General features: G+C 42.6%; 61 protein-coding genes, 2 pseudogenes and 3 riboswitches (2 of these 66 only partly in view). Of the genes and pseudogenes, 45 read left to right on the forward strand and 18 right to left on the reverse strand.

Annotation, left to right across the window (positions count from 1 at the left end; genetic code table 11):
* Both AAHT65_RS14060 and AAHT65_RS14065 read left to right on the forward strand, forming a co-directional pair.
* A protein-coding gene (locus AAHT65_RS14060; RefSeq protein WP_094231893.1) for a DUF6044 family protein crosses the window boundary here: on the forward strand, positions 1–1,052 show its 3' portion. Its footprint begins 643 nt before the window's first position; 1,052 of the gene's 1,695 nt are visible here — the last part of the coding sequence; the start codon falls outside the window, past its left edge; it ends in the stop codon at positions 1,050–1,052.
* Between the two features lie 12 nt (positions 1,053–1,064).
* Positions 1,065–2,081, forward strand: a complete 1,017-nt coding sequence (locus tag AAHT65_RS14065; protein ID WP_003327347.1) for a glycosyltransferase family 2 protein — start codon at positions 1,065–1,067, stop codon at positions 2,079–2,081.
* A gap of 23 nt (positions 2,082–2,104) precedes the next feature.
* On the opposite strand, the gene AAHT65_RS14070 is transcribed toward AAHT65_RS14065, so the two are convergent.
* A complete protein-coding gene (locus AAHT65_RS14070) occupies positions 2,105–3,928 on the reverse strand; it encodes a DNA ligase D (RefSeq protein WP_343310408.1) in 1,824 nt (607 codons plus the stop codon).
* A gap of 15 nt (positions 3,929–3,943) precedes the next feature.
* A complete protein-coding gene (locus AAHT65_RS14075; protein ID WP_343310409.1) occupies positions 3,944–4,828 on the reverse strand; it encodes a Ku protein in 885 nt (294 codons plus the stop codon).
* Between the two features lie 523 nt (positions 4,829–5,351).
* Here AAHT65_RS14075 and AAHT65_RS21660 point away from each other — a divergent pair.
* On the forward strand, positions 5,352–5,636 hold the full coding sequence (locus tag AAHT65_RS21660) for a hypothetical protein (RefSeq protein WP_425524859.1): 285 nt from the start codon (positions 5,352–5,354) through the stop codon (positions 5,634–5,636).
* Here the strand turns inward: AAHT65_RS21660 and AAHT65_RS14085 are convergent.
* Positions 5,521–6,020 (reverse strand): annotated as a pseudogene (locus AAHT65_RS14085) (MHYT domain-containing protein); the annotation flags it as partial. The gene AAHT65_RS21660 and the pseudogene AAHT65_RS14085 overlap by 116 nt on opposite strands.
* Before the next feature lie 215 nt (positions 6,021–6,235).
* Between AAHT65_RS14085 and AAHT65_RS14090 the strand changes: the two are divergent.
* The 4 genes from AAHT65_RS14090 (at position 6,236) to AAHT65_RS14105 (ending at position 10,108) form a co-directional block, all read left to right on the forward strand.
* The gene (locus AAHT65_RS14090; protein WP_061571375.1) at positions 6,236–6,874 is read left to right on the forward strand and encodes a DedA family protein; all 639 of its coding nucleotides are present in this window, start codon (positions 6,236–6,238) and stop codon (positions 6,872–6,874) included.
* 258 nt (positions 6,875–7,132) lie between these two features.
* The gene (locus tag AAHT65_RS14095; RefSeq protein ID WP_063637596.1) at positions 7,133–7,927 is read left to right on the forward strand and encodes a TerC family protein; all 795 of its coding nucleotides are present in this window, start codon (positions 7,133–7,135) and stop codon (positions 7,925–7,927) included.
* A gap of 268 nt (positions 7,928–8,195) precedes the next feature.
* The gene (gene sigI / locus AAHT65_RS14100) at positions 8,196–8,951 is read left to right on the forward strand and encodes an RNA polymerase sigma factor SigI (protein WP_088117039.1); all 756 of its coding nucleotides are present in this window, start codon (positions 8,196–8,198) and stop codon (positions 8,949–8,951) included.
* Positions 8,948–10,108 carry an anti-sigma factor domain-containing protein gene (locus AAHT65_RS14105; protein WP_010788414.1) on the forward strand — a complete coding sequence of 387 codons (1,161 nt, stop codon included), beginning with the start codon at positions 8,948–8,950 and terminating at the stop codon, positions 10,106–10,108. The genes sigI and AAHT65_RS14105 overlap by 4 nt, the downstream gene beginning before the upstream one ends.
* A 1-nt stretch (position 10,109) precedes the next feature.
* Here AAHT65_RS14105 and AAHT65_RS14110 read toward each other — a convergent pair whose 3' ends face one another.
* A complete protein-coding gene (locus tag AAHT65_RS14110) occupies positions 10,110–10,304 on the reverse strand; it encodes an alpha/beta-type small acid-soluble spore protein (RefSeq protein ID WP_003327336.1) in 195 nt (64 codons plus the stop codon).
* Positions 10,305–10,436: 132 nt separating this feature from the next.
* Positions 10,437–11,138 (reverse strand): DUF1836 domain-containing protein, encoded by a 702-nt coding sequence (locus tag AAHT65_RS14115; RefSeq protein WP_258729101.1) that lies wholly within the window; start codon positions 11,136–11,138, stop codon positions 10,437–10,439.
* A gap of 173 nt (positions 11,139–11,311) precedes the next feature.
* On the opposite strand from AAHT65_RS14115, the gene htpX reads away from it, so the two are divergent.
* The 6 genes from htpX to AAHT65_RS14145 all read left to right on the forward strand — a co-directional run bounded on the left by htpX (position 11,312) and on the right by AAHT65_RS14145 (position 14,692).
* Complete coding sequence (gene htpX, locus AAHT65_RS14120) at positions 11,312–12,208, forward strand: protease HtpX (RefSeq protein ID WP_343310410.1); 897 nt, start codon at positions 11,312–11,314, stop codon at positions 12,206–12,208.
* 183 nt (positions 12,209–12,391) lie between these two features.
* Complete coding sequence (locus tag AAHT65_RS14125; protein WP_343310411.1) at positions 12,392–13,741, forward strand: TrkH family potassium uptake protein; 1,350 nt, start codon at positions 12,392–12,394, stop codon at positions 13,739–13,741.
* A gap of 100 nt (positions 13,742–13,841) precedes the next feature.
* Positions 13,842–14,000, forward strand: a complete 159-nt coding sequence (locus AAHT65_RS14130; RefSeq protein ID WP_343310412.1) for a hypothetical protein — start codon at positions 13,842–13,844, stop codon at positions 13,998–14,000.
* On the forward strand, positions 13,963–14,376 hold the full coding sequence (locus AAHT65_RS14135) for a DUF421 domain-containing protein (protein WP_343310413.1): 414 nt from the start codon (positions 13,963–13,965) through the stop codon (positions 14,374–14,376). Before AAHT65_RS14130 ends, AAHT65_RS14135 begins: the two co-directional genes overlap by 38 nt.
* Positions 14,366–14,521 (forward strand): hypothetical protein, encoded by a 156-nt coding sequence (locus AAHT65_RS14140; protein ID WP_013390491.1) that lies wholly within the window; start codon positions 14,366–14,368, stop codon positions 14,519–14,521. The genes AAHT65_RS14135 and AAHT65_RS14140 overlap by 11 nt, the downstream gene beginning before the upstream one ends.
* Before the next feature lie 3 nt (positions 14,522–14,524).
* Entirely contained in the window at positions 14,525–14,692 is a 168-nt protein-coding gene (locus AAHT65_RS14145; protein ID WP_343310414.1) for a hypothetical protein, read from the forward strand.
* A 38-nt stretch (positions 14,693–14,730) separates the two neighbouring features.
* Here AAHT65_RS14145 and AAHT65_RS14150 read toward each other — a convergent pair whose 3' ends face one another.
* The gene (locus AAHT65_RS14150; RefSeq protein WP_088117045.1) at positions 14,731–15,753 is read right to left on the reverse strand and encodes an acyltransferase family protein; all 1,023 of its coding nucleotides are present in this window, start codon (positions 15,751–15,753) and stop codon (positions 14,731–14,733) included.
* Between the two features lie 254 nt (positions 15,754–16,007).
* On the opposite strand from AAHT65_RS14150, the gene AAHT65_RS14155 reads away from it, so the two are divergent.
* The 3 genes from AAHT65_RS14155 (at position 16,008) to AAHT65_RS14165 (ending at position 18,932) form a co-directional block, all read left to right on the forward strand.
* Positions 16,008–18,227, forward strand: a complete 2,220-nt coding sequence (locus tag AAHT65_RS14155; protein ID WP_063637598.1) for a PAS domain-containing sensor histidine kinase — start codon at positions 16,008–16,010, stop codon at positions 18,225–18,227.
* Complete coding sequence (locus AAHT65_RS14160) at positions 18,224–18,721, forward strand: methylated-DNA--[protein]-cysteine S-methyltransferase (RefSeq protein ID WP_151290913.1); 498 nt, start codon at positions 18,224–18,226, stop codon at positions 18,719–18,721. Before AAHT65_RS14155 ends, AAHT65_RS14160 begins: the two co-directional genes overlap by 4 nt.
* A 91-nt stretch (positions 18,722–18,812) precedes the next feature.
* Positions 18,813–18,932, forward strand: coding sequence for a hypothetical protein (locus AAHT65_RS14165; RefSeq protein WP_003327327.1), 120 nt, complete (start codon positions 18,813–18,815; stop codon positions 18,930–18,932).
* A 35-nt stretch (positions 18,933–18,967) separates the two neighbouring features.
* Here the strand turns inward: AAHT65_RS14165 and mtnA are convergent, their stop codons facing one another.
* The 3 genes from mtnA to AAHT65_RS14180 all read right to left on the reverse strand — a co-directional run bounded on the left by mtnA (position 18,968) and on the right by AAHT65_RS14180 (position 22,366).
* The gene (mtnA, locus tag AAHT65_RS14170; protein WP_151290912.1) at positions 18,968–20,029 is read right to left on the reverse strand and encodes an S-methyl-5-thioribose-1-phosphate isomerase; all 1,062 of its coding nucleotides are present in this window, start codon (positions 20,027–20,029) and stop codon (positions 18,968–18,970) included.
* A 6-nt stretch (positions 20,030–20,035) separates the two neighbouring features.
* Positions 20,036–21,229: an S-methyl-5-thioribose kinase gene (gene mtnK, locus AAHT65_RS14175; protein ID WP_157763226.1), complete on the reverse strand. Its 1,194-nt coding sequence runs from the start codon at positions 21,227–21,229 to the stop codon at positions 20,036–20,038.
* Positions 21,230–21,337: 108 nt separating this feature from the next.
* A riboswitch (SAM riboswitch) is annotated at positions 21,338–21,492 on the reverse strand.
* A gap of 94 nt (positions 21,493–21,586) precedes the next feature.
* A complete protein-coding gene (locus tag AAHT65_RS14180) occupies positions 21,587–22,366 on the reverse strand; it encodes a carbon-nitrogen family hydrolase (protein WP_094231908.1) in 780 nt (259 codons plus the stop codon).
* Between the two features lie 97 nt (positions 22,367–22,463).
* On the opposite strand from AAHT65_RS14180, the pseudogene AAHT65_RS14185 reads away from it, so the two are divergent.
* The 5 genes and pseudogenes from AAHT65_RS14185 to AAHT65_RS14205 all read left to right on the forward strand — a co-directional run bounded on the left by AAHT65_RS14185 (position 22,464) and on the right by AAHT65_RS14205 (position 26,936).
* Positions 22,464–23,658, forward strand: a pseudogene (locus tag AAHT65_RS14185) (pyridoxal phosphate-dependent aminotransferase).
* Between the two features lie 36 nt (positions 23,659–23,694).
* Positions 23,695–23,794, forward strand: a riboswitch (SAM riboswitch).
* An 84-nt stretch (positions 23,795–23,878) separates the two neighbouring features.
* Positions 23,879–25,096 (forward strand): 2,3-diketo-5-methylthiopentyl-1-phosphate enolase, encoded by a 1,218-nt coding sequence (gene mtnW, locus AAHT65_RS14190; RefSeq protein ID WP_142396259.1) that lies wholly within the window; start codon positions 23,879–23,881, stop codon positions 25,094–25,096.
* The gene (gene mtnX, locus AAHT65_RS14195; RefSeq protein ID WP_343310416.1) at positions 25,093–25,797 is read left to right on the forward strand and encodes a 2-hydroxy-3-keto-5-methylthiopentenyl-1-phosphate phosphatase; all 705 of its coding nucleotides are present in this window, start codon (positions 25,093–25,095) and stop codon (positions 25,795–25,797) included. The genes mtnW and mtnX overlap by 4 nt, the downstream gene beginning before the upstream one ends.
* On the forward strand, positions 25,755–26,384 hold the full coding sequence (locus AAHT65_RS14200; protein WP_343310417.1) for a methylthioribulose 1-phosphate dehydratase: 630 nt from the start codon (positions 25,755–25,757) through the stop codon (positions 26,382–26,384). Before mtnX ends, AAHT65_RS14200 begins: the two co-directional genes overlap by 43 nt.
* Positions 26,385–26,402: 18 nt before the next feature.
* Positions 26,403–26,936: a 1,2-dihydroxy-3-keto-5-methylthiopentene dioxygenase gene (locus tag AAHT65_RS14205; protein WP_010788429.1), complete on the forward strand. Its 534-nt coding sequence runs from the start codon at positions 26,403–26,405 to the stop codon at positions 26,934–26,936.
* A gap of 35 nt (positions 26,937–26,971) precedes the next feature.
* Here AAHT65_RS14205 and AAHT65_RS14210 read toward each other — a convergent pair whose 3' ends face one another.
* Positions 26,972–27,295, reverse strand: a complete 324-nt coding sequence (locus AAHT65_RS14210; protein ID WP_106271710.1) for a YkvA family protein — start codon at positions 27,293–27,295, stop codon at positions 26,972–26,974.
* 220 nt (positions 27,296–27,515) lie between these two features.
* Here AAHT65_RS14210 and AAHT65_RS14215 point away from each other — a divergent pair, with 220 nt between their 5' ends.
* The gene (locus AAHT65_RS14215; protein ID WP_003327317.1) at positions 27,516–27,773 is read left to right on the forward strand and encodes an aspartyl-phosphate phosphatase Spo0E family protein; all 258 of its coding nucleotides are present in this window, start codon (positions 27,516–27,518) and stop codon (positions 27,771–27,773) included.
* 82 nt (positions 27,774–27,855) lie between these two features.
* Positions 27,856–28,287, forward strand: a complete 432-nt coding sequence (locus AAHT65_RS14220) for a hypothetical protein (protein WP_088117056.1) — start codon at positions 27,856–27,858, stop codon at positions 28,285–28,287.
* 35 nt (positions 28,288–28,322) lie between these two features.
* Here AAHT65_RS14220 and AAHT65_RS14225 read toward each other — a convergent pair whose 3' ends face one another.
* The gene (locus AAHT65_RS14225; RefSeq protein ID WP_088117057.1) at positions 28,323–29,840 is read right to left on the reverse strand and encodes an ATP-binding protein; all 1,518 of its coding nucleotides are present in this window, start codon (positions 29,838–29,840) and stop codon (positions 28,323–28,325) included.
* Positions 29,841–30,047: 207 nt separating this feature from the next.
* On the opposite strand from AAHT65_RS14225, the gene mhqR reads away from it, so the two are divergent.
* The gene (gene mhqR, locus AAHT65_RS14230) at positions 30,048–30,497 is read left to right on the forward strand and encodes a MarR family transcriptional regulator MhqR (protein WP_010788432.1); all 450 of its coding nucleotides are present in this window, start codon (positions 30,048–30,050) and stop codon (positions 30,495–30,497) included.
* Between the two features lie 39 nt (positions 30,498–30,536).
* Here the strand turns inward: mhqR and motB are convergent, their stop codons facing one another.
* From motB to clpE, 3 genes are all read right to left on the reverse strand, one after another.
* A complete protein-coding gene (gene motB, locus AAHT65_RS14235; RefSeq protein WP_003327312.1) occupies positions 30,537–31,325 on the reverse strand; it encodes a flagellar motor protein MotB in 789 nt (262 codons plus the stop codon).
* Positions 31,297–32,112 (reverse strand): flagellar motor stator protein MotA, encoded by an 816-nt coding sequence (motA, locus tag AAHT65_RS14240; protein ID WP_063637606.1) that lies wholly within the window; start codon positions 32,110–32,112, stop codon positions 31,297–31,299. Before motA ends, motB begins: the two co-directional genes overlap by 29 nt.
* Before the next feature lie 302 nt (positions 32,113–32,414).
* The gene (clpE, locus tag AAHT65_RS14245; protein ID WP_088117058.1) at positions 32,415–34,517 is read right to left on the reverse strand and encodes an ATP-dependent protease ATP-binding subunit ClpE; all 2,103 of its coding nucleotides are present in this window, start codon (positions 34,515–34,517) and stop codon (positions 32,415–32,417) included.
* A gap of 396 nt (positions 34,518–34,913) precedes the next feature.
* On the opposite strand from clpE, the gene AAHT65_RS14250 reads away from it, so the two are divergent.
* The 8 genes from AAHT65_RS14250 (at position 34,914) to AAHT65_RS14285 (ending at position 41,421) form a co-directional block, all read left to right on the forward strand.
* Positions 34,914–35,948, forward strand: coding sequence for a YkvI family membrane protein (locus AAHT65_RS14250; RefSeq protein ID WP_003327308.1), 1,035 nt, complete (start codon positions 34,914–34,916; stop codon positions 35,946–35,948).
* A 112-nt stretch (positions 35,949–36,060) separates the two neighbouring features.
* Complete coding sequence (locus AAHT65_RS14255) at positions 36,061–37,206, forward strand: hypothetical protein (protein ID WP_343310418.1); 1,146 nt, start codon at positions 36,061–36,063, stop codon at positions 37,204–37,206.
* A 100-nt stretch (positions 37,207–37,306) separates the two neighbouring features.
* A riboswitch (PreQ1 riboswitch) is annotated at positions 37,307–37,351 on the forward strand.
* A 123-nt stretch (positions 37,352–37,474) separates the two neighbouring features.
* Entirely contained in the window at positions 37,475–38,134 is a 660-nt protein-coding gene (queC, locus tag AAHT65_RS14260; RefSeq protein WP_061571400.1) for a 7-cyano-7-deazaguanine synthase QueC, read from the forward strand.
* Complete coding sequence (gene queD / locus AAHT65_RS14265; protein WP_088117060.1) at positions 38,135–38,575, forward strand: 6-carboxytetrahydropterin synthase QueD; 441 nt, start codon at positions 38,135–38,137, stop codon at positions 38,573–38,575.
* Positions 38,568–39,299 (forward strand): 7-carboxy-7-deazaguanine synthase QueE, encoded by a 732-nt coding sequence (gene queE, locus AAHT65_RS14270; RefSeq protein ID WP_088117061.1) that lies wholly within the window; start codon positions 38,568–38,570, stop codon positions 39,297–39,299. The genes queD and queE overlap by 8 nt, the downstream gene beginning before the upstream one ends.
* A gap of 17 nt (positions 39,300–39,316) precedes the next feature.
* On the forward strand, positions 39,317–39,814 hold the full coding sequence (gene queF / locus AAHT65_RS14275) for a preQ(1) synthase (protein ID WP_003218613.1): 498 nt from the start codon (positions 39,317–39,319) through the stop codon (positions 39,812–39,814).
* A 356-nt stretch (positions 39,815–40,170) separates the two neighbouring features.
* Positions 40,171–41,010, forward strand: a complete 840-nt coding sequence (locus tag AAHT65_RS14280; RefSeq protein ID WP_063637609.1) for an STAS domain-containing protein — start codon at positions 40,171–40,173, stop codon at positions 41,008–41,010.
* A 102-nt stretch (positions 41,011–41,112) separates the two neighbouring features.
* Positions 41,113–41,421 carry a DUF3219 family protein gene (locus AAHT65_RS14285; RefSeq protein ID WP_189318637.1) on the forward strand — a complete coding sequence of 103 codons (309 nt, stop codon included), beginning with the start codon at positions 41,113–41,115 and terminating at the stop codon, positions 41,419–41,421.
* Positions 41,422–41,441: 20 nt separating this feature from the next.
* Here AAHT65_RS14285 and AAHT65_RS14290 read toward each other — a convergent pair whose 3' ends face one another.
* Together AAHT65_RS14290 and AAHT65_RS14295 are read right to left on the reverse strand one after the other, a co-directional pair.
* Positions 41,442–41,957 (reverse strand): GNAT family N-acetyltransferase, encoded by a 516-nt coding sequence (locus tag AAHT65_RS14290; RefSeq protein ID WP_268484800.1) that lies wholly within the window; start codon positions 41,955–41,957, stop codon positions 41,442–41,444.
* A 135-nt stretch (positions 41,958–42,092) separates the two neighbouring features.
* The gene (locus AAHT65_RS14295) at positions 42,093–42,278 is read right to left on the reverse strand and encodes a YkvS family protein (protein WP_010788441.1); all 186 of its coding nucleotides are present in this window, start codon (positions 42,276–42,278) and stop codon (positions 42,093–42,095) included.
* A gap of 163 nt (positions 42,279–42,441) precedes the next feature.
* On the opposite strand from AAHT65_RS14295, the gene AAHT65_RS14300 reads away from it, so the two are divergent.
* The 5 genes from AAHT65_RS14300 (at position 42,442) to AAHT65_RS14320 (ending at position 47,743) form a co-directional block, all read left to right on the forward strand.
* Positions 42,442–42,636 (forward strand): hypothetical protein, encoded by a 195-nt coding sequence (locus AAHT65_RS14300; protein ID WP_034717995.1) that lies wholly within the window; start codon positions 42,442–42,444, stop codon positions 42,634–42,636.
* 295 nt (positions 42,637–42,931) lie between these two features.
* Entirely contained in the window at positions 42,932–43,576 is a 645-nt protein-coding gene (locus AAHT65_RS14305) for a cell wall hydrolase (RefSeq protein WP_343310419.1), read from the forward strand.
* Positions 43,577–43,694: 118 nt separating this feature from the next.
* A complete protein-coding gene (ykvU, locus tag AAHT65_RS14310; protein ID WP_343310420.1) occupies positions 43,695–45,035 on the forward strand; it encodes a sporulation protein YkvU in 1,341 nt (446 codons plus the stop codon).
* A gap of 57 nt (positions 45,036–45,092) precedes the next feature.
* The gene (stoA, locus tag AAHT65_RS14315; RefSeq protein ID WP_010788443.1) at positions 45,093–45,584 is read left to right on the forward strand and encodes an endospore biogenesis thiol-disulfide oxidoreductase StoA; all 492 of its coding nucleotides are present in this window, start codon (positions 45,093–45,095) and stop codon (positions 45,582–45,584) included.
* Between the two features lie 242 nt (positions 45,585–45,826).
* Complete coding sequence (locus AAHT65_RS14320; protein WP_106359673.1) at positions 45,827–47,743, forward strand: heavy metal translocating P-type ATPase; 1,917 nt, start codon at positions 45,827–45,829, stop codon at positions 47,741–47,743.
* 41 nt (positions 47,744–47,784) lie between these two features.
* Here the strand turns inward: AAHT65_RS14320 and AAHT65_RS14325 are convergent, their stop codons facing one another.
* A complete protein-coding gene (locus tag AAHT65_RS14325; protein ID WP_003327292.1) occupies positions 47,785–47,985 on the reverse strand; it encodes a hypothetical protein in 201 nt (66 codons plus the stop codon).
* Between the two features lie 150 nt (positions 47,986–48,135).
* On the opposite strand from AAHT65_RS14325, the gene AAHT65_RS14330 reads away from it, so the two are divergent.
* Positions 48,136–49,230, forward strand: coding sequence for a Xaa-Pro peptidase family protein (locus AAHT65_RS14330; RefSeq protein ID WP_343310421.1), 1,095 nt, complete (start codon positions 48,136–48,138; stop codon positions 49,228–49,230).
* A gap of 96 nt (positions 49,231–49,326) precedes the next feature.
* Here AAHT65_RS14330 and AAHT65_RS14335 read toward each other — a convergent pair whose 3' ends face one another.
* The gene (locus tag AAHT65_RS14335; RefSeq protein WP_003327290.1) at positions 49,327–49,452 is read right to left on the reverse strand and encodes a hypothetical protein; all 126 of its coding nucleotides are present in this window, start codon (positions 49,450–49,452) and stop codon (positions 49,327–49,329) included.
* 92 nt (positions 49,453–49,544) lie between these two features.
* Here AAHT65_RS14335 and AAHT65_RS14340 point away from each other — a divergent pair, with 92 nt between their 5' ends.
* From AAHT65_RS14340 to splB, 7 genes are all read left to right on the forward strand, one after another.
* The gene (locus tag AAHT65_RS14340) at positions 49,545–50,510 is read left to right on the forward strand and encodes a LacI family DNA-binding transcriptional regulator (protein WP_094231925.1); all 966 of its coding nucleotides are present in this window, start codon (positions 49,545–49,547) and stop codon (positions 50,508–50,510) included.
* A 62-nt stretch (positions 50,511–50,572) separates the two neighbouring features.
* Entirely contained in the window at positions 50,573–51,439 is an 867-nt protein-coding gene (gene glcT, locus AAHT65_RS14345; RefSeq protein ID WP_034717991.1) for a glucose PTS transporter transcription antiterminator GlcT, read from the forward strand.
* 230 nt (positions 51,440–51,669) lie between these two features.
* Positions 51,670–53,769: a PTS glucose transporter subunit IIABC gene (gene ptsG, locus AAHT65_RS14350; protein WP_343310422.1), complete on the forward strand. Its 2,100-nt coding sequence runs from the start codon at positions 51,670–51,672 to the stop codon at positions 53,767–53,769.
* Positions 53,770–53,867: 98 nt separating this feature from the next.
* The gene (locus tag AAHT65_RS14355) at positions 53,868–54,134 is read left to right on the forward strand and encodes a phosphocarrier protein HPr (RefSeq protein WP_003154654.1); all 267 of its coding nucleotides are present in this window, start codon (positions 53,868–53,870) and stop codon (positions 54,132–54,134) included.
* Complete coding sequence (ptsP, locus tag AAHT65_RS14360; protein ID WP_003327286.1) at positions 54,134–55,849, forward strand: phosphoenolpyruvate--protein phosphotransferase; 1,716 nt, start codon at positions 54,134–54,136, stop codon at positions 55,847–55,849. The genes AAHT65_RS14355 and ptsP overlap by 1 nt, the downstream gene beginning before the upstream one ends.
* Positions 55,850–55,937: 88 nt before the next feature.
* Positions 55,938–56,177 (forward strand): transcriptional regulator SplA domain-containing protein, encoded by a 240-nt coding sequence (locus AAHT65_RS14365; RefSeq protein WP_088117069.1) that lies wholly within the window; start codon positions 55,938–55,940, stop codon positions 56,175–56,177.
* Positions 56,178–56,255: 78 nt separating this feature from the next.
* A protein-coding gene (splB, locus tag AAHT65_RS14370; RefSeq protein WP_003327283.1) for a spore photoproduct lyase crosses the window boundary here: on the forward strand, positions 56,256–56,275 show its start. Its footprint extends 1,009 nt past the window's final position; only the first 20 of its 1,029 coding nucleotides appear in the window; its start codon is at positions 56,256–56,258; its stop codon lies off the right edge, out of view.

The following is a 56,275-nucleotide window of genomic DNA, read 5'->3' on the forward strand; positions in this document are numbered from 1 at the left end:
TGCCGTTTTTAGGAAGCATTGCTTTTATGACAGGCATTTTTCTGATGGTCGAATATCGGCTTGTCTATTCAATGATTAATTCACAGGAACCGATGCATCGGGTTGAATTTGTATCATCAAGGCATGAATTTTGGCATTCCATACGGCTGTCCTTGAAAAATTTTGTTTTAGGGCATAATCACGTGATGACAGTCCATACCTTTATTATTCTTCCGATTCTTTTGCTTGTGTTCGCTATCGTTTTATGGAGACGAAACAAAACGCAGCTAGAGAAAGTATTTCTTTTTTTGTTCGTCTTCAATTATGCGCTGTCGTTATGGTATGCGTTTTGGTTCAATAAAATTTGGACTGTGCCGAAGGAGAAATTTGATTTTTTAGCGGCTTTTAACTTTGCGCGGTTTCATTTTTTGCGCCCGTTAGTCATTTATCTGAGCTTTGCCATTGCCTGCTATCTTTTATGGCAGATGGGGAAGAAGTGGAAGATATTCGTATCTGCCGCTCTAGCCGCCCAGCTGATGGTATTGGTCCCTTTTAATGAAGAATATACGTATGGCGTTCACTATCACGCCCCGACATTTCGTGAGTTTTACGCAGCTGAACAATTCAATGAGATCAAGGAGTATATCGGACTTCCGCAAGACGCTTACCGTGTCGCGAGCATCGGCCTTCACCCGGCAATCTCCCAGTATAATGGCTTTTACACACTGGACACGTACAATAATCTCTATCCTCTTTCATACAAATATCAATTTCGGAAAATAATCGCCAAAGAGCTGGAAAAAAACGGGCGATTGAAACGATATTTCGATGAATGGGGCAGCCGTTGTTATGTATTTGTCGATGAACTTGGCAAGCGTTATAACTTTAAAAAAAATTCAAACAAGAAAATCAAACATCTCGAATTAAATACCGCAGTGTTTAAAGAGATGGGAGGACGCTACCTTTTTTCTTCAGTTCCCATTCTGAATGCGGAAAGGAACCAGCTTGAATTCGTGAAAAAGTTTGACCATGAAGACTCTGCCTGGAGCATTTATTTATATGAAGCCAAATGAGGAGGATACATAGTGATACAGCCACCGCCATTATTAACGATTGTCGTTCCTTGTTATAACGAAGAAGAAGTCTTTGAAGAGACAAGCAGACAGCTGACTTCCGTTTTAAACAGTTTAACAGCTGAAAAATTAATTTCAGAAGAAAGTAAAATATTATTTGTTGATGATGGAAGCCGTGATCGAACCTGGTCTTTGATTGCCATGGAAAGCGTTAAAAACAGCAAAGTCACCGGTTTGAAATTAGCATGTAATGTCGGGCATCAAAAAGCGCTTTTAGCCGGCTTGCATAAGGCAAAGCACCGCTCTGACTGTGTGATTTCGATTGATGCCGACCTGCAGGACGATATATCGGTGATCCGTGAATTTATCTTAAAATTTCACGAAGGCTGTGAGATTGTATATGGCGTCAGGCGCAGCCGGAAAACTGATACCTTTTTCAAACGCACAACAGCTTTAGGTTTTTATCGGTTAATGAATAAGCTCGGTATTCAGTTAATCTATAATCATGCCGACTTTCGTTTGATGAACAAAAGGTCGCTTGAAGAACTCGGACGTTACCCGGAGGCCAACCTGTTTTTACGCGGTATCGTTCCTATGATTGGATTCAGATCGGCAAAAGTGATGTATGACCGGAAAGAACGCGTTGCAGGAGAAACAAAATATCCTCTTAAAAAGATGTTATCCTTTGCTTTTAACGGAATCACGTCCTTTAGTGTTGCGCCGATCCGGTTTTTCACTTTGATAGGATTTTTGTTGTTTTTGTTGAGCGCAATGGCGGGAATAGGTGTTATCATTCAAAAAATGCTTGGCTATACGAATGCAGGGTGGGCGTCGCTCATTATTTCAATCTGGTTTCTGGGGGGATTGCAATTGATGGGGATCGGCATTATCGGCGAGTATATAGGAACCATATTTACTGAAGTCAAAAGGCGTCCAAAGTATGCGGTTGATATTGATTTATACTCCGAACCTCTGAGCCCGTTACAGCGGCAGGAAACTGAACGGTTATTAGAGAAAAAATACAGTTAAAGGAAAAGAGCTGATCAGGTGAATCAGCTCTTTTTCTTCAGTTGTTGCAAAATCGCTGTCAGCGGCTCATCTTGCGGATTCCGGTAAAAATCATAAAAGGGACATCCCTGTTCCTTGACGCGCTTGACGACGGTATCAATCGTAAAAGAGGCGGGGGTTAGGGATGTTTGCACTTCATTCCAATAAAGAGGCGCTGCCACTGTGCCCAGCTCGTTTCCCCGGGTGGAATAAGGACAGATGATTGTTTTCCCTTCCGCATGCTGCAAATAATCAAGATACAGTTTTCCATGTCTGTTTTTGATGAAGCGTTCGGTTGTGAACAACTCAGGAAACGCGTTCGTGCAGTAATCAGCAATCAGCATGGTGAAGCTGCGCGTTTCTTCATAAGAAAAGGCTTCGGGCGACAAAGGGATATAGAGCTGGATGCCTTTGTTGCCGGAAAGCTTCGGAAACGATGTGATGCCGAACGAGTCAAATAATCGTTTCAGCTCATGAGCCGCGTGAACAGACATGAGAAAATCATCCTTTGACGGCGGGTCTAAATCAATCACAATTTCTGACGGGCGGCGGCTGGATACGGTTTGAAAAGGAACGTGGAATTCCAGGGCAAGCTGATTGGCGAGCCATAACAATGTGGAAATATCCTCACAAACAATATGTTCATGGCTGCCGTCAAAAAAGGAATGAACAAAATCCGGCGTGTAATCCGGCTTATTTTTTTGAAAGAAAGATTCACTCTTTGACCCGTGCGGAAACCGAATAACAGTCACAGCCCGGTCTTTGAGAAAAGGGAACAGAAAGTCACTGATTTCAATGATATACGTAATAAAATCCTCTTTCGTCCGCTTCTTTTTTTCAAAAATGACTTTATCGAGACTTGTGAATTCCAGCTTAGGGTGCAAAGTTTTTGACTGGCGCACCATTTGTTCGTAAGTGCATGCCGCGGGTTCCATATCGAATTCAAAGGAAACAAATGACACTTCCCGCAGGGTGTCTTTTAATATCGTTAAATATTGAACAGTCAAACAAATCGAAGGTTCAAGCGTATATTCGCCTGCCGGCGTTTTTGTGCCGTGCGCCTCCATAATAGATCGAATTGCGTTTTTTTCTTCGTCACTCATTCCGTGTGAAACAGAGGCGACGGGAGTTATTTTCCCGTTTTTAAAAACAGATACCGTCACATATCCGTTGTTCGGGTTAAATCCTGTTAAACAAACATGCGCCTTTTTAAAATGTTTATACTTAAGCCAATCAGGAGTCCTTTTTTTCTCTATCCATTTGCTTCCTTTTTTCTTCGCGACAATTCCTTCTCCGTCATATTTTTGCACTTGCTCCCAAAGCGGTTTAAAATGGGCGTGGTCAGGAATGTATTGAATGGTTTCCTTTGCCAGATGATTGACAGTGACGGGAAGTGCAGCGGATCTCATCAGCTCGGAAAGCTCTCTTTTTCGCTCGGTATATGGAAGAGACGATATATCGGTCCCGTCCCTTTCCAAAAGATCGAAGGCGAGAAAGCTGCAAGGGCGGCTGTCCGCCAATTTTTTGATGGCCTCCGGATTTTTCATCCGTCCGCGTACTTGAACGTGTTCAAAATCAGAGCGGAAGGGGTTCATTAAAAATACAATTTCTCCGTCAATTGTTAACGGAAGGCTTTTATTCATTTTTTGAAACACATTTTCTGCGTATTGTGTAATTTCCGGAAACGTGCTGTTAAAAAGCTGCCCATTTCTGCTCGTTAATGTAACACTTGACTCTGTCACATGAAGAATACACCGAAATCCGTCATATTTTACTTCATAGCGCCACTCGTCTCCTTCAGGCGGTGACGAGGTGAGAACAGGCTGCATGGTGAGCGCCGCCAATTATGATGTGCCGGAGGCTTTTTTTCTAGTCGTTTTCCGCTTTTTTTCTCCGGCTCCTTTCGGTGCGGCAGGCGTTGCTGGCGGAGAAGCAGCTTTGTCTTGATTCGGCCGTTTAGTCCGGTCGATGCTTGCCTGAAGAGCGCTGACCAAATCGATCACGTCTTCTCGAGGAGCGGCTGTACCAGGTGTGACGGCTGTTTCTTTATTTTCCAGCTTGTCGTTTATTTTTTGCATGATGGCTTTCCGGTAGGTATCTTCATATTGTTCAGGCTGAAAATCAGTTGTCAGCTCATCAATTAATGTGATGGCCGTTTGCAATTCTTTATCATTTACATTGGATTGATCAGGAACACCGGGCACATGGGCAGCGCTTCTAACTTCGTCCGGGTAATGAATGGATTCCATCAGGATACAATTTTCATACACACGGAGAACGGCAAGCTGCTGTTTAGACCGGATTGTAATGGTTGCGATCCCGATTTTTTCAGTCGTCCTCAGTGCTTCCCGAAGGAGAGTGTAGGCTTTTGAGCCATTATCGCCTGGTCCAACATAATAGGAGCGGTTAAAATAGATCGGATCAATTTCCTTCAGCTGAACAAAGTCGACTATCTCGACTGCTTTTTCTTCGTGTTCCTGTTTTAATTCTTTCAGCTCTTCATCTGTAAGAATGACATATTTGCCCTTCACATATTCATATCCCTTAACGATTTCATCGGGAGCGAGAGTCTTTTCGCAGCTCGTGCATTTTTTTTCATATTTGATCGGTGCGTGACACTCTTTATGAAGGCTGCGCAATTTAATATCCTTGTCTTCCGTGGCGGCGTAGAGCTTGATCGGAATATTGACAAGGCCGAAGCTGATAGAGCCCTTCCACATCGTCTGCATAAAAATAAACCCCTTTTTTCATTATTGTGCAAGGCATTGGGTATATTCATGTATAGAAACTTATGGATGCAAAAGACACCGGAACTCATAAAGCGCCGGCTGTTTCAGAAAAAAGTGTTCAAGCTGATCTTTCAGTCTTTAATCATGCGCAATATTGACGCTATTTCATTTTATCTCTAACAGGGGAAATGATCTTTTCCAATCGTGCAGGCAAGGATATTGTTGAATCGACATGACATCAAAGGGCATATTTCTTCTGTTCTCAGAGGTTTTTTTCTGCAAGTAAAAAAAGACAAACAAGCGATCAACAGAGCTGTTGACCTGACAACAGAAATAGAATGTATCATCTTAATCTAACGTCGAATTGCACCAATGCTCTACAACGAGAAACAACCGTGTTTTTTTAAGATTTAAACAGGTTCAAAGTCATCAATGACGCTTTAGGGCATAATATCGGTGACCACGGCAAAGCGCCTTTCTTCTGCCATCCCCGACAATGGATTTATCGCCCGCTTAGGCGGAGATGAATGATTATTATTTTGACAACACCAATAAAGACACAGATGAGATATATTTGATCGAACAGTTTGAAATGCCATTTATGATTCAGCAGCGCCAATTGATCACTTCAGTCAGCACAGGCATCGCCGTATCCCCCAGAGACGGAATAGATGGGCTTAAGCTCATGAACTATATATCACAAGGCGCTCAGAAGTTTTCAAACAAAAGAAAATTTTTAAAGAGACGAAAAGCAGGTGCAATCACCGCCAAGACAGAAGCCGTGAAAAGAAAGGATCATACACAATAATTACCCGGGAAATGGAATCCATGCCTATAAAATGCAAAGAGGCGATAGAAACCCCCATTATAAGCGAACCGGTACAAAAGGCGGTAAAATGTCAAAATCCGCCTGCTGACAATATATAAAGACACAAATGATCCTGAAATAGCGGCAGAGACCGAAGCAGCCAGCGGAACCATATCATATTGCATAATCATTCCGGTATGAAAAGCCATCATACCGATAAAATGCATGGCCCAAATGCCAAAGCCCATAATGACAGATCCCACGATCAGCCAAAGTTTATTTTTTAAATGTGACTTTCCTTGATATTTCAAGCGATGTATATGAGGCAGCGCAAGCGATAATAATAGATAAAAGTATAAGTAAGCTATCATAATGTATTTCCAAATTCAAATCCCCGCTTCCTGCTCTTCCTGTTGATTGTTATTTATATCAGCTGTGTATACAGCCAGTCTGATTATGAAAAATAGAAAAGCGCAAGTGCCATTGGTTTTTATTACTTTAACTATATAAAAATATGTTAAAATCATTCTGATGTTTTGCCTTCTGACCAAAAAATGAATGTGTGATGTATTATAGAATATATAAAGTAAGGGGAAGTGATGATTATCGAAGCATTAGTTATGCAACTGATAGAGGCATTTAAAAGTTTATCTTATTTTGGAATCTTTCTGGCGCTCTGTATTGAATTTATACCGGCTGAAATCGTGCTTCCGCTTGCGGGCTATTGGGTATCAAAAGGTGATATGACGCTTATCGGAGTCATAATAGCAGGATCTCTCGGAGGAGTCGCGGGACCGCTGACATTGTATTGGATCGGGAGATATGGCGGAAGGCCGTTTCTTGAGCGGTTTGGGAAATACATATTTATAAAGCCTGAGGCGCTTGATAAGTCGGATCAATTCTTTCAAAAGCACGGCGGTTTTGTGGCATTCAGCGGGCGATTTCTGCCGGGGGTCCGTACGCTGATCTCCATACCGTGCGGAATAGCTAAAATGAATGTCTGGGCGTTTTCCGTTTATACATTTTTAGCTATGCTTCCGATCACGTTTGTTTATGTCTATTTAGGTGTGAAACTCGGACAAAACTGGAAAGAAGTAGGATCAATTCTTGATCAATATATGCTGCCGGCCGGAATATGTATTGTTTTGGTGTTTGCCATCTACTTATTTATGAAAAAAAAGAAAAAGAAGAGCAAATCTGAAAATCTTTCTGTATTTTTAAATAAAGATAAGCATTGACAAAAGAAATGGCAGCGATTATTATTATCTTATAATTTAAATATTTCTTGAAATCCCAAAGGGGAGTAGCGTCCGGAAATACCGGAAACAAAGTCGTCAATTCATGGATCACATCCATCGGCTTTGTTGGCATGCCGTTGTTAATCATGTCTAGCAAGACCTTTGCCTTATGTCGGCAAAGGTCTTTTTTGTATGAAAATACTGCCGGCATAAGATTGGATGAGAGAAAGAAAACAACTTATTGGGAGGGTATTTTATATGGATGCAGCATTATTATTAGAGTATGGTTGGGTTCTTCTCGTTTTGATCGGGCTGGAAGGTATTTTGGCCGCAGATAACGCATTGGTTATGGCCGTAATGGTAAAACACCTGCCGGAGAAACAAAGAAAAAAAGCGTTATTTTACGGCCTTGCGGGTGCGTTTGTTCTGAGGTTCGGATCTTTGTTCGCCATTTCGTTTTTAGTGAATGTATGGCAAGTTCAGGCGATCGGCGCCGTTTATTTACTGTATATCGCCATCAGCCACCTGCTGAAACGATTCGTATTTAAAAAAGAAGACAGCAAGAAAATTCCGAAACAAAGCGGCTTTTGGCCGACAGTCTTAAAAGTGGAACTTGCCGATATCGCCTTTGCGGTTGATTCGATTTTAGCCGCCGTCGCGCTTGCAGTTACACTTCCCGCAACATCACTTCCGCAAATCGGAGGTCTTGACGGAGGACAATTCATCATTATTTTGGCCGGAGGAATCATCGGACTTATCATCATGCGTTTTGCGGCATCAATGTTCGTTAAGCTATTGAAAGAACGTCCAAGCCTGGAAACCGCAGCATTTGCCATCGTAGGGTGGGTAGGGGTCAAGCTTGCATTATATACACTCGCTCACGAGGACATCGGGGTTGTATCCGAACATTTTATTCATTCAGGCACATGGAAGCTGATTTTCTGGTTGGTATTGGCAGCCATTGCTGTTTGCGGCTGGTTTATGTCAGGCGGAAAAAAACAATCGGAAGAATCATTGGAAGAACAAGAAAACGGCAAAAGAGAAAGGGCGTAAGCTATCGTCTCTGCTTTTAACGAAGCAGAGATTTTTTGTATTTAAAACGCTTCCATGCCCGACATATGATGACATTTTATTAACAGCTTTGTTACAAAAACACTTCCTGAAACCCCCTTAATTCTTTATAGAAGCACGAAATCATGTATAGGACATCTTAATGGTTTTGTCATAATTGAGACAATGGAAATCAATTTCTCTTTTTCTTCCTTTGCGAATCCCTATCAAATTAGCTATCATTAATGAGTAGTTATAGGGAGGAACTGAGGTGAAACCAGTGCTTAGCCTTTTGTTTAAATTGGGAAGAAAGAAACAAACGCTTGAGAAATCTGTTGAAAGCATCCAAAAAGGCAATAAAGAACTTCAAAATGAATTAATACAGCAGTATAAGCCTTTTATCGCCAAGACGGTTTCATCCGTTTGCAAACGATATATAGATGAAAAAGACGATGAGTTCAGCATCGGGCTGATCGCATTTAACGAAGCAATCGAAAAATATTCACCTGAAAAAGGCAACTCGCTGCTCGCATTCGCAGAGCTTATTATAAAAAGAAAAGTAATTGACTATATCAGAAAAGAAGCAAGAAACGCGCAAAATATTAATATGGATTTACAGGAGGGGGACGATCAGGAATCTTCGCAAAGCCTGATTGAAGCGGAGCTTTCCATTGATGAGTACCACCGCCTGATAGAGCAGGAGCAGCGGCGTGAGGAAATTCTTTATTTCCAAAAGCAGCTCAAAGAGTACGGTCTTACTTTTCAAGAACTGCTCGACCACTCGCCGAAGCATTCAGACGCAAGGCAAAATGCCATAAAGGTTGCGGTTACGCTTGTGGAGCATGAAGAATTAGCCGCTATCCTTTACCAAAAGAAGCAGCTGCCGGTAAAACAGCTGGAGCAGCTCGTCACAGTGAGCAGAAAAACAATTGAACGAAACAGAAAATATATTATTGCCATGTGTATTATTATTACAGGTGATTATGTGTATTTGAAAGATTATCTTAAAGGGGTGCTGCACTCATGAGAAGAGGGATCATAGTAGAAAAAAATAAAAAATCTGTCACGTTGCTGACCCCTGACGGACAATTTTTAAAAACAAAAAATGATCGCCATAACGGTGAAATCGGAGAAGAAATTATGTTTCCGAGTGAGACGCGTATGGGCAGAAGGGCCAGCTTTTTTGATATTCTCAGACTGCGCCCTTTCAAAATGGGGATTTTTACGATGACTGCTATTATGCTTTTTATTTTTATGGTGCTCCCCGTTTTTTCAAACAACAAAGCCTATGCGTACATGACAATTGATATTAATCCGAGCTTTGAGATGGCTTTGAACAGCGAATACGAAGTTATTGAGCTGACGCCTCTGAATGATGAAGGAAAACGGATTGTCAGTGATATTAATGATTGGGAGAAGTCTGACTTCAAGCAGGTTATTGATGCTATTATTACCGATTGCAGCGAACAAGGATATGTAAAGGAATCCAAAGAAATTTTGATTTCCACAGTTTACGAGAACACAAAAGACGATACATATAAATCAGGCGTGAAAAAACAACTGAGTGACGTGACAAACAAATATAAGAAAACATACCATATGGAATCCCTTGAATCCGATTTGGATACAAGAGAAAAAGCAAAAAAGGAAGGAATGTCTACAGGCACTTATATCAGACAAAACGAAAAGAAAAACAATAAAGAAAAGACGGATGAGGATTCAAATAAGGATGATCAAAATGATACAGAGAACGAAAAAGAGTCTGTAAACGAGGGGGATAATCCGCAAACAGACCAGGAAAACAGCCAAAAAGAAGACAATGAGCAATTAAACGAGTCGGATTCAGGCGAACAGAAAGAAGAGTCGACAGATCAAGATGATCAAAAAAACGATAAAGATACGAATGTAAATGAATCAGAAGAGAAAACAAATGCAGAAAAGGATGGGGAAACAGAGCAAACCCCAACACAAGATCCTCAAGATAAAGGAAAAGATGAAGAGTATAAGGGCAAGCATGACAGCCGGGAATATAAAAATGGGAAGCGGGAAAGAGGGGAACATGATTCTTCATACCACCGGAATTATAATTCTTCTGACCGCCGGAATCCTAATGGCTATAGAAACGGCAGCGAATCAAATCAAAATGAAAATTCGCCGAGAATTCCCGGCGAATATGCCAATTGATTTATTTGTTTTGTCCGTTTAATTGTGATTGTGCTTGCTGTACAAGACGCTTTGTCATTTCTCCGCCTACAGAGCCGTTAGAACGAGCTACTGTATCAGAGCCAAGATTAACGCCGAATTCTTGAGCTACTTCGTATTTAAATTGGTCTAGTGCCTGCTCAGCCCCTGGAACAACGAGTTTATTTCTGCTCGCCATCTTTTTCATCTCCTTTTCTCTGGAAAGATTCTTTACGCATGATTAGTTTGAAGTGAGATCCTTCTTTTTATGCTGGCAATTGTTGTGGTGAAACTAAAAAACCCGGCATAACGGCCGGGAACGAGGGGCTTACTATAGAATGTCAGAAGTCATTTGGAGCGCTGTCGCCTGGATATGAAACGATAAAACAGAGAGGACGGTCACCGCGATAATCTGCCTTATTTTTTTCCATTGCGTATCATTGAGCTCTTTAAAGCGGTCACGAAGCAGGTCTGTTTGCTTTTCAACAAGCGGCTGCAATCTGGCTTCTTTCAATGACGCGCTTACTTGATGGTGCATGAAATCAAGCACGAGGGCGCAGCTTTCATAATAGGAGATCGGGCTGATAATATCATCGGTTCTGTCCGTAATGGTGTTAAAGACAACTTTTAATATGGCGCGAATGCTTTCAAAGTCATAAATTGATTTTAAATCCCGTACAATTAAAAGAATGACAACTTGTTCAATCGAATACTTTTTGCCAAGCTCAGGATGGCCCATCAGGTCTTTGATATCTCGTTTGACCCAATTTTGAATTGCCGTCGATTTTAATGACGTAAGCTCGCACAAATTTCCAAGCTCAACGATTTCGTTAGTGGACAATCCATATTCTTTTTTCTGTTTTTTTCGTTCGTATCTGGTAAGAAATTCAGGGATATAAAGATGATTTTCCGCTTCTTCTAACGTCATATTCGCTGATCTGATCAAAACTTGAAGAGGGCTTGTTTCACCTTGTCCTTTTAAGGCGTAAAGCAGTTTGACCATTTCCGTTCGAGTGAGTTTAAAAGTGTTCATCATTCACCTCATGATTCATTTTGACGCAGAAAAATTAAGAAATATGATTTCATTTGCTTATGCGCCGATTTTCAACATAAACATCATACGTCTAAATCCTTGCATTTTCAAATGGATGATTTATAATTTAATTATATACAGGTTCATTAGAACTTAAAATGGCGGAGGTAATTATGGCGAAAAGAATATTTCTGTTTATTTTAACAAATATTTTGGTTATCACAACCATTGGAATTGTGCTTTCCATCATTGGCGCGGCGACAGGCGTCGGAACGTATTTCAAGGCTGACGGCGGCATCCATGTCGGTGCATTGTTAGTCTTCAGTCTTGTCGTAGGCTTTGTCGGTTCCTTTATGTCCCTCCTGATGTCCAGATGGATGGCGAAAATGATGATGGGCGTCAGAGTGCTGAACCCAGAGAAGCAAGCGCTAAGCCACGATGAACAGCAATTGGTCGACCGGGTACACAGATTGTCGCGTACCGCCGGTTTAACGAAAATGCCTGAGGTTGGAATTTATAACTCATCCGAGGTTAATGCGTTTGCTACGGGGCCGTCAAAACGCCGTTCCCTTGTCGCTGTATCTTCAGGCCTTTTGCAGCAAATGGATGACGCTGCGGTTGAAGGCGTGCTTGCCCATGAGGTGGCTCATATCGCCAACGGTGACATGGTGACAATGACGCTTCTCCAAGGTATCGTGAATACGTTTGTTGTGTTCTTATCGCGTATCGCAGCCTGGATCGCAAGCCGTTTTGTAAAAGAAGACCTTGCCCCGATTGTTCATTTTATCGCGGTGATTGTGTTTCAAATTGTGTTTTCGATTCTCGGAAGCCTCGTGGTTTTCGCATACTCGCGTCATCGTGAGTTTCATGCTGACCGCGGAGGAGCGGACCTTGCCGGAAAGGATAAAATGATTCATGCCCTGCAAACGCTGAAACATTACTCTTCACGCGTGGTAGAAGAGGAACAGACAGCAGTGCAGACATTGAAAATCAATGGGAAAAAGCATTCTTCCCTTTTCTCCACCCACCCGGACTTAGACGAAAGAATCCGCCGTTTGGAAGCTAAATAAATGAAAACTTCTATCACCCTTTGAACCCTGTTCAGAGGGTTTTTTTATTAAAAAGAACACAAGTATGTGTTCTTTTGGCTAGAACGATGATAAAATACACAAATTAAGAAAAAAGCCTTTAAAAAACGGACTAATATCTTTAGAATAATTACGTACTAAAAATGAGAGGCAGAAGGAATATACATGAAATTTAAGCTTGGAAAACTCATACAAGTATTATCGCCGGCCCAATTGATTGCTTTATATTACTTTTTGGCAGTCACGGTTGCGTTTATATTACTGAGCCTGCCTGCCGCCCATAAGCAGGGAGCGCACTGGTCGTTTATAGATGCTCTTTTTACTGCGGTCAGCTCAGTCAGTGTCACAGGTCTGACCGTTGTGAGTACAGCCGACACATTCAGTACGACAGGTATTGTGATACTTGCGTTTGTACTGCAATTCGGCGGAATCGGCATTATGACGTTAGGAACCTTTATCTGGCTGATCATGGGGAAACGGATCGGACTTAAAGAGCGCAAACTGATTATGGTGGATCAAAACCAGACACAATTCTCCGGCATCGTCAATCTTATGAAACAGGTGCTTTTTCTCATATTATGGATCGAATTTTTTGGAGGGCTTATACTCGGAACGTACTTCCTTACTTATTACGATTCTTTTTCAGAAGCATATTTACACGGCTTTTTCGCCAGTGTGAGCGCCACAACAAATGGCGGTTTTGATATTACGGGGAATTCGATGGTTCCATTTAGGCATGATTATTTCGTGCAATTTATTACAATACTGCTGATTATTTTAGGCGCCATCGGATTTCCGGTTCTTGTGGAAGTGAAGGATTTTCTGTTTTCAAAGCAGCGCAGATACCCTTTCACCCTATTTACGAAACTGACGACGATTACGTTTGGATTCCTCGTGTTTTTCGGAGCGGTGGGTGTATTTGTACTCGAAGCCAAACACTCATTTGCGGGAAAATCGTGGCACGACATTTTATTTTTATCATTGTTCCAGTCAACCGCCACTCGAAGCGGGGGAATGGCAACGATAGATATCAGCCAGCTGTCAGAGCCGACATTATTTTTTATATGCGCGCTCATGTTTATCGGCGCTTCGCCAAGCTCTGTCGGCGGAGGAATCCGGACGACGACCTTTGCGCTGAATCTGCTCGCGTTGTTTCATTTTGCCCGCGGGAATAAAGCGGTCAAGGTCTTTAAGCGAGAGCTTCATCCTGCAGATTTACTGAAATCTCTCGTCGTGACAATGATGGCCATCCTGCTCGTTTTTGGATCGACACTCATCTTAACCATTACTGAAAAACACTCTCTGCTCGAGCTGTTGTTTGAAGTATGCTCTGCGTTCGGTACAACCGGCTTGTCACTGGGAATTACGGCTGATTTAAGCGACATCGGAAAATGTGTAATCATGATTGTCATGTTCATCGGACGTATCGGCATCCTTACTTTCCTGTATTTAATCGGCCGGAAGGAGATAGAAGCCAATTACCATTATCCGAAGGAAAGAGTGATTATCGGATAAGAAAAACACCGCCCCTTGCGCGGTGTTTTTTAATTGCCAAAAAAAAGATGTGTGGCGATTTACCAGTTGGAGATTCTAACGAGTAAAGAGGTGAAATCAATTGTTTGCAGTACTGTGGAAATCAGCTGTCATGATTGTGGTAGGCATTATACTATTGCGGATTGCCGGACGCAAATCAATCAGCCAGCTGTCCGTTACTCAAACGGTCATCATGATTTCGATTGGCTCTGGTTATTATTCAGCCTTTTATCGCACATAGTTTATGGGAAACGATTTTAGCCGCCTCTGTTTTTATTTTCGCTCTGCTTGTTATGGAAATTTTGCAAATTAAAACTGACTTTTTTGAAAAGTTGTTATCAGGAAAAACCATCACGATTGTGGAAAACGGAAGTATCAATCAAAAAAACTTGAAAAAAATGCGCTTAACGGAAGCTCAGCTGAAAATGAGACTGAGACAGGAAGGTTTTAGGCAAATCAAGGATTTCAAAGAAGTTTCCTTAGAACCGAACGGCCAAATCGGCTACGAGCTTTACGATGAAGCAAAACCGGTCACAGTACAGCAGGTCCGGTTTTTACTCAATGAATTAAAAGCAGAGCTCATACAAGCAAACAGGAGGGATATTGATGAAACGTAAATCTGCCATCAATGAAGCAGGAAAAAACAACAACACACCGACAGAAAGTATGGATAAGAATGCGTATTTGACTCAATATGATGGTGATCCCGGATTAAGAGGAGCAAACCGCAATTCAAAACATGGAAAGCAAGGGGGCGAGTAATCAATGGGGAAAAATCAGCACAGCAAGGATATGCAAAATCATAAAAAGCCGATGAATAAAAAAGTGCTTGAAGAAGAATTTTCAAGTGAGCTCGGAGATTATAACGCCGGCAAGCTCATTGAAACACTTGAACAAACAAAACCGAAGAGAAAAGAGAAAAACTGCAAATGAAAAAATACCTCTTAGGCAAAACGCCTGAGAGGTCCTTATTATTTCAAGTATGCATTTTTTCTGTTCCCTTTCGCCAACTGAAGCAAGTTGGTCATCCTCAGTTCTATAAATGGCTGAGCAACTGTTTTGACAAAGTTGCTGGATAATATGGACGTGAGAGCAGCCGTTAAAATAAGCAGCATCACCAGGTTCTGGTAATTGGTCAATCCATCCTCCAGCCCGATTTGCCTCAACGTTTTAATGATAAACCCGTGAAGCAGATATACATAAAATGTTCTGGTGCCCCATTTTGTGAAAAAGTAGCGTTTTTGAGGGACGAGAGCCAGAAAGCTGAAAGTCGCTGCGAAAGAGAGAACATACCATCCTATACGGGTCAAACCGCTGATCAAGGTCACATCACCGAAAGATGAATATGGCTTGGAGCCAAACAGCCACGAATAATCAAAATCAACACCCCAGCAAATAACGAAAACCGAGGCGAGCACACCGGCTGCAATTTGTTTCCCTCTGGCAGACCGCAGCAAATCAAAATGCTCTTTATTTAAATAAAATCCGACAAGGAACATCGGTAAAAATACAAACGTTCTGGACAGGCTCAGCGTGCTGCTGATGAAATCGATATAACCAATAAGGACCGCCGCTCCGCAACTGACAAAAAGCGCCCAATGCTTTGGAAGCTTTGTAAAAGGATACAGCAGCAGGTTCCAAAAGAACAAACTGACCAAAAACCAAAGTGACCATTGCGGGTCAATCGGATTGACGTTCGTCATGCTTTCATCTTGAACCACATAATAAAAAACAGAATAGATGCTTTGGAAAATCAAATACGGAATAATCAGCTTAACAGCCAGCTTTTTCACATAACCTGACCGTTTAAAGCCTTTGGCGAAATAGCCTGATACAAGAATAAAGGCGGGCATGTGAAAGGTGTAAATGAACTTGTAGAGGTACAGCATAAACTCGTTATCATTAATAAAAGAACGGAGAATATGGCCAAAAACAACAAGGAATATCAGCAAAAATTTTGCATTATCAAAATAACTGTCACGCGATTTGTTCATAGCATCACCTTCTCTTCAAATCATTCACTAAAAGATTATTCCCTGTTGGTATTCATTTTAAAATAAAACCTCAAAAATGATCTCGGAAATCGGGTGATTGTTAGAACGATGTAAAACGGAGGTAAGGATCGTTTAAAATGTCTTCAGAATGTAATCCCGCTGAAATTTTCTGAAATTTATAGGGCAAATGAAGGAAGATGGGACATCTTGTAGAAATATTGGAGGATAGGTTTTGAAGAAGGAGTGTACAATGAATGGCTGAAACTCTTGATTTGGAAACAAGTTTACAGCTTCAAAATCAGCTGAAGCAGCTTCAGGAAGAAAATGACCGTCTGAAAAAGGAATTGAATCAGCATCAAGTGATTGTAAATAACACGCTGGATGCTATTTTTATATGTAATAAAGAAATGAAAATTGTTCAGGCAAATGAGGCGGCGGCCAGGATGCTGCAAGTCAAACCGGAAGAATTAAAAGCACGTTCGGTGCTAGACTTTTTGTTCGCCATTCCAGAAGAAGAGCTTGTCATTGCGATTAAGAAATTTTTTAATAAAGGATTTTTGTGGAAAGAGGTCCCGATCAGGCTGGACAGCGGAGCGACAAAGTATATCGAATTTCTTGCGAAAAAGGAAAGTGGAGAAGATTCCTTTTTTGTAGTTATGCGGGACATCTCATCTAAAAAGATTTTAGAGCGGGAATTCTCTATGAATGAACAGTTATTTAAGGATTTGTTCGACAGAGCTGTTGACGGGATTGTGCTCTTTGACAGAGAAGGCTGTTTCATAGACGCGAATCTGTCATTTTGCAAGAGTTTCGAAATTGGCCAAAACGAGCTGTCTCATTTATCTTTCGGAGAATTTATAGATAAAACAAACGAAAAAGACTTTCAGAGCATTTGGGAAACGATCCACAGGAAAGGCAAAGCGAAAGGAGAGCTTCCAGTCAGACTCCGTTCAGGCGGCCAAAAGCTGTTTGAATTCACAATTACCTCTAATATCATCAACGGCTTTTACATGTCAATTATGAGAGACATTACCGAGAAACGCTCCATGGAAATACAGCTGTTTAAAAGCGAAGAGCGGTTCAGAGAAATTTTCGAAAATGCGATGGACGCTATTCTCATTTGGTCGGACGACGGAAGAATTGTGAAGGCGAACCAATCGGCGTGCAAAATTTTTGAACTGCCGATGAATCAGCTTGTTCAAAGAAAACTGTGTGACTTTCTCGTTGTTTCGCATCAAAAATACCGGTGCACGAAAAAGAAATATGAAAAATTCGGGGAGATTAGAGATGAGCTGCTCTTTCAAATGGGGAACGGGCAGTTTAAAGAGCTGGAGTTCACTTCAAAACGAACGATATTGGAAGGCCAGCATTTAACGATTTTTAGAAATGTAAGCGATCGAAAAAGGATGGAGAAAGAACTTAGAGAAAGCGAATTGAAATTCAGAAAAGTCTTTAACGGCTCGATGGACGGAAACGTGTTATTTGATAACAAATATCGCATTATTGATGCCAATCCGTTAGCGAGCGATATTTTAGGCCTGTCCCATGAAGAGATCAAAAAGCACAGTCTGCTGGATATCATTTCTGCCTATGATATTGAAAATCTGACTTCTTCAGCCAGGCAGATTAATCTTGAAGAAATGGATAATGAAATTCCCTTTTTGTTAAGCGGCAAGGAAAATCGGAAATTGGAATTCTCTTTTAAACGCCATATTATTCAAAATATGAATCTTGCTATTTTTAAAGATGTCACCGAGCGTAAGGAGCTTGAAGAACGGCTTCGAAAATCCGACACTTTGCATGTAGTGGGAGAGCTTGCCGCCGGCATCGCCCATGAAATCAGAAATCCGATGACCGCGCTCAAAGGCTTTATCCAGCTTCTGCAGGGGAGTGTTGAAGGTGATTATGCCCTTTACTTTAATGTCATCACCTCGGAATTAAAGCGGATTGAATCCATCATCACAGAATTTCTAATATTAGCGAAGCCGCAGGCGATCATGTATGAAGAAAAAAATGTGACCGACATCATGCAGGATACAATGGACCTTCTCCACGCCCAAGCCAATCTCAGCAATGTTCAAATGCATCTGGATCTGATCGAAACCATTCCTCCGATCTATTGTGAGCCCAATCAGCTGAAACAAGTATTTATCAATATTTTAAAAAACGCCATTGAAGTTATGCCTAAGGGAGGCAATGTATATGTGAAAATTCAGCCGTCCGGCCCGGATCATATTCTCATCTCCCTGCAAGATGAAGGCATCGGAATAACAGAGGATAAATTAAAACGGCTTGGAGAGCCTTTTTATACAACAAAAGAACGGGGCACTGGACTCGGACTTATGGTAAGCTATAAAATTATTGAAGAACACCAAGGAAAAATAACGGTAGAAAGTGAAGAGGGCAGAGGAACCGTATTTCATTTAACGCTGCCGCTCCGCCAGCATAATGAGGAAAGAGGGAACGACGAATGAGCTGCTATGAGATAACAGAAACCCCTTTGGGGGAAGTTGCCATTGTGGAGGAAGAAAGCAAAATTACGCGTTTACTGCTCAGTGAAGAGGATTTTCTGAAATGGAAAGAAGCGGCTCCCATGGCGGAAAAACAGGAGACACCTATTTTAAAAGAGGCAAAGCAGCAGTTGCGGGAGTATTTTGCCGGTGATAGAAAAACATTCTCACTGCCGCTGGCCCAAAAGGGAACGTTTTTTCAGCAAAAAGTGTGGCAGGCGCTCGACACGATCCCGTACGGCGAGTCCAGAAGCTATGCCGATATCGCGGCCGCAGTCGGCAGTCCTAAAGCTGTTCGCGCAGTCGGACAAGCCAACAAGAGAAACGCATTGCCGATATTTGTGCCGTGCCATAGAGTCATTGGGAAGAATAGGGCGTTAACCGGTTATGCGGGCAGCAGAACAAATGTAAAGGCAGTATTGCTTCGCATAGAGCAAATCCCCTATAAAGAAAAATAAAACATATGGCACGTTCCAATTTTTTCACTTGAGACATATAATTTTACAAAGTTAAAAAAGTTGGTCTGGTGAAAAAGGAGGACAATGAGTAATGAAGCTGAGCCGCCCAGATAAAATCGCCGGGTTTGCAGAGCTGTTTGTAAAATTACATGTATTATCAAGCTCCCAAAAGAACGAAATCATAAAGCTGACAAAGCAAAAAAACCGCTGACTCTGCCCGAATGTGAGCAAAGCCGTTGCGGTTTTTTAGTTTACATGGGATTCTGCAAATAATTGTTCGATTTCTTCTGCATAACAGCCCGTCAGGATTCCCTTTTCGGTAATAATGCCTGAGATAAGGCTGTGGGGTGTAATATCAAAAGCCGGATTGAACACATGAACATCAGCCGGAGCGGTCCGAACGCCGGAGATCTGTCTCACTTCTTCAGGATCTCTTTCTTCAATCGGAATATCGTCGCCGCTTTCGACTTGCAAGTCAAACGTTGATAAAGGAGCCGCCACAAAAAACGGAATTTGAAAGGCTTGAGCTAAAATGGCAAGGCCGTATGTGCCGATTTTGTTCGCTGTGTCTCCATTTTTTGCGATTCGGTCTGCCCCGACGATGACGGCGGAAATATGTTTTTCTTTCATGGTGTGAGCCGCCATGCTGTCCGTGATCAGCGTGACATCAATGCCGCCCTGCATCAGCTCCCATGCAGTGAGCCGGGACCCTTGGAGGACCGGCCTTGTTTCACAGGCGTAAATATGAAGTCCGAGATCCTTTTGTTTAGCCAGATAAAAAGGGGCAAGTGCCGTTCCATACCGGCTCGTAGCAATCGAACCGGCATTGCAGATTGTCATAATCTGATCGCCTTTTTTAAAAAGCTGCAGCGCGTTTTGGCCAATCATCCGGCACGTTTCTTCATCTTCAACCTGAATCTGTATGGCTTCATGGACAAGGTTTGTTTTTGCTTCGTTTACCGATGTTGCATACTGAATAGAACGGCTGAGCCTTTCAAGCGCCCAAAACAGGTTAACGGCTGTCGGTCTTGAGCTGTTTAAATAATCCTTGATCGGAGCAAGCTTCTGGCGGAATTCAGAAACATCTGCCGCTTCTATATCTTTAGCAGCAAGAGCGAGTCCGAACGCAGCGGTAATTCCGATTGCCGGAGCGCCTCTCACCTTCAATGTGACAATAGCGTTAAAAACATCCTCTTTCGTTGTCAGTTCAAGATATTCAGTGACATCGGGAAGCTTTTGCTGGTTTAAAATATGAATATATGTTTCTTTCCATTCTACTGAACGGGGACCTGTAAATTGAGTGCTCATCATTCATCATTCCTTTAGATGTTGCTTAAATTGTTTAAGAACATCGGTAATTGTTTTCAGCTGCTCGCGTTTTTCAACAAGCACCGCGCCGATTTCTAGTGCAAGCCTTTTTCTTTCAATTCGTTTATCAAATGGCACGATGGTGTCAAGATCTGCAACGTGCGCCAGCCCGATTGTGCGGCGGATCAGCTCACAACCGGCAAAGCCGACAGCATCTGAAAAAATGTGTGCCAAGGTGTCTTCAAGATATCCGTCTATTTTCGAGTATGCTTCAAGGCTGTCTTTTTTCCACGCCTCACTGAATGTTTGCTTGAATGTATCCCATACGATATTTACATGTTCATACAGAGGCTCTCTTGCTTCTACTTCGCGGCCGAGTGCGTTTAATAAGAGATTTGCGATGAATTGTCCGACATCAAAGCCGATTGGTCCATAAAACGCAAACTCAGGATCAATCACCTTTGTTTCTTCTTGGCTTGCAAAAATACTTCCTGTATGAAGATCACCGTGAATCAAGCTTTCCGCCGACGTTAAAAATAATTGTTTCAGCTTCGCCGCTTCTATTTTTAAACTATTGTTTTGCCACAGTTCCTCTGCATAGGGGCGAAGTTCTTCTTCAAAATCATTTGTGTCGTTGTCAAAGAAAGGATCTGTAAACACGAGTCTTTCAGTTATGTCGCAAAGCTCAGGGTTCGTAAATTGTTTTACCAGCTGTTTCTTTACTTGCGGTTTAAGCGCGTAATTAGAGGAGTAGAAAAGAGTTTTCCCTAAAAATTCTCCCATGTGTGCCGACAGACTCGGAAAATTCTTCCCTTCTAGTAATCCTTTTCTGGCGATCTGCAGATGAGACAGGTCTTCCATGACGGTAACCGCCATGGCTGTGTCAGAATAATAGACTCTGGGCACAAGATGAGGCACATGTTCTCCTTGGCGGATCAGCGCGCTGCTTTCAATTCTCGCCCGGTCGATCGTTAACGGCCAGCTTTCGCCGACTACTTTTGCATAAGGGACGGCTTGCTTAATAATCAGTCCTCTTTCCTTTTCTTGATCATACACGTGAAAAACATAATTTAAATTTCCGTCGCCGATTTCTTGGCAAGTCAATGTGCTTTTACTTGGAAATAAGCCGAGCTTAACCGCCAATGCAACAGCGGAGCTTTCATTTAACGTTTCATACAATGGTGTTGTGGTTGCTGCCATGATTATTTACCCTCCAATATGAATAGCTGTTTATGTAATGCGGGGGGATGGCCAATAAAAAAAGCCTCCTTCTCTGGAGAGAAGGAGGCTAACAGACACGTTTCGCCTCTCTTATCTCTCAGATAAATCTGATGGAATTAGCACCGTGCCTTAATGAGACTAACGTCTCGGCGCAAAATCTGTGCGCCCCATTTCACAATGGCATTACGGTCGGTTGCTGTTGGGGTCAAAAGGCCAATCCCTCGCCCAACTCTCGATAAGAGAAAATATTCACTTGTCTTGCAATTCGAATTAATCAGTTGATGAAAATGTTAACAGGTGCTTCGTTTATTTGTCAACAACTTTTGTTGTGCAATATTAATATAAATCTTTTCGAAGGTCTGCGAAAACGGGAATCTGTTTCCGTACGGCTTCACTTTCTTCTATATCAACCTCTGCCCGTACAGCACCTTCTTCCTTAGAGCCCTCTGCTAAAATACGGCCCCACGGATCAATAATCAGGCTGTGGCCGGCAAACTCATTGTCGGGGTTTGACCCGGTGCAGTTGCAGGCCGCGATAAAGCATTGGTTTTCAATCGCTCTGGCAATAAGAAGGCTTTTCCAATGGTCGAGGCGGGGCAGAGGCCATTCCGCTGAAATAAACAACAGGTTTGCGCCCTTTGTCGTATGCTTTCTAATCCATTCTGGAAAACGGATATCGTAGCAAATCAGTCCCGAGCTTTTGACGCCGTCAAGTTCAAAATAACCATCAGCCGAGCCGGCCGATAAATAAAGGTGTTCATCCATCAGCTGGAACAGATGGGCTTTGCTGTACTCTTTAACGATCTTTCCTTCTTTATCCGCAATGTACATCGTATTATAGATATGGCCGCCTTTTCTGACGGCGACAGAACCGGCGACTAGGTGGACACCATGCGTTTTTGCGGTCTTTTTCAGCCAGCTTTGAGCAGCGAGACCGTCATCATCCGCTAACAGGTCAAGGTTTGTCAGATCGTAGCCGGTCGTCCACAATTCAGGAAGAACGAGAACATCGGCGTGTTTACTTTCTTTTTCGATTAAAGATTCAGCTTTTTTTATATTTTCTGAAGGATTACCGTATGCAATATCAAATTGAAGACAGGATATGGTCCATTTCACCTCTGCAGCACCTCCAAGTTTCCCTTTACTTTTTATATATAACCATATATGATGATGGACTATCATTTCAAGAAATTTTTTTAGAAGGTGAAAACAGATGAAATTTGAACATTCTCACGTGTTAACACAGCTTCCCGAACAGTTTTTTGCTTCTTTAGTCAAAAAGGTGAACAAAAAACTGCAAGAAGGGCACGACGTCATCAATTTAGGGCAGGGAAATCCTGATCAGCCGACACCGGATCATATTGTCGAAGAAATGAAAAACGCGATCGCAGACCCAGAGAACCACAAATACTCATCATTCCGCGGCTCCTATCATTTAAAAAAAGCAGCAGCGGCATTTTATCAAAGAGAATACGGAGTGAAAGCAGATCCGGAAAGTGAAATTGCCATTTTATTCGGCGGAAAAGCGGGGCTTGTCGAGCTTCCGCAATGTTTATTAAACCCAGGGGACACCATTTTAGTTCCCGATCCGGGCTATCCAGATTATTGGTCGGGGGTTGCGCTTGCTAAAGCCGAAATGGAAATGATGCCGCTTATAGAGGAGAGGGGGTTCCTGCCTGATTACAGCCGCCTTTCCTCTGACGTAAAGGAAAAAGCTAAGCTGATGTATTTGAATTATCCGAATAATCCGACAGGAGCCGTTGCTACTTCGGATTTCTTTGAAGAAACGGTCAGCTTGGCTAAAGAAAACGGCATCTGTGTCGTTCATGATTTCGCATACGGCGCAGTTGGCTTTGACGGGCACAAGCCATTAAGCTTTTTACAAACTGAAGGGGCAAAGGACATTGGCATAGAAATCTATACATTGTCTAAAACGTATAATATGGCGGGCTGGCGCGTCGGATTTGCCGTCGGTAATGCATCTGTGATTGAAGCCATTAACCTTTATCAGGACCATATGTTTGTCAGTCTGTTCAAGGCGACACAGCAAGCGGCAGCGGCGGCTCTCTTATCAGACCAAACGTGTGTGGCTGAACAAAACGCCATGTATGAGAGCAGACGGCAGGCGTGGATTACAGCCTGCCGGGAGATCGGATGGGATGTCACGGCTCCGGCGGGATCATTTTTCGCCTGGCTTCCGGTGCCAGACGGCTATACCTCCCAGGAATTCTCGGATTTGCTGCTTGAGAAAGCCAATGTTGCCGTTGCCTCTGGAAATGGGTTTGGAGAATATGGAGAGGGCTATATTCGAGTCGGTTTATTAACGAGCGAGGAACGTCTTAAAGAAGCGGCCTCCCGTATCGGCAAACTGAATCTTTTCAATAAAAAGCATTGACAACACACTTTAATGATGGGATAATTCAAAATAATTTATAAAATCTATATTCTTATCAAGAGCAGGCAGAGGGACAAGCCCGATGAAGCCCGGCAACCGACTTGTAAAGCACGGTGCTAATTCTTGCAGCAAGCGCTGAGAGATAAGATTCGGACATAAAACGAAGCCTCTTCAGACGCAATACGGTTTGAAGAGGCTTTTTATATGTGTTCTTTGAGGAAAGGAGTTCAACCATGAGTGAATTATTGGCAACATATCTCCTGACAAATCCGGGGTCTGATTGTGAAAAAAGAGCAGAACAGATTGCGACAGGGCTGACTGTAGGCTCATGGACGGATTTACCCCTGCTGAAGCAGGAACAGCTGCAAAAGCATAAGGGGCGGGTCGTAAGCGTTGAGGAGAAAGAAGGAGCTCTTGAATCGGAAAAACAAGCGGTCATTACAATTGCTTATCCGGAAATTAATTTTACATACGACATTCCGGCGGTGCTGACGACTGTGTTTGGCAAGCTGTCACTTGACGGGAAAATCAAATTAACCGATCTGGAATTTTCAGAAGGTTTTAAACAAAGGCTGCCAGGACCGAAGTTTGGCGCTTACGGTATTCGCAAGGCGCTGGGCGTGTTTGAAAGACCGCTGTTAATGAGCATTTTTAAAGGGGTCATAGGAAGAGATCTTGAAGATATTAAAGATCAGCTGAGACAGCAGGCACTCGGCGGAGTGGACTTAATCAAGGATGACGAAATTTTCTTTGAAACAGATCTGGCGCCCTTTGAAACACGGATCACAGAGGGCAGGCAAGTGCTGCGTGAAACCTATGAACAAACAGGGCATAAAACGCTTTATGCGGTGAACCTGACGGGAAGAACGGCTGACCTTAAGGATAAAGCAAGGCGTGCAGCTGAGCTTGGAGCGGACGCGCTGTTATTTAACGTCTACGCTTACGGCTTGGATGTCATGCAGAGCCTTGCCGAAGATCCTGAAGTTTCTGTTCCGATTATGGCCCATCCGGCAGTCAGCGGAGCGTTTACATCATCACCCTATTACGGATTTGCACACGCTCTCCTGCTGGGGAAACTAAACCGCTATTGCGGTGCGGATTTCAGTTTATTCCCGTCTCCTTACGGGTCAGTTGCGCTTCCGAAAGAGGATGCTCTCGCTATTCATGATGAGTGCGTGAGAGAGGATTCTTTTCAGCAAACATTTGCCGTACCGTCAGCGGGCATTCACCCTGGCATGGTTCCGCTCCTGATGAAGGATTTCGGCATTGATCATGTGATTAATGCGGGAGGAGGCATTCACGGTCATCCAAACGGCGCCCAAGGCGGAGGTAAAGCATTCAGAGCCATCATTGACGCCGTGCTTGAAGCGCAGTCGCCGGATGAAAAAGCGGAGCAGTGCAATGATTTGAAACTTGCTCTAGATAAATGGGGAAAGGTTGATGCTGTATGACCAAAAAACCGCTCATCATTTGTGATTTTGACGGAACGATCACAATGAACGACAACATTGTCAGCATCATGAAAGAATTCGCCCCGCCGGAATGGACCGCCTTAAAAGACGGTGTCCTGTCAAAAGAAGTAACAATTGAAGAAGGAGTCGGGCAGATGTTCAGCCTTCTTCCGAGCAGTATGAAAGAAGAGATTACAAGATTTGTGTTACAAGATGCAAAGATTCGGAATGGCTTTCGTGAATTTGTATCATTTGTCAACCAGCACGAGCTTCCGTTTTATGTCGTAAGCGGGGGAATGGACTTCTTTGTTTATCCTCTTCTTGAGGGAATCGTAGACAGAGACCGTATTTATTGCAATCATGCATCCTTTGAAGACGAATATATTCATATCAAATGGCCTCATTCCTGCGACAGCCTTTGTACAAATGGATGCGGATGCTGTAAGCCTTCGGTTATCCGCCAGCTTTCTGAAAAAGCTGAGTTTGTCATTATGATTGGTGATTCAGTGACTGATGTGGAAGCTGCCAAATTGTCTGATATTTGCTTTGCGAGAGACTACTTATTGAATGAATGCGTTCAATTAGGGTTACAGCACCTTCCTTACCAAGACTTTTACGAAGTGAAAAGCGGCATCGAAAACATCGGGGAGGTAAAAGCATGGATACAAAACAACAGCGTTGGCGTGAACTTGCCGAAGTAAAGCGTGAACTGGCTGAAAGAGACTGGTTTCCGGCAACAAGCGGAAATCTGTCCATTAAGGTTTCTGATGTTCCCCTGACATTTCTCGTCACAGCGAGCGGCAAGGATAAACGGAAAGAAACGGACGAAGATTTTTTACTGGTAGACCTGAACGGAGAACCTGCCGAAAGCGGACATTCATTAAAACCGTCGGCGGAAACCCTTCTCCACACGTATTTATACAAAAAAACAGATGCGGGCTGCTGCCTGCATGTCCACACACTTGATAATAACGTAATTTCTGAGCTTTACGGCGATGACAAACACATTACGTTCAAAGGCCAAGAAATTATAAAAGCGCTTGGCTTGTGGGAAGAGAATGCGGAGGTGACGGTGCCGATCATTGAAAACGCCGCGCACATTCCGACATTGGCAATGGATTTCGCAGCCTGCGTTTCCGGAGATTCCGGAGCGGTTCTTATAAGAAACCATGGCATCACAGCTTGGGGAAAAACCGCTTTTGAAGCAAAAAGGGTGCTGGAAGCATATGAATTTTTGTTCAGCTACCATTTAAAATTAAAAACACTCCGGGACCAGCTGGTGAGATAAAAAAAGGAGGAAAAAACAGTGGCAACAATCAGAATACAGGATGAGGCAAATACAATCATTGAGAATCAAGAGGAAGTGGCAAGCTTTTTAGACAGTCAAGAAGTCATCTATGAACAATGGGATATTACGAAGCTTCCAGAACAGCTGACAGAAAAATACGACTTGTCCGATGAAGAGAAACAGCAGATTCTTGACACTTTTGATGCCGAGATTCAAGATATTTCCGCCCGGCGCGGATATAAAGCGCAGGATGTAATCTCCCTATCCGATGCAAATCCGAAACTCGATGAGCTGCTGCAAAATTTTATAAAAGAACACCATCATACAGATGATGAAGTTCGTTTTATCGTAAGCGGCCACGGCATATTTGTCATTCAAGGCAAAGACGGCACCTTTTTCGATGTCCGTTTAAACCCTGGAGATTTAATCTCAGTTCCTGAAAACATTCGTCATTATTTCACTCTTCAAGAAGACCGTAAAGTTGTTGCCGTCCGAATCTTTGTCACGTCAGAGGGCTGGGTTCCAATTTATGAAAAGGAAAGTATACAGTAATAGAAAAAACCCCGTTTTTTACAAACGGGGTTTTTTTAGTTCAAGGACTGCCATTGCTCATATAAGGAGATTTCCTTTTTTAATAGCGTCCAGATGATTCCAATGACCGCGGCATCGTCTATCAGGCCGAGCCCCAAAATAACGTCGGGAATGAAGTCGATGGGAGACACAATATAAAGGAAAGCGATGCCCACAAGTACAAAAGCTTTAAACGGTGAACGATGATATCGTCCATGTTTCCAATCTCTTATCATTTGGAAAAAAAGCGTAACGGTATTTATCGCTTTTTTGCGGTCTTTCTTTTTTAACATCATTTTGCCGCCTGTTCCCCCAAGGATAAGCGCTCTGTTTTTCCGCATAACAATTCCCTCCTGCTGGTTACCTAATTTAGGCAAATGTGTGTTTAGCATATCTGCCGTATGGGTATTATTCTCTTAATCCTATCAATATATCTACTATAAATGAAAATATAAAGATATTTAATGAAAATATGTTTACAAATAAAGTATAATCTGTAATAATGCTCAAGAACCCAAACAAACTTGTTTCCTATTCTTTTAGCGGCGAGGGGTGAAGTGAATGGGTAGATATTCTGAAAAAGAAAAATTGCTGGTGTCTATTGATGAAAAAAGAAAATTAATGATAGATGCCGCTAAGAAGCAAGGATTTACAGGGTATGACACAATCAGACACAGCCAGGAACTGGACTGTCTGATGAACGAGTACCATCAGCTGATGCAGGAAAAAGAGCCTTCTCAAGGAATACAGGGCTTTGTAAAGAAACTAGGCTTATGGTCCCGCGCCGATGTTATGCCTGCGTATGAAGCAAATAAATAGACGCACGATCCTATTCATATAATAAAGAGAGCTGCTGCGGCGCTCTTTTTTTCTGGTGAATTCCATTTGAAAGAGGGAACTGATGAAAGAGCTTACGATTTTCATTACCGAATTAATCAACCGTTTCCACGATGTATTTATTTCCTTATGTGAGATGCTCGGCTTGAATTTAACAGATAAACAGATGCACTTTTGGGTCATCGGATTATTTGGCATTCTTTTTTTCGGACTGACTCAAGCCGTGTTTAAATGGCTCTCTAAATGGAGCGTTACAGCTTTGTCCTTTATCTACACGTTAACCGTCTTATTTGTGATCGTGTTTGCCATTGAATTGCAGCAGAAAGTGACGGGGCGGGGAAATATGGAGTTTCAAGATGCGGCTGAGGGACTGAAGGGCTTTCTGATCTTCTTTATCATTTTGATGATCTTAAAAGGATTGTTCGCATCAGTCAAAAAAGTGTTTAAAGGGGGAGCGGCCAAAAACACAGACAGGCATTCGCGGTTCCGCAGATAAATGAAAACCCCTCTGACAATCAGAGGGGTTTTCATTTAGTTGGTGACCGGAAGAGTAATGGTTACCTCAGTTCCTTTTCGAAGCTCACTGTCAATGGTAATCGTGCCTCCGTACATCAATACGATACGTTTACATACAACAAGGCCCAGACCGGTTCCTTTCTCCTTAGAGGTCACAAACGGAAGGAAAATGTGTTCCAGCATTTCTTTCGATATACCTTCGCCATTATCAATGACTTTTATAATGGCCTTCTGATCAGCGGCCCCTAAAGATATTGATAATTTGCCGCCATCTTGCATGGATTCAAGCGAGTTTTTCGCCACATTTAAGATGACCTGTTTCATATGGTCTTTTGTACATTTCACATATAACGGCTTATCGGTTAAAAACGTAAGCTCTACTTCCACATTGTATAAATTCCCTTCAGAATAAATGATCGGCATAATTTCATTGAAAATATCCTGCAGGGAGTTGAGCTCCCATTTTTCAGCGGTCGGTTTGCCGAGAACAAGAAACTCGCTCACGATTTGATTGATCCTTTTGATCTCCTGCTCAATAATGGAGAAATACAGCTGGTCTTCTTCGCTTTTATACTTTTTTTGCAAAAGCTGGATGAATCCGCTGATGCCTGTAAGCGGGTTGCGGATTTCATGGGCTGTGCTTGCAGCGAGAGTTCCGATAAGCTCCAGTTTTTGAGCCTCATTCTCAGCGCGTTCAAGCTGTGTCCGCCTCTTCAGCAGGATATACTGAACGAGAATAAATAAAATATTCAGCAGTACGATAATACTCGAAAGAGGGAGCAAGAGGCTTTTCGTCAATTCCTCAAGCTCGACAGGCTTTGGATATACTTTAATATTCCAGCTGATGTCATCTAAATACCCGCTGACCGCCTTCTCGTACTGTGAATGCTGGCCCGATCCGCTTGTGAAAATAAGTTTGTCATTTTGGTTCTGTATTTCGATATACACATCAGGGCTTAACATGTTTATAATGTTTTTGATGTAATCAATCTGTATGGCTGCCACTATATAATCGGTGACCTTATTGTCTGCATCTAATACGGGAACACAGATCGTAAAGATCCGCTGGCCGGTAATTCTGCTGGCATAATCATCTGTAATAACCGTCTTTTTAGATTCTTTGGCTTTTTCGAAAAAATATCTGTCCGCCAGGTTCACCTTCGTTTTCAGCTCAGTGGTGCTGACAGTCACATCACCTTTTGCGTTCAGTATATATAATCCGGAAAACCTCGGCTCGGAATCGAAGGTCTTGTCCAATATATCTTGCATTTTTTTAGGATCAATCGGTTTATCAATTGCGATAGACAGGGAAGTCATTCTTGCTTTGGTTTCCCCAATCAGATAATTTAATTTATTGCGGTGAAGGTTCAGCATCATACTGGCCGTCTGTTTGTGTTTTGCGGCTATAGTTTCTTTTTCCTTTTCATAAACGAAAAAACTTATAATTAATGCAGGAATCATCACTAAAACCAAATAAAGTTTGATCTTTGCGCAGGGACCTTTCATTATTTTCATTTTGCATCGCTCCAACATAACACCTGAATAGGGGTATTATATCATTGTTTATACTGCTTTAATAAGAAAAAATAACCAAAATACTTAGAAAAATATATAGTTACAGCCCATGATATAAGCGAACTACAAAAGAAGTGAAATTTTGGAAGGTTTTTTGTTGACTTTTTTGTGTTTGTTTATTAATGTTTCTCTGTAACGGTTTCTTTTGTAAAAGGATGATTAGATATGACACAAAAAGCTTCAGAAAAATCACTTAAACTATTTATTGTATTATCACGTGCTTATCGTTCTATTAATGACCATATGAATAAACATATTCATAAGCATGGCCTGAATCCGACTGAATTTGCCGTACTAGAGCTCTTGTACCACAAAGGCGATCAGCCGCTCCAGCAAATCGGCGACAAAATTTTATTAGCCAGCGGAAGCATCACATATGTCGTAGACAAGCTGGAACAAAAAGAACTTCTTACACGAAAAGCATCACCTACTGACAGAAGGGTCACATTTGCACAGATTACGGAAAAAGGTATCCATCTTTTGAATGATATTTTTCCCGGCCATGCTGCTGAAATCCATGAGATGATCAGCGTGCTGAGTGAAGAGGAGAAGGAAATGTGCACTGAAATGCTAAAAAGGGTAGGCTTAAACGCAAAACATTTTCATAACAAGTAAAAAAAAGGAAGCCTCGGATGTGACAAGGCTTCCTTTTTCCTATTCTTCGTTATTTGAGACAGTGGCTCCTCTTGGCAGAATTAAAACTTCTACACGTCTGTTTTTGCTTCTGCCTTCCGCTGTATCGTTGGTTGCGACCGGCTTATATTCACCAAAACCTTTTGCGCTGAAGACTTTTGCATCCAGCTTTGGATTTTCAATGAGAAGGCCCATAAAGTTGACCGCTCTCATGACGCTTAAGTGCCAGTTGGATTGAAACTGTGAATTTTTAATCGGCATATTATCCGTATGTCCGCTGATGATGATATTCCTTGGAGGATTCAGCACCAGAAGATCCGAGATTTCTTCTGCGAGTGGGATGTCTTGCTCCCGGATTGTAGCTTTTCCCGAATCAAAAAAGATACTGTCTTTAATCGTAATTAAAAGACCTTCATCTGTCAGTTTTGTCTCAAGCTGATTTTCCAGCTTTTTATCTTTAATAAATTGCTTCACCTGTTTTTCAACATTTTCGAGTTCTTCTTGGTCAGCCGTCTTATCTGCTGCTTCTTGTTTTTCTTTCTTCTTTTTCTTCTCATCTTCCAGCTGGTCAATTCCTTGCTGTTCACTTTCAGGCGGTGTGACGCTTGAATAATCCATCACGCCTGTACCGCCGGTAAAAACTTCATTGAAAGATTTAGAAAGCATTTTGAATTTGGCCGCATCGACTGAGCTGCTTGCAAACAGCACAATAAATAATGCTAAGAGAAGTGTGAGGATGTCGGCATATGGCACCAGCCATGACTCATCAACATGCTCGTCCTCATGCTTCTTCTTCTTTTTTCTCGCCATTTTCTGCCTCTCCTTCTTGTGCCGCGAATTTCGCACGATCTTTTGCAGGAAGATACATTAAAAGCTTTTGCTCAATTACTTTCGGTGCCTGCCCCTCTAAAACCGAGAGTACGCCTTCAATCATGATTTCACGGAGTTTCACTTCTTGTTTTGATTTCCGTTTTAATTTATTGGCGAAGGGATGCCATAACACATAGCCTGTAAATATTCCGAGCAGGGTCGCGACGAATGCGGCGCTTATGGCATGGCCTAGTTCATCTGTGTTGTCCATATGGGAAAGAGCTGCGATGAGCCCGACAACTGCACCGAGAACGCCGAGTGTCGGAGCATATGTACCGGCTTGGGTAAAAATGCTTGCGCCGGTTTGATGCCTTTCTTCCATGGCTTCGACTTCCTCTGTCATAATATCTCTGATAAATTCAGCGCTTTGTCCGTCTACTGCCATGCTCAGCCCGTTCTTTAAAAAAGCGTCATCAACTTCTTCGATACTGGCTTCTAAAGCAAGAAGGCCTTCACGTCTTGCAATCTGCGCCCATTCAGAAAACATGGGGATCAGCTGCTCAACGGTAAGCTGTTTGTTTTCCTTAAAAAGTACACGGAATAGCGTTGGAACCTTTTTGATTTCTCTGGAAGGGAACGCGATGACAACCGCAGAGATGGTTCCGAAAATAATAATTAAAATAGCCGCGGGGTTGGCTAAGGCGCTTAAACTGACACCTTTCATGACCATGCCCACACTCAATGCAACAAAAGCGAGAATGATTCCGATAATCGATGTTTTATCCATAATTTTCACCAAATCCTTTATACTAGCTTGTCTATGGTTAATATCGGTACGGGTGCTTGGAACTTTAGGGAGATTGAGAAATTGTTCATGATTTATTCATGAACGCGGCTTCATCACGAAAAAAGCGGGTTTTTCAATAACGAAAAGCCCGCAGTCTTTCTTCATATAATAGTAAACAAAATTGTTCATCATATATAAACCTGAAAGTGTAAAGGAGGGAGGCAGGGGGCTTTAAATTCTGTCAGGGCGAGGGATGGAGTTTGCAAAAAAGAACGGTTTCCTTTAACGGAAACCGTTCTTTTTTATTTTGCTTGTACTTTAATGCTGTTATCTTCCACAATCACGTTAAAACCTTTAATGTGAGAATCTTCCAGCAGCAGATCTGTCATTTCATCCTCAATCGATTCTTGAATGGTTCTTCTGAGCGGACGCGCGCCGAATGCAGGATGGTAGCCAAGCTCCGCAATTTTTTCTTTTGCTTCATTTGTGACGTGTAAGTCGATTTCGCGTTCTGCCAATGTTTCTTCAAGCTCGTTTAGAAGCAGCGTGACAATTTTGACCAGATGCTCTTTTTGGAGAGCATGGAATTCGATAATGCTGTCGAAACGGTTTAAAAATTCAGGTTTGAAAAACATGCTGAGTGAATCAATCAGTGTTTGTTCTTTAATGGCCGATTCTTCTGATTGAAAACCGACTTTTACCTGTTTTTCGCCAGTTCCCGCATTGCTTGTCATAATAATGACGGTGTCTTTAAAGCTCACTGTTCTGCCTTGGCTGTCGGTTAAGCGTCCGTCCTCCATAATTTGCAGGAACATATGCTGTACGTCCGGATGGGCCTTTTCAATCTCGTCCAGCAAAACGATGCTGTATGGATTGCGGCGCACTTTTTCAGTTAATTGACCGGCTTCATCATGTCCAACGTATCCTGGCGGTGAACCGATGATTTTAGATACAGCGTGTTTTTCCATATATTCACTCATATCGAGACGGATAATGGAGTCTTTCGTACCGAATAACTCATCTGCAAGTGTTTTAGAAAGCTCGGTTTTCCCTACGCCTGTCGGGCCTACAAAGAGAAACGTTCCGACAGGTCTGTTTTTTGACTTCAGTCCGGCGCGGCTTCTTCTTACCGCTTTTGCCACTTTTTGAACGGCCGCTTCCTGTCCGATGACACGTTCATGAAGTTTTGCTTCAAGTTCTTTCATTTTTGTTTGTTCATCTGATTGCAGTTTTCCGACTGGAATGCCTGTTTTTTGTTCTACGATGTCTTGAATGTGCTCAGCGTTGACTGTAATAGCTGAACGGGCAGACGTTGTTTTGAGTTTTTTCTCAAGTGCCTCTTCTTCGTCGCGAAGCTTTGCAGCCTGTTCGTAGTTTTCTTCTTCAAGCGCTTTTGCTTTCTCTGCCTCGATAGCAGTCAGCCGTGCAGCTGCATCCTCATGATTCATCTCATCAATTAGAAGATTTGCCTTTGATCCGGCTTCGTCTAACAGGTCAATGGCTTTATCCGGCAGATGGCGGTCCTGAATATAGCGGGACGATAAAGTGACACAAGCTTTGATCGCTTCATCACTGAATGTGACGCCGTGATATGCTTCATATTTATCTTTAATACCTTTTAGGATGCTGATCGCCTGATCAATGGAAGGCTCCTGCACCATAACAGGCTGAAAACGTCTTTCCAGCGCTGCATCTTTTTCTATTTGACGGTACTCTTTTAATGTCGTTGCTCCGATGACTTGCAGCTCGCCTCTGGCAAGAGCCGGTTTCAATATATTGCCGGCATCCATTGATCCTTCGGCAGAGCCTGCACCGACCAGAAGATGGATTTCATCAATGAAAAGAATAACATTTTTACGCTCTTTCAGTTCGGTGATCAGCTGTTTCATTCTTTCTTCAAATTGCCCTCTGATACCGGTATTGGCGACAAGCGAGGCAACATCAAGCAAATATAGCTCTTTGTTTTTTAATTTATTCGGAACATCGCCTTCTGCGATTTTGAGAGCGAGCCCTTCTGCAATCGCCGTTTTACCTACACCGGGTTCCCCGATGAGAACCGGATTATTTTTATTTCGGCGGTTTAATATTTCAATCACCCGCGCCACTTCATCATCTCGCCCGATTACAGGGTCAATGAGTCCCGCTTTCGCACCGTTTGTGACATTTTGGGCCAGTTCATCAAGCAATCCTTTTTTCTGGCCTGATAGTTGTGCGGCTTGATCTTTTTGTTGAAAGAAACCTTGTTCAAATGGAAAGCCGAAAGATTGCGGCCCCATACTCATAGATGGTTTACGGGTTAATTCTGTATAACAAGTTTCACATAAAACCAGTTGTTTTTGAACGGAATTGATCTGCATGTTAAGGCGAATCGTCGCCTCGTTTTTCTGACAGTGTTGACAACGCATTTGCCAAAACCTCCTTAGAAAGTTTGATTATCTTTGACCAAATGAATGAGAAAAAAAGGTCTGTTATTTGACCAACTTTGACTAATAGTATACTCTGACCTTTTTTGACTTTCAAGCTTTTTGCTTCAATCCAAATGTCAGCCGTTTTAGCCAAGATAAACAAGAAGTAGAGTTTGACTATTTTTGACCAATGGGATGAAGAAAAAAGGTCTATTGTTTGACCATCTTTGATTATTAGTATACTTGGACTTTTTTCGTCTTTCAAGCTTTTTGCTTACTGGTGATTTCAGCTGGTTTATACAGTAAAACATCATTTTTTCTTCTTTTCAAGGAACTTGTCTCATAGGGTATAAAGAATGATGCGGAATAAATTTGTGGTTGGTGCGGAGGGAAGCGATGGGACAATCAAAAGGATCTGCATGTCAACTTGCATTTGTATATGTAGGGACGGTAGTGGGCGCGGGTTTTGCCACCGGAAGGGAAATTGTTGAGTTCTTTTTGAAATTTGGCTGGCCCGGTCTGTTCGGAATCTTAGTAAGCGGGGGAATGTTTACGTTTCTAGGCGCAAAGATGATGATTATTTCTAAACGGATCAATGCGAAGTCTTATCAAGAAATGAACATTTATTTATTCGGCGCCCAGGCCGGACGAGTTATCAATGTGTTTATGCTATTTGTGCTGCTTGGCGTCACTTCTGTCATGCTGTCTGGGGCCGGGGCGATTTTTGAGGAACAGCTTGGCATGTCCACCCAGGTAGGCATGCTGATCACAATCGGATTAAGCCTGTTTGTCATGACAACGGGAGTTAAAGGAATATTCGGTGTTAATGTGTTTGTTGTCCCGCTGCTGATTTTATTTTCCATGATTGTCGTGGCCGACTCTTTTATTTTTAGTGAGACGAGGAGCGCTGTTGAATGGGTATGGCCGCACAAATGGGACTGGCTTTTGTCCGCAGTATCTTACGGCGCCTTGAACCTGTCGCTGGCACAGGCTGTTCTTGTCCCGCTGGCAAATGAGATTCCCTCCGAGCGGGTGATCAAAAAAGGGGCTTTGCTTGGCGGGGTAATGCTGACAATGGTGCTTGCGGCAAGTTTTTTGTCTCTCTCAGTTCTGCCGGATGTTTTATTATACGATATCCCAATGGCTCAAGTGGTTTTCTTAGTTGCCCGTTCAGTACACATCATCTATTTGTTTATTATTTTTGGCGAAGTTTTCACTTCGGTTATTGGAAATTTGTATGGGCTGGAAAAGCAAATGAAGAGCTTTCTTCATATAAAAAGCAAATATATATTTGCCGGTATTATGCTTACGGCTTACTTGACCAGTCAAATTGGTTACGGAAAACTGATATCAACGATTTATCCGCTATTCGGTTATGTGAGCCTTGCATTTATCGGAGCCCTTGTGTATAAAAAAATTCCTCAAAAATAAGCCTGTTGCTCGATATTAAATCTTACTTTTTTATAAATTTTCCTTTCATTTCCTCAATGTGAGTAAAATATCACGTATAATGAGCTGGAAAGTTATGAAAGGAGTTTTTAATATGAAAGAGCGCCGTTTTCTTTTTGGGCTGTTTTTGATCTTTATCGGAATTATTTTCTTCATGCAAATGACGGGTTTCATCCATTTATCCGCTTCCTCGATATGGCCGGTAATTTTTATTATTCTTGCCGTCGGTTTTCACGCTGGTTTTGTGTTTACCGGAAAACGACCGGATAAAGCAGGTTTGCTTGTCCCTGGCGGCATTACCTTTGTGCTCGGCTGTTTATTTTTTTTCGAAACGTCAACAGGTTGGGCGTATTCCGGCATGACTTGGCCTGTATACCTACTCGCACCGGCATTGGGGTTATTCGAACTGTGGCTGTTCGGCGGAAAACAAGCCCAGCTTTTGATACCGGCCGGCATACTCACCTTGATTGGAGCTGTCAGCTTCGGCGGCCTGTTCGGCGGCTTGTTTTTTACAAGTGTTTGGCCTGCCGGTCTGTTCATTATATCAATTGCGCTTCATGCCAGCGCATTTCGTCATGGAAAACGGAGAGTAGGACTTTTGTTACCCGGCGGCATTTTGCTCGTATTGAGCTGTTTGTTTGTATTTGAAACGTCTGTGAACTGGGCCTATTCAGAAATCACATGGCCGGCTTACATTTTTGCTGCAGCTTTTGGATTGTTTGAATTATGGCTGTTTGGCGGAAGGAAAAAAGGCTTGTTGATTTCAATCGGCATCATTTTGCTTATTGGAACTTCCAGTGTACTTAGCTATTATAATGAAGAAGCGTATGAAGAGATGTGGCCGGCTGTGCTGATTGTCATCTCTATTGTATTTCATGCGGCGGTCTTCAGCTCAAAACATATCAAGGAAAAAGCGGGCATGCTTGTGCCCGGCGGCATTCTGCTCGTATCGGGCTGCTTGTTTTTCTTTGAAACATCGACTGATTGGGCTTATACAGGTGTAACCTGGCCTGTCTATTTATTAGCAGTTGCATTAGGCCTGTTTGAGCTATGGCTGTTTGGCGGCAGAAGGAATGAGCTTTTCATCCCGATCACCATCCTTGTTCTAACTGCTCTTAGCTTTATTGTTACATATCAATGGGCATTATCAATGTCCGTATATTGGCCGGCGCTTTTTGTGCTTTTTGGTCTCATGATTATGTTTTTCCCTTTTAAGAATAGAAAAGAAGCGAAAAAATAAGACAGGCTTCTCTTAAGCTGTCTTTTTTTTTATTGTCAATAAAAACATCATTATGGTAAGATAGCATAAGTGAAAAAATTGAAGAAAATCCGTACATCATGCGGGAGAGGTTCTAGCTACACCCTCTATAAAAAACTAAGGACGAACTGTATCCTTGGATACGGTCTTTTTTATGTTTTTTAGGGCGCCTTTCCATAGAAAAGGTGCTTTTTTATTGGAAACCGTGCTGTCTCTCGCTCAGATTTAGTTACGGAGAAGGAGAGGAATTATGAAAAAAGAAAAAGCAATCGTTGTGTTTAGCGGAGGACAAGACAGCACCACATGCTTACTGTGGGCTTTAAAGGAATTTGAAGAAGTAGAAACCGTGACGTTTCATTATAATCAGCGGCATCAGCAGGAAATTGATGTGGCGAAAGCTATTGCAGAAGAGCTTGGTGTGAAAAATCATCTGCTTGATATGTCTTTGTTAAATCAGCTTGCACCGAACGCCTTGACAAGAGATGACATCGAGATTGAAGCCAAGGACGGCGAGCTTCCATCGACGTTTGTTCCGGGGCGCAACCTTGTATTCTTATCCTTCGCCTCCATACTTGCTTATCAAATCGGAGCGCGCCATATCATTACAGGCGTTTGTGAAACAGACTTCAGCGGATATCCTGATTGCCGCGATGAATTCGTAAAATCATGCAATGTTACAGTCAACTTGGCGATGGAGAAACCGTTTGTCATTCATACACCGCTGATGTGGCTGAATAAAGCGGAAACTTGGAAGCTTGCCGATGAGCTTGGCGCGCTTGATTTTGTAAAAAACAATACACTGACTTGCTACAACGGCATTATTGCGGACGGCTGCGGCGAATGTCCGGCATGTTTGCTTCGCAATAAAGGCTATGAAGAATATATGGAAATGAAAGGGGAGCGGAAGTAATTGATTTCTCAAATTTATCCACAGGCCCAGCACCCTTATTCATTTGAACTGAATAAAGACATGCATATTTCGGCGGCGCATTTTATTCCAAGAGAAAGTGCGGGCGCATGCAGCAGAGTTCATGGGCATACGTATACCGTTAATATTACCGTAGCCGGGGATGAACTGGACAATTCAGGTTTTCTCGTTAATTTCAGTGTGCTGAAAAAATTGGTGCACGGGTCATATGATCATACGTTATTAAATGATCATGATGAATTTTCTAACGATGATCCGTATTCCCTGCCGACTACAGAAGTAGTGGCTAAAACCATTTATAATAAGGTTCAATCCTATTTAGAAACACTTGCAAATAAACCGGCCTGCGTCCAGGTATTTGTCAGAGAAACACCGACAAGCTACTGTGTCTACCGTCCGAAAAAGGGTGGTTTGAATGGCTAAAGGAATTCCCGTTTTAGAAATTTTCGGCCCGACGATACAAGGGGAAGGCATGGTCATCGGACAGAAAACCATGTTTGTCCGCACCGCCGGCTGTGACTATTCATGCAGCTGGTGTGACTCGGCCTTCACGTGGGACGGATCGGCGAAAAAAGATATACGCTGGATGACAGCGGAGGATATTTATTCTGAACTAAAGGAAATTGGGGGAGACGCCTTTTCCCACGTTACCATTTCCGGCGGAAACCCCGCCTTGTTAAAGCAGCTTGACACGTTTATCACGCTTTTGAAGGAACAAAACATACGCACAGCTCTGGAAACGCAAGGAACGGTCTATCAGGAGTGGTTCACTTTGATTGATGACCTGACGATTTCTCCAAAACCGCCGAGTTCAGGAATGACGACTGACTTTAAGAAGCTTGATCATATCCTGACGTCGCTAAAAGACGAAAGCAGGCTCCGTGCGGTCAGTCTGAAGGTTGTCATTTTTAATGATCGAGATCTTGAATACGCAAAAACCGTTCATAAGCGCTATCCTGACATTCCGCTTTATTTACAAGTAGGAAATGATAATGTGCACACAACAGACGATCAATCATTGATCACTCATTTGCTTGGAAAATATGAAACACTCGTTGATAAGGTAGCCGCGGATGCGGAGCTTAACCTTGTCAGAGTCCTTCCGCAGCTGCACACCCTGTTATGGGGAAACAAACGCGGAGTTTAATAGAAAGGAAGAGGAACATGACGACAAGAAAAGAATCAGAATTAGAAGGTGTCACACTGCTTGGAAACCAAGGAACAAACTATTTATTCGAATACGCGCCAGATGTGCTGGAGTCCTTCCCGAATAAGCACGTCAATCGCGATTATTTCGTCAAATTCAATTGTCCTGAATTTACATCATTATGCCCGAAAACAGGCCAGCCAGATTTTGCAACGATTTATATCAGCTACATTCCTGATGAAAAAATGGTTGAAAGCAAATCATTAAAACTGTACCTGTTCAGCTTCAGAAACCATGGAGACTTCCACGAAGACTGCATGAACATCATTATGAATGATTTGATTGAATTAATGGACCCGCGCTACATTGAAGTATGGGGAAAATTCACCCCGCGAGGCGGAATTTCAATTGATCCGTATACCAACTATGGAAAGCCGGGAACGAAGTATGAGAAGATGGCCGAGTACCGGATGATGAATCATGATTTGTATCCGGAGACGATTGATAATCGTTGATTGAAGCATGTATGATTCGGAGTATAAATGCAGGGATCTTATTTTGACAGCCCTCTTGCGGCCAAAATAATGAATAGTGAGACCGAAACCTCGTCTTTTTAGGCGGGGTTTTTTATGTGTATTGAATTTCAACTGTAACCATCGAACCTGAGTAAAAAAAAGACGAGTGAATTTGGGGAATTCAGCTCGTCGCTATGCCATTACAAGACGGGTGCTGGATGGCAGCTCGTCTGTTTCATTATAGAGCATCGAACGTATGTTTGTAAAGCGTTTGGAAAATCTTTATGTATTGTAGTTGTAATTGCCGGCAGATATATTATATTTAACATAGGCAAATAAGAGAGGATTTGAATCGAATGAAAGACGAGTTGAAATATATAGGGGAAAAAATCGTGCAATATGAAGAAGCCTTGGCTCGGAATGTTGCTGATATCGAGATAAACAGTTTAGGGCGCAGATTAGAAGAGGAAAGACAGGCGCTTTCTGGGATAACATATAGAGAACAATTAATCACTTATTTAGGCCAGGCATTGTATCAGGATATGCAGGAAGTCACAGAAAGAATCTCGGAATGGAGTAAACAGGCTGGGGAAATGTTCATCCGTCTTAATGTATCATTGAGCGAATCATTAAGAGCAATTTCTTTTTACCGAACTGTTATTTGGAATGTATTCACGGAAGAATTAGAACAAAGGAAGTTTGCTGCTATTACGATGCTTGACGTGTCTAAAATGCTGGACCCGTTATTTGATAAGGTCAGCAGCATTATCGGGGAAGTATATGAGCAGCATAACAATAGATTAATGAAAATTGCTTATACTGCGCTTGAAGAACTATCTGTAACAGTGGTGCCGGTTGCCGAAACAATAGCGGTCATTCCTTTAGTCGGCGCAATTGATACACACCGCGCAAAATTAATCATGGACATTTCATTGAATGAGGGCGCCCGCCTGAAGCTGAAACATATTATTTTAGACGTATCCGGCGTGCCGCTTATTGATACGATGGTAGCCGATCAAATTTTTCATATTGTGAATGCTTTAAGATTAACGGGTATAAAAGCAATGATTACAGGAATCCACCCGGAAATCGCCCAGACGATTGTGAGTCTTGGCTTAGATTTTGGTGATATCAAAACCCGTGCAACGCTGCAGCAGGCGCTGAAAGAATTAGGTTTCACACAAGATAAGATGTAGAAAGGGTGAACCGCCGTTTGTCTGTTTGCATCATGCTGATCAATTGTTAACGGGAAGTGTGTGTGTTAAGATGCCCTTTACAAGACGGGAGGGATGACGATGGTGACCACATTGCTGTTAAACAGTGTGCCGCTTGAGGTCTTTCAATATCAGGAAGTAAAAGCATCCGGGCGAAAGAGACGTAAAATTTCATTTGTCTTAAAGGTCACGAGCGAAGCGTATCATGATATCGCTGTTCTATTATATGAACAGACGTTTAAGGTAGAGGTCCCGAAGCAAGAGGTGCTCTTTTGGGGAACGATCACAAATTACTCGACGTCCATGACTAACCTTTATCATGCAGACAAGGTCAGTGATTTTTTTGTCGAGATCACGGAACTGGCAGAAGCAGAAATGGAAAACGCCACTTAACAGAGCGGCGTTTTTTTGTTTCAGTCGGAAACACCTTCTGTTAAGTCTTTCCCCATAAAATATTCATCCGCATATTCGCCGGAAATTATAAGTGATTTTTTTCTAGTGCCTTCTATTATAAACCCGTGCTTTTTGTAAAGGTGTACCGCCCGTTTGTTATGTGTCATAACCGTCAGCTCCAGCTTTTTCAATTGTTTTTGTTCTGCAAAGGCAATTGCTTGCTGAAGAAGTTTTGAACCTGTGCCTTGTCCGCTGTTATTTTTTAAAACGCCGATGACGATGCGGGCGACGTGTTTTTGCCTGTTGGCCGCAGAACCGATTATAAGAACAAACCCGGTTAGCTTCTCGCCGCAGACGGAAATAAATAGAGCGGAAGTTCTTTTTTTTCCGATAGATTCAATAAATGCTTTTTGCTGAAGAGACGTTGTTGTCCGCTCATTTGGTTCGTACAGCATAAAATCTGTTTCTTGATCAAGCTGCTTAAACAGCGCAAGCAGTGAATCTGCATCTGAGGGAAGAACAGGTCGAATAACCAAAGCTGTCAGCCTCCAAAGGGAAAGTTGAAAAAGCTGCCGGCCAGGCAGCTTTTTTGGGAAAGCTATGATATATGTAAGGTGTTATTTGGTTCGTCGTGCAGTTTCAGTTGATTTGCAGTAAAGAAAAAGGAGAAGTTAATAGGAGTCTCTGAGAATCTTATAGTTTTTGTGATTGACGACCGTGAGTGAATCTAATTCCAAATCCCGATAGTTATCCATAATGGTAACATCTACGATAACAGAATTTTCATTTACCTTTTCGACGACACCGGTTAATCCATTTTTAAATTCAATGACATTTCCAACCTTTGCGATTTTCACTAGCTTCCTCTCCTTTAACATAATAATTCCTATTGAAAGTATTTTGCAATATTTTCTTTAAGAAGTAAAGCAATATGGGGTTTATCTCCCGTGGCAATTGTTCTCTCAGCGCAAAGATGGTATATTGATTTTCGTTAAACAGATCGAAAAGGGGGAATTTCGGTTGATGCCCGAAGATATGACAGACCAGATTAACCTGCTGCGCACCGGCGATATTCACGAGCTCAGAGTACAGAAGGAGCATTTTTTAGCATTCAGAGCGATTTTATCTCAACAGGAAGATTTTAAACATTTTCGGGGGATCGCCCAGCAAGGCGGAGATGTGGTATTTCAATATTTACAAGAGCCGAGAAGTTAAAGGGTTTCTCAATTTTTGAGAAGCCTTTTTAGATTTTACGACAGACATGACATTTGATGTTCTTATTGTAATAATTGTAACTAAAATGTAAACTTCTAAAAATGGATGATTAAGGAATTTATTGGTTTTGTTTATGAAAAAATAAGCGGTTTTCTTGGTAAAAAGCAGTTTGTCATATAGTATATTCCATCCTGATTGCTGTTTGGGAGAGTTGGAAAATCTTTATCCGTGAATTTGATTTCAACTCTTGTTAAGGTAGTGGAGTGTTTTTTGAGCACTTTAAGGAGGAAACTGTATGACAACAAAATTTGCTGCCTTGGCTGTTTTTCTTCTATGTTTTATGCCTGCAACTAAAATTGAGCATGCACAAGCTTCACTTGTGCTGACAAAGAAGACGAAGCCTGAAGCCAAGCAATTGCTTACACATATAAATAACGATGAAGAAGAATCTTTCCCGTCACTGTCTGATGATAAGGATAAGAAAAAAGTAAAGCCGATCAAGCTATCAGCACGCACTGAAAAGAAAGAAAAACCAAATTCAATCGAGACATCATCTCATCCTAAAGAGAAAGGAGAAAGAAAATATTCCCAGTCGGAAAAAGAACTGCTTTCCCGCCTCGTTCATGCTGAGGCGAAAGGTGAATCCTACAAAGGCAAGGTCGCTGTGGCCAGCGTAGTGCTGAACCGGACGGAGGAGCGCGGCTTCCCTGACACAATAAGAGGCGTCATTTATCAAAAAAATGCTTTTGAACCGGTGGCAAACGGAAGCATCAATCAAAAGGCTGACAAAGATTCAATTGAAGCAGCGGAAGAGGTATTGTCAGATAAGAACAGAGAAACAGAAGCCATCTTCTTTTATAATCCAAAGACGGCATCAGACGATTGGATTCGTTCAAGAAAAGTAATTGAAAGAATCGGCAAGCACGTTTTTGCCATGTAAGCATAGAGGAGGCTTTTTGTCTCAGCTATGCTTTTTTTATATGGTTACATAAAAATGAAAATAATTTTTGGACTTGTCTCATATGATGTTGTTAGAACGAGAGACAAGGGGAGACACCATGAATCGATTTGTAAAAGGGATCATTCTTTTATCTATTGCCGCTTTTTTCGCTGAATGCCTTGAATTCGTCGTGAATATGATTTTGGCGCGGGAACTGGGCGAGCATGGAATGGGGCTTTATATGAGTATATTGCCTACGATTTTTTTAGTCATTGTCATCGCGAGCCTGGAGCTGCCGATCTCCATTTCTAAATTCATTGCAGAATCGAATCCGAAGCTCCATGAAAGTATGCTGAGGCACACGTTTAGAATGACAGCGGTATTCACCGCCTTTTCCACCACCGCTGCAAGCATTGCACTTCCGTTTATTCCGGTGTTTAACACGTATCATCCGTTTATTAAGGGAATTGTCATAGGGCTGATTCCTGTTGTCGCCTTTACCTCGATTGCCAGAGGGTATTTTATGGGTGTGCAAAAAATGGGCAAAATCGCTGCTGCGAATGTAATGAAAAAAATTATTCAGCTGCTGTGTTTGTTTATCTTTTTTCAGTGGTATTCCTTTGAAATCGATACGGCGGTCCTCATTTCTTTGTTTGTCCTTGTTGCGAGTGATGTCGTCGTGTTTGTGTACTTATATACACAATTTATTCTTGCGCGGCGGGCGCTTTCCGGACAGCAGCATATCCATCTTCGGGGAAAGGATGTCAGAAAAAGACTGCTTGCCGTCTCGATTCCGACGACAGGCTTAAGGATTTTTCACGCTGTGACAAATGCCATTGAACCCTTTTTGGTAAAAGGAGCGCTTTTAGCCGCAGGAGTTGCGGGTACAACAGCGATAGACCAATATGGCATGCTTGCCGGAGTTGCCGTGACAATTGGCTCGTTTCCGGCTTTTATCGGCCATTCCTTAATGGTTGTGATGATCCCGAGTATTTCAGAAGCCTATGCGCTGTCTCAATATGACATTGTCTTAAAACGGCTGAAGCAGTCGATTTTCATTACGCTCGGCTACGGTATTCCGGCTGTCTGGGTGATGTTTCAGTTTGCCGGGCCGCTCACCCATCTTTTTTTTCATTCACCAGAGGCGCAATATTATTTACAGCTGCTGTGGCCGTATTTCCTCTTTCATTTGTTTGTCATGCCGCTGCAAGCCTGCTTAATCGGCATGGGATTTGTAAAGGAAGCCTTTTACCATAACGTATGGAGCCACATTGTCGGGCTTAGCATGATGTATGTGCTCGGCTCCATGGAGAATCTGCAAATGCTCGGAATCATTCTCGGGATGAATACAGGAATGATCTTGGTGACAAGCCTTCACTATACGACGATTTGCAAAGGGCTCGGTGTATCTATTTTTCTTACGGGAGGAAACAGATCCCCGCGGATTGAAAGCCGCTGACCATCATACATTCGCAAAAGCAGGGTAAGCTATTCAAAAGCATGAAAGGAAGATCACATGTTGACGAAGCGTTTTACCTTAATCGCATCCCTTGTTATGGTTGCCATATTCTCGTGGCTTCCTGAGGCGACAGCTGAAAAACGGTCGGTCCCTGCGGTGTTTTTAATGAAAACCATTGAAGGAGACGATATTTCAATCCCGCATAAAGGGCAGAAAACAATCCTTCATTTTTGGACATCCTGGTGTCCGCCCTGTAAAAAGGAACTGCCTCAGTTCCAGTCCTTTTATGAAGAACAACAAGCTGGCGGCGTTCAGCTTGTGACAGTTAATTTGGTGAATGCCGAACAAAATAAACAGGCTGTAGTCGACTTTATCGAAGCGAACAAGCTGACGTTTCCGGTCGTGCTTGATTCACAAGGCGATTTAATGAAGACATACCATATCGTGACCATTCCGACCTCTTTTTTACTCAATGAAAAGGGGGAAATTGAAAAAACAGCTGTCGGGCCGATGACGGCGGAGCAGCTAAAAGAATGGGCGCAAGAATAAAAGCTGAGAGGGTAGCCCTTTCAGCTTTTTTTTCATATATCATACCAACAGGATGAAATTGCTAATGATAATTATTATCAAAAAGAAATTAAAATAATTATAATTGAAATTATCCTCTGTCGTGCTATAATAGTAAAAGACATATGAAATCACTCACCATAAGCTGCCTTTTGGGCGGCAATTTTGTTTTTATAAGGGAAATGAAGATGATTTGCGTTCTCAATTAGAGAGGGGGATTCAACATGAATGAACAAGTTATTATACAAAACGACTCGCAGCAGGAATTAAAAACCGAGAAGCGGGCAAGCAATTGGACGCAGCATGCGGAACTGATTGCAGCCCTTGTCTCCGGCGCTCTTATTTTAGCAGGATGGATTCTCCATCAACACTCTGTTTTATCTGTTATTCTCTATTTGCTGGCATTTGCGATCGGAGGATTTGCTAAAGCGAAAGAAGGAATTCAGGATACGATTGAATCAAAAACGTTAAATGTAGAGCTGCTGATGATATTTGCGGCAATCGGTTCTGCGATCATCGGCTACTGGGCAGAGGGTGCAATTTTAATTTTTATTTTTTCCTTAAGCGGAGCGTTGGAAACATACACGATGAACAAAAGCAGCAAAGATTTAACCTCATTAATGAAGCTTGAACCTGAGGAAGCAAGCCTTATCGTAAACGGCGAGGTCAAAAGGGTACCTGTCACAGATGTAATGACGGGTGACATCATCGTTGTTAAACCGGGAGAGCGCGTGGCGGCGGACGGGATCATTGAGACCGGTTCAACCAGTTTGGATGAATCTGCGTTAACCGGAGAAGCCATGCCTGTTGAAAAGACGGCCGGTGATGAAGTATTTACGGGAACAGTGAACAGAAACGGGTCACTGACTGTCCGTGTGACAAAATCGAATGAGGATTCTCTTTTCAGAAAGATTATTAAACTGGTGGAATCCGCGCAAAGCAGTGTATCACCGACACAGGCATTTATCGAGCGGTTTGAAAATGCCTATGTAAAAGGCGTGCTTATTGTGGTCGGCCTGCTTTTATTTGTTCCCCATTTTGCTTTAGGCTGGAGCTGGGGTGAAACCTTTTACCGCGCGATGGTATTTATGGTTGTCGCGTCACCGTGCGCGCTTGTTGCTTCCATTATGCCCGCGGCGCTTTCGCTTATCTCGAACGGAGCGCGAAACGGTTTACTTGTAAAGGGAAGCGTGTTCCTTGAACAATTGGGTACAGTTCAAATGATCGCCTTTGATAAGACCGGTACCGTGACACGCGGCCGTCCGGCTGTGGAAGCTGTCAGAATCGCAGAAGGCCATGACGAGGCTGAAGTGCTGGAGGCCGTTTATGCCATTGAAAAACAATCAAGCCATCCGCTGGCTAAGGCTATTACAGAATACGCGGAAAACAGGGGCGTCAATCAGTCAGGCTACATATCCATTGACGAGGAATCTGGCTTTGGTGTTATGGCCTCTGTGTTCGGCGCCAAATGGAAGATCGGAAAAGCCGGTTTTATTGGAGATGACATAGCGGATGCATTTATCGAACAATCTGCATCAGACTTAAAAGACAAAGGCAATACAATCGTATTTATCAAAAAAGACAACAGCATTGCCGGATGCATTGCCCTCAAGGATCAAATCAGGTCTGAAGCAAAAGAGGTCTTGTATGAACTGGGCAGCTTGGGAATCAAAACCGCAATGCTGACGGGAGACCAAAAAGAAACGGCTGAAGCCATAGCGAAAGAAGCAGGCATCACAACTGTCGCGGCAGAATGCCTGCCGGATCAAAAGGTAGAGGAAATCAAACGGTTAAAAAAAGAATACGGCATTATTGCAATGGTCGGAGACGGTATCAACGACGCGCCTGCTTTGAAGACGGCTGACATCGGCATCGCGATGGGCGGCGGAACGGATGTCGCTCTTGAGACGTCAGATATAGTATTAATGCAAAATGATTTAAAAAAACTTGCGAAAATGTGCCGCTTATCCAGAAAAATGAACCGTATCATTAAGCAAAACATCGTGTTTTCACTGACGGTTATCTGTTTGCTCATTTGCGCTAACTTTTTGCAGGTGATGGAATTGCCGCTTGGTGTCATCGGTCATGAGGGAAGCACAATTCTTGTTATATTAAATGGTTTAAGGCTGTTAAAGTCATAAACAGCGGTCCCATATGGGCTGCTGTTTTTTTATTTCAAGCTCTATATTTTCCGGTTTTTTTCAGCATCCGGACGCTTTAAGACAAGAATAAATGCCAGGCTGCAGCAAACAAATCCGGCAGCGCAGCCTATAATGAAGCTATAGTAATAATAATCGATGCATTTTACGCTGATCAGCGGGGCTGAAATTCCTAAAATGGTCAATAATACGACCGCTTTCCTTTTCAAAAAATTGATAAGCAAATCGAACATCTCCCTGCATCATTCGTCTGTTAACAGTATACAAGATCAAGAAAAGGAAATAAAATGCAATTGTGATTCTTCAAAAAGGCAAGGAGCTTTTAAAACTGATACAATAGATAAGAACATTACCGGAAGCGGGGAGGAATAAAATTGAATAGAATTCAGCGTGTCTCTTCATGGCTAAAGCAGGAAGGGCATACTTCAGCATTCATACATACAAAAGAAAATGTATTTTACTTAACCGGTTTTTATACAGAGCCGCACGAACGATTGATGGGCTTGTTTATTTTTCAGGATGAGGAGCCTTTTTTCATTTGTCCGGGGATGGAAGCCGGGCAAGCGCGCAGTGCCGGGTGGGAACATGAAATCATCGGGTATGCCGATCACGAGGACCCTTGGGCGCTCATCCAGACAGCTTTGAAAAAACGGAAGATCACGATCGATACACTTGCAGTGGAAAAGGATTCAATATCGCTTTCCCGCGCAGAGCAGCTGAAGCAGGCTGCGGGCGGAGCGGCATTTGTGTCAGCGGAAGAAACGCTGAATCAATTCAGGCTTGTGAAAGATCAAGAAGAGATCAAAAAGCTGCAAGAAGCGGCAAAGCTTGCTGATTACGGCGTTGAGATCGGTGTATCAGCTTTACGTGAAGGAATTACCGAAATGGAAGTTCTCGCCCAGATTGAATTTGAATTGAAGAAAAAAGGGATTCAAGGAATGTCTTTTTCCACGATGGTATTGTTTGGAGAAAAATCAGGGCAGCCGCACGGCAATCCGGGAACGGCAAAATTGAAAAAAGGCGATTTTGTATTATTTGATTTAGGTGTCATTCTTGATGGCTATTGTTCAGATATTACGAGAACCTTTGCTTATCAAACAATCAGTCCGAAACAAGAGGAAATTTACCATACGGTGCTGAAAGCGGAAAAAGCCGCCATCGAATTGAGCAAACCCGGTGTCAGAATCGGCGACCTGGATTTAAAGGCCCGCGGCGTTATAGAGAAAGCCGGCTACGGAGACTATTTCCCACACCGCCTCGGGCACGGTCTCGGAATTTCCGTCCACGAGTATCCGTCTATGAGCCAAGCGAATGATTCAATCATCCAAGAGGGCATGGTTTATACGATTGAACCGGGCATTTATGTGCCGGACATCGGCGGAGTGCGCATTGAAGATGACGTGCTTGTCACAGAGGAGGGAGCGACAGAACTGACCCGCTACCCGAAAGAATTAACGATTTTGCCATAAATGATGATCACAAAATAAAAAAGGACTTTGTTCACGAAAAAGTCCTTTTTTATCTGCAAAAAATCGAATAAACTTAATGATAAGGACACTGATGTCTCAAATGAAAAAATCATCAAATGTCTTAAATGGCTTTATTTCCTGTTTTTGTTTAAGCGGCTGAAGAGCGAGACAGCTTCCGACAAGCACTGTGATACATAAACCGATTAAAATAAAGAATCCCATTTGTTTCTTCCCCTTTCCGTAAGCAGAGTACGCTCTTATCGTATTGTATGAAACGCATTCCAGATCAAGGGAAAAAAGAAAGAAGGGAAGTTATGGCTAATATTAAAGAAATTGCGAATAAAGCCGGTGTTTCCATTACGACGGTTTCAAGAGTGTTAAATGATCATCCCTATGTGAGCGAAGAGAAGCGAGTGAGAGTGCTGGAGGCGATGAAAGCCTTGGAATATACGAGAAATGTCCATGCCGTTCACCTATCGAAAGGCTTTTCAAATATGATTGGTGTGGTCCTGCCGTCTATCAGACTGCCGTATTTCTCGGAACTTTTGGCCGGGATTGCCGACGCGGCTTTTGCATCAGGCGTCCACCTTACCGTGTATCAGACAAACTATGAAATTGAAAAAGAGATTTTCGCTTTGTCACAATTAAAACAGCGGCAGGTAGACGGACTGATCTTCTGTTCAAAGGCGATATCTGATGAAGAACTGCTTGAGTGGAAGGGACCGCTATTGCTTTGCCAGAATTCAAATGAAGGTCTTTTTTCAACGATCAGTATTCCTCATCAAGATGCATTCCGGCACGGATTGAACTATTTAATAGAAAAAGGCCATAAAAAGATTGCGATATGCCTCGCCAGAAAAAAAGGGATGAACAGCCATTTTCGCATCAAAGCATATAAAGAAGCCCTAGCGGAAATAGGAGAAACCTTTGTTGAGAATTGGATAGTGGAGAAAGCGCTTACGATTAATGACGGGAAAGAGTTATATCATAAATGGAATAAGTGGAAGGAGAAGCCGACGGCGATATTGGTAGCCAATGATCAAGTATCAGCGGGCCTTTTGCTGGAGGCTAAAGCCCAAGGCACAGCCGTTCCGGACGAACTCGCCATTTTAAGCTTTGATAATCACGAAATCAGTCAATCACTAGGCATAACCACAATTGATATACAGACAAAAGAAATGGGCAAACAAGCCTTTATGCTTCTGGAAAAAAGGATTAAAGGCCAGCCGATTGAAAGAAAAGTACTCGAATACCGTCTGATTGAAAGATCGACTGTTTAGCTTGAATGTTGAAAAAAGGTTTGACGCGCTTTCCATTCGTTTTGTACGATATGATGTATTGAATGACAAAGGAGCTGAGGATCGTGAATGGATCCTTTACAGTTGAAAAGGTACTAAATAATAACGTATTAATCGCTTCTCATCATAAATACAGTGAAGTTGTCCTAATTGGAAAAGGAATCGGCTTCGGAAAAAAACAAGCTGATATGATTGAAGATAAAGGGTACGAAAAAATGTTTATCTTAAAGGATGAGAAAGAACAAAAGCAGTTTAAAAAGCTCCTTGACTATGTAGATGAAAACTTGGTTGATATCTCCAATGATGTGATTGTTCATATTGCAGAGCGGGTGAACCATTCATTAAATGAACATATCCATATCGCTTTGACCGATCATATTGCATTTGCGATTAAACGGCTGAAGCAAGGGTTTGATATGAAAAACCCATTTCTGATGGAGACACAGTCACTCTATCCGGATGAATACCAAATTGCCGAGGAAGTTGTGGCGATCATTAATGAAAAAGCGGGGATCAGCCTGCCGGACGGTGAAATCGGATTTATCGCTTTGCATATTCATTCAGCCCTGACCAATCGTCCGCTTTCCGAGGTAAACCAGCATTCCCAGCTGATGGCCCGGCTTGTACAAGTTATCGAGGACGCTTTTCAAATGAAGGTCAACAAGGAAAGCGTACATTATCTGCGTCTCATTCGTCATATCAGATTTACCATCGATAGGATCAAAAGGGACGAACCGACTAAAGAACCAGAAAAATTAATGTTATTATTGAAAAATGAGTATCCGCTATGCTACAATACAGCTTGGAAATTGATAAAAATCTTACAGCAAACATTGAAAAAACCAGTTCATGAGGCGGAAGCGGTCTATCTTACGCTTCATCTGTACCGATTAACCAATAAAATTTCATAACTTCAGTTTAACCTTTAAAAACGTGTTACTGATTCGATCAGGCATGAGTGATTGAGGGGAAAAAAGCGGGAATTTGTTCTCGTTCTTTTGCGCACCCAACTTTTACTCATGCCTTTTTTGTTGTGTAAAAGGGCAAATGTAAACGGTTAAACTGATGGCCTGCGCCCGTGAATTCGTTGTCATGATTTTTCGCTGTAAGGTCAAACTAGTAAATAGAGGAGGTCAATTCTATGTTTAAAGCATTATTCGGCGTTCTCCAGAAAATCGGGCGCGCTCTTATGCTTCCAGTTGCCATTCTTCCTGCGGCGGGTATTTTACTTGCGATTGGGAATGCCATGCAGAACAAGGACATGATTGAGGTTTTGCAATTCCTAAGTAATGACAATATCCAGCTGGTAGCGGGAGTAATGGAAAGTGCGGGGCAAATCGTTTTTGACAACCTGCCGCTTCTCTTTGCAGTCGGAGTTGCCATAGGACTCGCGAATGGCGACGGCGTTGCCGGGATCGCTGCAATCATCGGATATCTTGTAATGAACGTATCGATGAGTGCGGTTCTCCTTGCAAACGGAACCATTCCTTCTGATTCTGTAGAAAGAGCCAAATTCTTTACAGAAAACCATCCGGCATATGTTAACATGCTAGGCATACCGACATTGGCTACAGGGGTATTCGGCGGTATTATCGTCGGAGTACTGGCAGCGCTGTTGTTCAACAAATTTTATAAAATTGAGCTTCCGCAATATCTCGGATTCTTTGCGGGTAAGCGCTTTGTACCAATTGTGACATCAATTTCTGCTTTAATTCTCGGTCTTATTATGTTAGTGATCTGGCCTCCGATCCAGCATGGGCTGAATTCCTTCTCAACAGGTTTGGTGGAAGCGAATCCAACGCTTGCTGCATTTATCTTCGGAGTGATTGAACGTTCACTTATTCCTTTCGGCTTGCATCACATTTTCTACTCGCCGTTCTGGTATGAGTTCTTTAGCTACAAAAGTGCAGCCGGGGAAATTATCCGCGGAGATCAGCGCATTTTCATGGCGCAGATCAAAGACGGTGTACAATTAACTGCCGGTACATTTATGACAGGAAAATATCCGTTCATGATGTTCGGACTTCCGGCTGCGGCTCTTGCGATTTATCATGAGGCAAAGCCGAAAAACAAAAAGCTCGTTGCGGGTATTATGGGCTCAGCAGCTCTGACTTCTTTCTTAACAGGGATTACAGAGCCGCTAGAATTCTCATTCCTGTTTGTGGCTCCGATCCTGTTTGCAATACACTGTGTGTTTGCAGGGCTGTCATTTATGGTTATGCAGCTTTTACATGTAAAGATCGGTATGACATTCTCAGGCGGTTTAATCGACTATTTCCTATTCGGAATTTTGCCGAACCGAACTGCATGGTGGCTTGTGATTCCTGTAGGTTTAGGCTTGGCCGTGATCTACTACTTCGGATTCCGTTTCGCCATCCGCAAGTTCAATTTGAAAACGCCGGGACGCGAGGATGATTCTGCTGAATCTGATGATTCCGGCAAGCAAGGCGAAGCAGGAGATCTGCCTTACGAAATCTTGCAGGCGATGGGCGACCAGGAGAACATCAAGCACCTCGACGCATGTATCACAAGGCTTCGTGTTACCGTGAATGACCAGAAAAAAGTGGACAAAGACCGTCTGAAAAAACTCGGCGCTTCAGGTGTTCTTGAAGTCGGCAATAACATTCAAGCCATTTTCGGGCCGCGTTCTGACGGCTTAAAAACACAAATGCAGGATATTATCGCAGGACGCACGCCAAGACCAGAGCCGAGAACGTCTGCTGAAGAAGAAGTAAGCCAGCAGGTCGAGGAAGTCATCGCAGAACCGCTGCAAAATGAAATTGGCGAGGAAGTCTTTGTTTCTCCGATCACTGGTGAGATCCACCCGATTACTGATGTTCCTGACCAAGTCTTCTCAGGAAAAATGATGGGTGACGGATTCGCTATTCTTCCGACAGAAGGAATCGTGGTATCTCCTGTCAGAGGTAAAATACTGAACGTATTCCCTACAAAGCATGCGATCGGTTTACAGTCTGACGGCGGAAAAGAAATCTTGATTCACTTCGGAATCGATACAGTCAGCCTTAAAGGCGAAGGATTTACGTCATTCGTCTCAGAAGGAGACCGTGTGGAACCGGGCCAAAAACTTCTTGAAGTAGATTTAGATGCAGTGAAGCCGAATGTACCTTCCCTCATGACACCGATTGTATTTACGAACCTTGCTGAGGGAGAAAGTGTCGGCATCAAGGCAAATGGCTCAGTTAAAAGAGAACAAGAAGATATTGTGAAGATTGAAAAGTAAGCATTCAAGATGCTGTGCTTGTCAGATGACAAGTGCGGCTGTATGATATAATATTGTGAAGTAATATATAGCTTTAAGTTAAAAGGAGAATGATAAAAATGGCACAAAAAACATTCAAAGTAACTGCAGATTCTGGAATTCACGCTCGTCCTGCTACAGTTCTTGTACAAACTGCAAGCAAATATGACGCTGATGTTAATTTAGAATATAACGGCAAAACAGTAAACCTTAAATCAATTATGGGTGTAATGTCTCTAGGAATCGCTAAAGGCGCTGAAATTACAATTTCTGCTTCAGGCGCTGATGAAAACGACGCTCTTAACGCTTTAGAAGAAACAATGAAAAGCGAAGGACTCGGCGAGTAATGCAAGAGTTAAAAGGGATTGGCGCTTCAGCCGGAATCGCGATTGCGAAAGCGTACCGGCTTGAAGAACCAGATTTAACGGTTGAAAAGAAAAACATCTCTGATTCTGAAGCGGAAGTAAGCCGTTTTGAAGATGCTATCACTCGTTCCAAAGACGAGCTTGAAAAAATCAAAGAGCATGCTTTAAAAGAACTTGGCCAGGACAAAGCGGACATTTTTTCCGCTCATCTCTTAGTCCTCAGCGATCCTGAGCTTTTGAACCCGATTAAAGAAAAAATCAGTTCAGAGTCAGTTAACGCTGAATTTGCTTTGAAAGAAACAGCATCAATGTTTGTTTCCATGTTCGAATCAATGGACAACGAATATATGAAAGAGCGTGCAGCAGATATCCGCGACGTTACAAAACGTGTAACAGGACATCTTCTTGGCGTTGAAATACCAAACCCGAGTCTGATATCCGAAGAGGTTATCATTGTGGCTGAAGACTTAACACCGTCTGATACGGCTCAATTAAACCGCGAATTTGTAAAAGGGTTTACAACGGATATCGGCGGACGCACATCACACTCTGCAATTATGGCCCGCTCATTGGAGATTCCGGCAGTCGTCGGTACGAAAACGGCTACTGGCACTATCCAAAATGGGGTAACAGTCATTGTCGACGGCATTAACGGCGATGTCATCATCGATCCGTCTGCTGACACGGTTAAGAAATATGAAGAAAAGCACAGCGCTTATATGGCTCAAAAAGCTGAGTGGGCGAAGCTTGTCAATGAACCGACAGTATCAAAAGACGGACATCATGTTGAGCTTGCGGCTAATATCGGCACACCTGATGATGTAAAGGGCGTTTTAGAAAACGGGGGAGAAGCAGTAGGTCTTTACCGTACGGAATTCCTTTACATGGGAAGAGAACAGCTTCCTACAGAAGATGAGCAGTTTGATGCTTACAAGGCGGTTCTTGAGCGAATGGAAGGAAAATCAGTTGTCGTACGGACGCTTGATATAGGCGGAGACAAAGAGCTTCCTTACCTGGAGCTTCCGAAAGAAATGAACCCGTTCTTGGGCTACAGAGCGATTCGCCTTTGCCTTGATGAGCAAGAAATCTTCAGAACACAGCTTCGCGCGCTGCTTCGTGCAAGTACATACGGAAACCTGAAAATCATGTTCCCGATGATTGCAACAGTAAACGAATTTAGAGAAGCGAAAGCAATCCTTCTTGAAGAAAAAGAAAAGCTCGTTCAAGCGGGACAAGTTGTCTCTGAGGACATTGAAGTCGGTATGATGGTTGAAATTCCGTCAACGGCAGTTATCGCTGACCAGTTTGCCAAAGAAGTTGATTTCTTCAGTATCGGAACAAATGACTTGATCCAATACACAATGGCTGCTGACCGTATGAATGAACGGGTTGCATACCTGTATCAGCCATACAATCCAGCGATTCTCCGCCTGATCACACTAGTGATCGAAGCTGCTCATAAAGAAGGAAAATGGGTCGGCATGTGCGGTGAAATGGCAGGAGACGAAATTGCGATTCCGATTCTTCTCGGACTTGGCTTAGATGAGTTCTCAATGAGTGCAACATCTATCCTTCCGGCAAGAACACAGATCAGCAAGCTTTCTAAAAAAGAAGCTGAATCATTCAAAGAAAAAATCTTGTCAATGAGCACGACAGAAGAAGTTGTCGCGTTTGTAAAAGAGACATTTAATTCATAATACTAAAACCAGCCGGGCTTTTGCCCTGCTGGTTTTTTTCATATTCAGAGGAAAGGCGGGGCAAAATAATCCCACTAGGAGGGATAGAATGTCAAACGAATTTAACGCGGGTGATACGGTGTATGTGATTTATCGGAATCCTCACGCTGCAAATGTTGCGCATATTAAGGAAGCGGAAGTTGTGCGCCATCCATATCACGAAGGGGAGCTTTCCTTATTTTTATATGAAACCTATCATCCTCTTGCCGAGGATGATGCCGTATTTGCGAGCTATGAAGAAGCGGAACATCTATATAATCAGCTATTTGATATCGATCAATACAGATGACAAGGAAAACATTGCATCACATATCCTTACTTACGTATGAGAAAAGTAACAGAAGAAAAGTGAAAAGGATGTGGCTTCATGCAGAACCCGTTCGTTCC

The organism is Bacillus atrophaeus (assembly GCF_039519175.1).
GTDB lineage: Bacteria > Bacillota > Bacilli > Bacillales > Bacillaceae > Bacillus > Bacillus atrophaeus.

Excerpts from the sequence above, each read along its gene's own strand:
- AAHT65_RS14070 (WP_343310408.1), bottom strand. The coding sequence starts at position 3,928 with ATGCAGCCTGTTCTCACCTCGTCACCGCCTGAAGGAGACGAGTGGCGC.
- AAHT65_RS14075 (WP_343310409.1), bottom strand. The coding sequence starts at position 4,828 with ATGCAGACGATGTGGAAGGGCTCTATCAGCTTCGGCCTTGTCAATATT.
- AAHT65_RS21660 (WP_425524859.1), top strand. The coding sequence starts at position 5,352 with ATGAATGATTATTATTTTGACAACACCAATAAAGACACAGATGAGATA.
- AAHT65_RS14090 (WP_061571375.1), top strand. The coding sequence starts at position 6,236 with ATGATTATCGAAGCATTAGTTATGCAACTGATAGAGGCATTTAAAAGT.
- AAHT65_RS14095 (WP_063637596.1), top strand. The coding sequence starts at position 7,133 with ATGGATGCAGCATTATTATTAGAGTATGGTTGGGTTCTTCTCGTTTTG.
- AAHT65_RS14105 (WP_010788414.1), top strand. The coding sequence starts at position 8,948 with ATGAGAAGAGGGATCATAGTAGAAAAAAATAAAAAATCTGTCACGTTG.
- AAHT65_RS14110 (WP_003327336.1), bottom strand. The coding sequence starts at position 10,304 with ATGGCGAGCAGAAATAAACTCGTTGTTCCAGGGGCTGAGCAGGCACTA.
- AAHT65_RS14115 (WP_258729101.1), bottom strand. The coding sequence starts at position 11,138 with ATGAACACTTTTAAACTCACTCGAACGGAAATGGTCAAACTGCTTTAC.
- htpX (WP_343310410.1), top strand. The coding sequence starts at position 11,312 with ATGGCGAAAAGAATATTTCTGTTTATTTTAACAAATATTTTGGTTATC.
- AAHT65_RS14125 (WP_343310411.1), top strand. The coding sequence starts at position 12,392 with ATGAAATTTAAGCTTGGAAAACTCATACAAGTATTATCGCCGGCCCAA.
- AAHT65_RS14140 (WP_013390491.1), top strand. The coding sequence starts at position 14,366 with ATGAAACGTAAATCTGCCATCAATGAAGCAGGAAAAAACAACAACACA.
- AAHT65_RS14145 (WP_343310414.1), top strand. The coding sequence starts at position 14,525 with ATGGGGAAAAATCAGCACAGCAAGGATATGCAAAATCATAAAAAGCCG.
- AAHT65_RS14150 (WP_088117045.1), bottom strand. The coding sequence starts at position 15,753 with ATGAACAAATCGCGTGACAGTTATTTTGATAATGCAAAATTTTTGCTG.
- AAHT65_RS14155 (WP_063637598.1), top strand. The coding sequence starts at position 16,008 with ATGGCTGAAACTCTTGATTTGGAAACAAGTTTACAGCTTCAAAATCAG.
- AAHT65_RS14160 (WP_151290913.1), top strand. The coding sequence starts at position 18,224 with ATGAGCTGCTATGAGATAACAGAAACCCCTTTGGGGGAAGTTGCCATT.
- AAHT65_RS14165 (WP_003327327.1), top strand. The coding sequence starts at position 18,813 with ATGAAGCTGAGCCGCCCAGATAAAATCGCCGGGTTTGCAGAGCTGTTT.
- mtnA (WP_151290912.1), bottom strand. The coding sequence starts at position 20,029 with ATGAGCACTCAATTTACAGGTCCCCGTTCAGTAGAATGGAAAGAAACA.
- mtnK (WP_157763226.1), bottom strand. The coding sequence starts at position 21,229 with ATGGCAGCAACCACAACACCATTGTATGAAACGTTAAATGAAAGCTCC.
- mtnW (WP_142396259.1), top strand. The coding sequence starts at position 23,879 with ATGAGTGAATTATTGGCAACATATCTCCTGACAAATCCGGGGTCTGAT.
- mtnX (WP_343310416.1), top strand. The coding sequence starts at position 25,093 with ATGACCAAAAAACCGCTCATCATTTGTGATTTTGACGGAACGATCACA.
- AAHT65_RS14200 (WP_343310417.1), top strand. The coding sequence starts at position 25,755 with ATGGATACAAAACAACAGCGTTGGCGTGAACTTGCCGAAGTAAAGCGT.
- AAHT65_RS14210 (WP_106271710.1), bottom strand. The coding sequence starts at position 27,295 with ATGCGGAAAAACAGAGCGCTTATCCTTGGGGGAACAGGCGGCAAAATG.
- AAHT65_RS14215 (WP_003327317.1), top strand. The coding sequence starts at position 27,516 with ATGGGTAGATATTCTGAAAAAGAAAAATTGCTGGTGTCTATTGATGAA.
- AAHT65_RS14220 (WP_088117056.1), top strand. The coding sequence starts at position 27,856 with ATGAAAGAGCTTACGATTTTCATTACCGAATTAATCAACCGTTTCCAC.
- AAHT65_RS14225 (WP_088117057.1), bottom strand. The coding sequence starts at position 29,840 with ATGTTGGAGCGATGCAAAATGAAAATAATGAAAGGTCCCTGCGCAAAG.
- mhqR (WP_010788432.1), top strand. The coding sequence starts at position 30,048 with ATGACACAAAAAGCTTCAGAAAAATCACTTAAACTATTTATTGTATTA.
- motB (WP_003327312.1), bottom strand. The coding sequence starts at position 31,325 with ATGGCGAGAAAAAAGAAGAAGAAGCATGAGGACGAGCATGTTGATGAG.
- motA (WP_063637606.1), bottom strand. The coding sequence starts at position 32,112 with ATGGATAAAACATCGATTATCGGAATCATTCTCGCTTTTGTTGCATTG.
- clpE (WP_088117058.1), bottom strand. The coding sequence starts at position 34,517 with ATGCGTTGTCAACACTGTCAGAAAAACGAGGCGACGATTCGCCTTAAC.
- AAHT65_RS14250 (WP_003327308.1), top strand. The coding sequence starts at position 34,914 with ATGGGACAATCAAAAGGATCTGCATGTCAACTTGCATTTGTATATGTA.
- AAHT65_RS14255 (WP_343310418.1), top strand. The coding sequence starts at position 36,061 with ATGAAAGAGCGCCGTTTTCTTTTTGGGCTGTTTTTGATCTTTATCGGA.
- queC (WP_061571400.1), top strand. The coding sequence starts at position 37,475 with ATGAAAAAAGAAAAAGCAATCGTTGTGTTTAGCGGAGGACAAGACAGC.
- queE (WP_088117061.1), top strand. The coding sequence starts at position 38,568 with ATGGCTAAAGGAATTCCCGTTTTAGAAATTTTCGGCCCGACGATACAA.
- queF (WP_003218613.1), top strand. The coding sequence starts at position 39,317 with ATGACGACAAGAAAAGAATCAGAATTAGAAGGTGTCACACTGCTTGGA.
- AAHT65_RS14280 (WP_063637609.1), top strand. The coding sequence starts at position 40,171 with ATGAAAGACGAGTTGAAATATATAGGGGAAAAAATCGTGCAATATGAA.
- AAHT65_RS14305 (WP_343310419.1), top strand. The coding sequence starts at position 42,932 with ATGACAACAAAATTTGCTGCCTTGGCTGTTTTTCTTCTATGTTTTATG.
- ykvU (WP_343310420.1), top strand. The coding sequence starts at position 43,695 with ATGAATCGATTTGTAAAAGGGATCATTCTTTTATCTATTGCCGCTTTT.
- stoA (WP_010788443.1), top strand. The coding sequence starts at position 45,093 with ATGTTGACGAAGCGTTTTACCTTAATCGCATCCCTTGTTATGGTTGCC.
- AAHT65_RS14320 (WP_106359673.1), top strand. The coding sequence starts at position 45,827 with ATGAATGAACAAGTTATTATACAAAACGACTCGCAGCAGGAATTAAAA.
- AAHT65_RS14335 (WP_003327290.1), bottom strand. The coding sequence starts at position 49,452 with ATGGGATTCTTTATTTTAATCGGTTTATGTATCACAGTGCTTGTCGGA.
- AAHT65_RS14340 (WP_094231925.1), top strand. The coding sequence starts at position 49,545 with ATGGCTAATATTAAAGAAATTGCGAATAAAGCCGGTGTTTCCATTACG.
- glcT (WP_034717991.1), top strand. The coding sequence starts at position 50,573 with ATGACAAAGGAGCTGAGGATCGTGAATGGATCCTTTACAGTTGAAAAG.
- ptsG (WP_343310422.1), top strand. The coding sequence starts at position 51,670 with ATGTTTAAAGCATTATTCGGCGTTCTCCAGAAAATCGGGCGCGCTCTT.
- AAHT65_RS14355 (WP_003154654.1), top strand. The coding sequence starts at position 53,868 with ATGGCACAAAAAACATTCAAAGTAACTGCAGATTCTGGAATTCACGCT.
- ptsP (WP_003327286.1), top strand. The coding sequence starts at position 54,134 with ATGCAAGAGTTAAAAGGGATTGGCGCTTCAGCCGGAATCGCGATTGCG.
- AAHT65_RS14365 (WP_088117069.1), top strand. The coding sequence starts at position 55,938 with ATGTCAAACGAATTTAACGCGGGTGATACGGTGTATGTGATTTATCGG.